Source organism: Alcaligenes faecalis (assembly GCF_005311025.1).
GTDB lineage: Bacteria > Pseudomonadota > Gammaproteobacteria > Burkholderiales > Burkholderiaceae_B > Alcaligenes > Alcaligenes phenolicus.
In genome coordinates this window covers 2,216,497-2,274,167 of the sequence record NZ_CP031747.1, presented here as the reverse complement: position 1 = coordinate 2,274,167, position 57,671 = coordinate 2,216,497, and the positions used below count along the sequence as shown (strand labels likewise).

The window sequence follows — 57,671 nt, the reverse complement described above, 5'->3', positions numbered from 1 at the left end:
CCAATTGGCCAGCGCCCCAGGCAGTTGGTACACCGTGGATAAGGTCAGCAAGTTGCGAGGCGTCGTCGTGGCATAAGCATCACCCGCTTTACCATTGACCGAATCCTTACGGTATTCGGCCTGCTGATACGCATATCCGGCAAACACGCTCCAGGCGTCTGTCAGATTACCGGAGACTTCCAGTTCCACCCCACGGCTACGAATTTCACCCGCTGCCGCGTAGCATGATTGCCCCGAGCGACACAGCAACAAAGGCAGGCTTTCCGGCAAATTACTTTGGTTAATCTGAAAAACGGCCAGACTGGCATTAAGCCTGCCGCCTAGGTATTCGCCCTTGATGCCCAGCTCATAATTGGTACCCTCAACGGGGTCAAGCAAAGCGCCTGAAGTCGAACTGTAATTCTGTGGCCTGAAGATACCGGTGACCGAGCCATATACCGTGTGCTGCTCAAACAGATCATAGGTCAAGGCAGCATAAGGGGTAAACTCCCCTTTAGCCTCATAGGCTGTCTTGCCAAGGTAGGTACCGCTTTTGAGAGTCTGATCCAGTTCATACCAACTGAAACGCCCGCCAGCGAATAGATTAAGCCCATCCAGCAAATTGAACTTGCCCGTGAAATACGCACCATACTCTTTCACATCTCCGTCACTCGACCACATCCAGTTCATTTCGGGCATAGGTGGGGCTACGGTCTCCTGCCAGTGCATCGGGTCAAAGCCATACTCATAGGCGCTCGGCCAACCGCCGGGGCCGTCGCTATCGACGCGATGGCGATAGTTGGCGCCCACCGCCAACTGATGAGATCTTCCGAACAAAGTGAAAGGCCCTGTCGCACGCAAGTCCAACGAGGTATTCTTATGGTGGTAGCGATACTGCCCGACGTTATAAAGAAACGTATCCTCCGCACTACGCCCCAGCAATGAAGTACCTAACATATCCAGCTTGCCATCTAGGTACTGTCCCTTCAAAGACACATCCCAATCATTCTCAAACGTGTGCTTGAGCTCACCGAAGAAATTCACATTTGTCTTGTTCCAGTATGACCAGGTCGGGCTGGCGCGCACCGAACGATCAAAGTCATAAAAGCTACCGTCAGCACGCGTGGGCAAACCGTTCCAGTCAGCGCCAGGGTTGTCTTCCTTGTTGTAATACCCCCCCAAGGTCAGCAAAGTGCGGTCGGTCAAATCCGCCTCTACGATGCCATAGAACAGCTCGCGCTTGTGGCCATACCCTTGAGTGAACGTATCGGCATCCTGCAAAGAGGCCACTACGCGGCCGCGCAAGGTGCCACTGGCGTTCAGGGGACCGCCTGTATCCACGCTACCCGAATAATCATCCCAACGCCCCAGTGCCGCCGTCAAGGAGGTCTGCCAGGTCGACGTCGGCCGTTTACGTACCAGATTGATGGATGCCGACGGATTTCCTGCGCCTTCCAGCAGGCCCGCCGCCCCCCGCACAACCTCGATACGGTCGTACATAGCCAAACTGGCTGACCCCAGGGTATCCGAATCGTGATCAACCGTCAGACCATCCACCTGGATATTGGAGACATCAAAACCTCGAGCACTATACGTATTGCGTTCACCGCCCGTGGCCTTCACCGTCATCCCTGTCGTAAAGGCCAAGGCATCCTCCACTGAGGTCATGCCCGCATCCGTCATACGCTCGCGCGTCACCACACTGACCGACTGTGGGGTTTCGCGGATGGACAAGGACAAGGGAGTGGCCGTGTTCATGCTACCAGTCGTATACGAGCCGGTGCCTTCGGTGGTAAGGCCAAGCTGACTGGCACTGACCGTCACAGCGTCCAGGATTGGCACGTCATCGGCGCGCGTAGCGGCTTTTATGACAATGCCGCCACCTTCCTGCGTGGCAAGCAGCCCGCTGCCAGAAAGCATCTGATCCACCGCCTGCTGCGCCGTCAGCTCGCCTCTGACCGCGCGCGCAGTTTTACCCGACACGAGTGCTGGAGAAAAACCAATTGCTGTACCAGTAGCTGCCGACAGTTCGTTGAGCGCAGACGATAAGGGTTGCGCAGCAATGGAAAGCGTAACCGCTTGTGTGCTGCTTACGGTAGCCTGTGCATAGGTGATGCCCGGCGTAGCCAGTGCAAACGTGATGGCCAACGCAAGCGGGGCCAGACGGAAATGAGGGTGCGCCAACGGCATAGAAACGTCCTTTACAAATCGAGCAATGAATAAAAATACGACTCACTACCCTTAAAGACGCACCAGCCCACCCGAAACTACACCTGTGTCACGATCTTTTTTTTTGCCCAGCAGATGTAGGGTCAACAAGCCTAGCGCTGCAAGGTGATTTCAAACTTTCCGGCTTCGCGGGGTACCAGCCTGACGGGCAGGATCTGTCTCACCATCCGGGCAAACTCATCGGGGCGGGTCACCTGAAAACTGCCGCCGATGGGCATGGCGGCGACAGCCGGATCACGCACTACCAGCCCCGTCGAGCCGTAGCGCTCCAACTCCACCAAAGCATCGCCCAGTGATGTATTCTCGAAGTGCACCAGCCCTTTGCGCCACAGTGCAATGCTACCTGGTGCAACTGCCGAGACCTTGCCCATGTGGCCATCTGCCGCCATGCTCAGACCTTGCCCTGCTACCAAGTTGACCTCGGCACCGGCCCGTCTGCCAAACCAACCACCCACGTCAGCCACTCGCACATGCCCTTCTTCCACCGCGACGTTGACAGTGTCGGCATCCATGCCCGTCTGGTGATAGCGCACGGAGAAACGTGTCCCCACAACGGTGACTCGCGCACGGCCCACCAGTACCTGAAAGGGGCTGTCACGGTCAGGCGCGACGGAAAACATGACTTGCCCCTCTTTAATACGCACCTCACGCCGATCACGGTAAAAGATGACCTTCGCCTGCGTTTCTGCATCGAGCACTAGCACGCTGCCGTCGGGCAAGGCAATCGTCTGGCTTTGTCCGCGCTTGACCGCGTACTGCGTCGAGAAGAACCGACCCTGCCCCCATTGGTGCCAACCGATACCAACGGCCAAAAAAGCCACGAAACAGAACGCGAACCAGTTTCGGCGTGATGACAGGCCAAAGAGTGATGACCACCTGCCCAAGACGTTAACGGATTTTTGGCGCCGGGCCGTATTCCTATCAACATGCTCGAACTGGCCCGAGGCATGATTGAAACAAGATGGACGCCCCTGAGCCATGTGCTGCGTCTGCTGTGCTGATGCGCTATGCAGCACCATCATGCCGTCATCAAGATGGGCATAGGCAGCGGCATGTGCCGGATCCGTATTCAGCCATAGCTGGAATTCTGCCTGCTCGGCAGCGCTCAAGCCCCTCTCCCAGCGGGTATGCCAATCCACGGCGGCAACATGCACAAGATCTTGCTGACGAAAGAACTCTTCATACTCGCGCGCCTCCACAGCCTCATCAAATGGGACTGAAGATGCATGCGAGGATGGAGAAAAACGGCTCATATTATTGGTATAGACGCACTATCAGGGGCAAAACCACACCCCCACAGGAAATGTTGGCCACGGAAAGCATGTACTCAATTGTCACTATCGAGCTCCTCCCGGCAAGCCATGCAAGCGAGTTTACCGCGCTTGATGTAACGATCCACCATGCTGACCGACACGCCCATACGGTCAGCAATCTCCTGATTGGTGATATCTTCGAACAGATACAGGAAAAAGGCTTCGCGGCACCGGGGCGGCAAGGCTTCGATAGTGTCGAGGTAGGCTTGCACGGTTTGAGACGCAGCATAGGCCTGCTCGGGCTGCAGCGCTTGCGGGCCGCGCGGCTGATCTGCTTCCAGCAAGGCATGAATGTCGTCGTGCTGGCGGATGCTGGCACGGCGTTCCCAGTCGATTCTGGTATTTAACGCCACCTGACGCAGCAATGCGCCGGGCTCGCGAATGGCCTCACCGGTCTGCTGCATGGCCAGCACGCGCGCATAACTTTCTTGCGCCAGGTCAGCCGCGATGTCACGGTCACGCACCTTGCGCATGCAAAAGTTCAGCAAATCTCTGTAATAGCGGGCTAACACGGCTCAGTCAAAGTCACATCCATACGACGGGACCCGTCGTACCATGCATGTGCTGCGGCTGGCTCTATCGCACCAGAAGAAGCGGACGAACGAAGGGTTACTTATTGTACGCCACAGATGTTAATAGTTCTCATGTAGATATAGAATATCGAGCACTTTCTGCTTACAACGCTCTCGCGCATCGGATTGACACTCCGCATTGACGGCCCATCTCTCACAAGTCACCGTTGCCCCACACCGTGGCGACAAGCTCAAATCCGAACTGTTCTATTTGCATTGCTTCCTGAGCATCGAGCAGCTAGGAAACAGCATCCGTCAATACATCCACTATTACAATCATCACTGCATCACACTTTACGCAAGGCTTATGAGGTCGCGGCTCGGTAGCTATTTGCATCTTAGCGGCCTAGGAATGCCAGACAGAATTGCGCAAAAAAGCCCGCAGTTACGCGGGCTTAGCGGCTTTTTATGCCATCAGTTGCCTGGCCGTGCCAGACGCGGAATCACTCCCACTCAATCGTCGCTGGCGGCTTGCTGCTGACGTCGTACGTCACACGGTTAATGCCACGCACTTCATTGATGATGCGGCCAGAGGTACGCTTCAACAACGAGTATGGCAGTTCAGCCCAGTCAGCCGTCATGAAGTCTGTTGTCTGCACGGCACGCATGGCAACAACGTACTCATAAGTACGGGCATCGCCCATCACGCCTACGCTTTTCACTGGCAGGAAGACGGTGAAGGCCTGGGAAGTCAGGTCGTACCAGTTCTTGCCGGTTTCTTCGTCAATCGTATTGCGCAGTTCTTCGATAAAGATAGCATCAGCTTGACGCAGCAAATCTGCGTATTCGCGCTTGATTTCACCCAGAATACGGACACCCAAGCCTGGGCCTGGGAAGGGGTGACGGTAGACCATTGCTGGTGGCAAGCCCAGGGCTACGCCCAGTTTGCGCACTTCGTCCTTGAACAATTCACGCAGGGGTTCCAGCAGCTTCAGGTTCAGTGTGTCTGGCAGGCCGCCCACGTTGTGGTGGGATTTGATGCCAGTGGCTTTGCCGGACTTGGCGGCGGCGGATTCGATTACGTCCGGGTAGATTGTGCCTTGGGCCAACCAGCGGGCGTTGCTGAGTTTGGCGGCTTCTTCCTGGAAGATTTCCACGAATTCACGGCCAATGATCTTGCGCTTGGCTTCTGGATCGGTAACACCGGCCAGTTTGCCCAGGAAGCGGTCGGAAGCGTCGATATGGATGATCTTCAAACCCATATTGTCGGCGAAGGTGCTCATGACTTGCTGGGCTTCATTCAGACGCAGCAGGCCGTGGTCCACGAATACGCAGGTCAGCTTGTCGCCGATAGCCTGGTGGATCAGAGCGGCAGCGACGGAGGAATCCACACCGCCGGACAGAGCCAGAATAACTTCTTCGTCGCCGACTTGTTCGCGGATATTGGCGATAGCCTCTTGCACGTAGTCCGGCATGTTCCAATCGCCCACGCAGCCGCAGATGTCGCGCACAAAGCGCTCGAACAAGGCGCCGCCTTGAACGGTGTGGGTGACTTCGGGGTGGAACTGAACCGCGTAGAAGCCGCGATCTTCATCAGCCATACCGGCGATGGGGCATGTAGGCGTGGAAGCCATCAGCTTGAAGCCGGGAGGCAAGGCGGTAACTTTGTCGCCGTGGCTCATCCAGACTTTGAGCATGCCGTGGCCTTCTGCCGTAGCGAAATCCTGGATACCATCGAGCAGCTTGGTGTGGCCATGGGCGCGGACTTCGGCGTAACCGAATTCACGCTTGTCCGAACCTTCGGTAACGCCGCCCAGTTGGCGGGCCATGGCTTGCATGCCGTAGCAAATGCCCAGAACGGGTACGCCGGCTTCAAACGCGGCGGTAGGAACTTGCAGAGCGTCTTCGGCGTAGACCGAGGCGTGGCTGCCCGACAGAATGATCCCTTTCAGGCCTTCTTGGGAACGGATGAATTCATCGCTGACATCACCGGGGTGAATTTCACAGTACGCACCGGCTTCGCGTACGCGACGCGCAATAAGCTGGGTGACCTGGGAGCCGTAATCAAGAATCAGAATTCGCTGGTGCATGAAAGTATCGAGCCAATAATAAAGCGGTAAAGGATCTATTTTACGCTGTGTAGCGCCGCTTAGGGAGTCGCAGAAATACTCCAGGCCGAAATTGTCCTGCATCACTGGCATTCATGCGGCAAGGCAGCTACAGTACATGCAGCCATTTTGGGAGTTTCAGCATGTCTTCGAGTCGTACCCCTCGTCCGAGCGAACTTAATGAACACCAGGAATCCCGACCTGCACAGGCCACACAACAACAAGGCGGCGGTAGCTATATCCCTGCTCCCGGCCCCTCCGGTGCCCGCTCGCACAGCTTTGCCTATGAATGTCAGGAAGATACGGACGAAGTCTCCGACAGCCTGACCTTTGTGCTGGTTCACGGTGCTTGGCACGGTGGCTGGTGCTGGTCCAGACTGGCTGCCCGGCTACGGGCCAAGGGGCATAAAGTCTATACCCCCACACTGACAGGCCTGGGCGAACGCAGCCACTTGCTTAGTGCGGACATCACCCTGAACACCTTTGTAGATGATGTCGCTAATTTGATACGTTGGGAGGAACTCTCCAACGTGGTTCTGGTGGGCCACAGCTTTGGAGGACTGGTCATTAGCGGCGTCGCCGACGTCATGCCGCGCTGCATTCAACAACTGATTTACCTGGACGCCTTTATCCTGCCCAGCGGCACCAGCACCTTCGACACCCTGCCAGAAAAGATTGTCGACAGCATGGTGGCCTCTGCTGGGAAAAGCGCCATTCCTGCCGTCCCCCCTCCTCCACTGAGTGCACTGGGCCTGCATGCCACAGAAGATCTACACTTTGTCGGTAACCGCCTGACGCCACAGCCGCTTAGCGTCTACCGCTCTTCCCTGCGCTTACAGAACCCCGTCATCGGCAATGGCCGCCCTTGCTCCTATATCTCCTGCACACAGCCTACGTTCAGAGGGGTGGATACCTCGCGCGAATGGGCCCGTCAGCAGAAAGACTGGGAATTCCGAGAGTTGGAAAGTGGGCACTGCGCGTTGATGACACACCCCGATATACTGGCCCGACTGTTGCTGGAGTTGGCGGACTAATCTGCCTCGTCCGCGCTGTCTTTAGAGCGATAAAACTCTCTGGGAGTGACCCCAAAATGCCGCCGGAAAACGGCGGCATATGCGCTTTGGCTGGCGTAACCGTGCTGCAAAGCCACTTGCACAACAGGCTCACCGGCTGCCAAGCCCTCCAAAGACCCCAACAAGCGAGCGAATTGACGCCATTGCCCAAAGCTGATGCCGGTATGGCGACGAAACAGGCGGTGGAAAGTTTTGACGCTCATGGCCAGTTGCCTGGCCCAGGCATCTGCATCTCTATCATCATCGGGGCTAGCCTCCAGATGTCGACACACCAATAGCAAGCGCGGCTCTTCGGGCCAGGGCAGATGAAACGGCAATACAGGCAACTCGCGCAGTTCATCCAGCAATAAACGCATCAAGCGGCCATCGCGACTGTCTTGCGCATACACCAAAGGAATTCGGCTGGCCTCCAGAATCAGCTCCCGTAGCAAAGGGCTGACATCCAGCACGCAGTTACGCGCCGGCAAGCCCGGAGCAGCATCCTCATCCACAAAGATCGTGCGCATTTTGACCTGCCCGCGCATGCGAACCGTATGAGGACGACCCGGTTGCAGCCAAACGCCACGGCTAGGAGGAACCACCCAGCGCCCTTCCTGGGCATCAATCACCATCACCCCTTGCACGGCGTACAAGAACTGCGCACGTACATGCTGATGTTCGTGAATAAGATGGCCGTCCGGATAGTCTGCTGCCAAACCACTAATAGGCATCTTGGCCAGCTCAACCGGAATATGAATAAGAGGATCAAGCACAAGCTGTCCCATTTGCGCTAATTCAAGTCAGTTTAGCGAAAGACAGGCAAGTCGGTCTACAGCGAGCATACGTCTTCCTTATTGATGGATGCTTCCAATGCGCAACTATGCTTATCCGCTGGTGACCATGCTGTTGTGGTCCGGCAATGTCATTGTTTCCAAAATGGCGCACGGCCTGATCGCCGCACCTGCCATGAGTTTTTATCGAGTCGTGCTGGCGCTGGCCATTATGAGCCTGTTTGCCGCTCGCCCTGTCTGGCGACACTGGCACTCGATCCGTCCTCAACTACCCAAACTGCTGTTTCTGGGATTTCTGAGTATGGCGTTTTATCAATGCCTGTCTTATTGGGCAGCAGCCAGCACCAGTGCCACCAATATGGCCGTGATTACCGCACTGACACCCCTACTGACCCTGTTGACCACACGTCTGCTGCTGCCAGGATCTGGCCCTCGCGGCATGCTGCCCGGCGCCCTGCTGGCCTTGTTTGGAACAGTCTGGTTGATTAGCGGCGGCCATCCCATGCAACTGCTAAGCCAAGGAGTCCGCTCTGGCGACTTGCTGATGCTGACAGCGGCATTGAGCTACGCCTTTTACAGTGTTTTTTTGAAGAAATGGCATATCACTGTGCCAGCCTGGCAATCGACCTATCTTCAAGCCTGGGGAGCCTTGATCACCCTGCTGCCGGTCTTCTTCTGGCTACCGGCTGAACAAACTCAATTGAATGAGCAAACAGTCCCCCTGATCCTGTACGCAGGCATCCTGGCCTCCGTCCTGCTGCCCTACTGCTGGATCCAAGGCATCACACGCTTGGGCCCGGCCCGATGCAGCCTGTTCCTGAACATCCTGCCCTTCATGACCGCCATGCTGGCCATCCCATTGCTGGGCGAACAACTGGGCGCACACCATGTGAGCGGTGGATTGCTGACTCTGGCAGGGGTGATTTTGGCTCAATGGCCGCCTCAACAATGGCTGTTCAAAACCAAAGCAGCCCCTGCTAAATAAGAAATATGGGAGTTTTATATTCAACTCCTGATATGAAATGATTTTCCAGCTATCCGCCACTAATTTGTGAGCTAACGAGTGACGAACTAATGAACTGAATAGCTGAATAGCACTCTTAGGGTAAGCGCACCCCGCAGCATCCAAAGCAAGGCGTCCCGTCATAAACGGGGCGCTTTTTATTATTTAGAGTTCTCTGCATTCCCATCCCTCCCACCTCATAAAGAGTCGCTCCCTGAATGAAATAAGGGCTACACAGCACCAGCCAAGGTGGAAATAGCAAAGGCTGAGATAGCAGTAGTTACTGCTATTGCTGTTGCTGTGATCTTGATGGTGGCGGTGACGATGACGGTGACGATGACGGTGACGGTGACGGTGACGGTGACGGTGACGGTGACGGTGACGGCAGTGATTGTGTAGAGCCCTGACCAAACAGCCAACACACCCACAAAAATCCTAAGTGCAAGATACAGGCAGGGCTATATATTTCTCGATCTGAGCCTCTTGCGGCCTGAGTGGGGGCGTGGGGCGAGTCAGACTGCTTGCCGCGGGCGGTGTCGGGATACGGGATGCAAGCACTCTGCTGTTTGAACCCGACGCTTGTGATTGGTCCGGGGGACCAATCACCGGGTGAGTTCAGAGTGCGCCCGTATCTCGACACCGCCAAGGGCACCGGTGCGCAGCATCGGCAAGCGATCCGCCCCACGCCCCCACTCAGGCCGCAAGAGGCGTCTATCCTGAGACTACCCCCTACCCCACAACACAAAGGCGATACACAAAAAAACCGCCAACCCAAAGGCTGGCGGTTTCTGGCATGCAAGAGACTGGCTAAGATCAGTCAGCGCGGTAGTTCGGCGCTTCCTTGGTGATCTGCACATCATGTACGTGAGACTCACGTACACCCGCAGCCGTAATCTCCACGAACTCAGCCTTGGCATGCAATTCCTCGATGGATTTGCAACCGCAGTAGCCCATGGAAGCACGGATGCCGCCAACCAATTGGTAAATAATGGCAATCACACTGCCCTTGTAAGGCACGCGGCCTTCAATACCTTCTGGAACCAGCTTGTCCGCGTTGTTCGAAGGATCCTGGAAGTAGCGATCAGCCGAACCATCGACCATGGCGCCCAAGCTACCCATACCGCGGTAGGACTTGTACGAACGGCCCTGGAACAGCACAACTTCACCTGGAGACTCTTCAGTACCGGCAAACATACCGCCCATCATGCAAGCGGAAGCGCCAGCAGCCAAAGCCTTGGACACATCGCCGGAGAAGCGGATACCGCCATCAGCGATCAGAGGTACGCCTGTACCTTCCAATGCCTTGGCAACGTCAGCGATCGCTGTAATTTGAGGTACACCCACACCGGCTACGATACGAGTCGTACAAATAGAGCCAGGGCCAATACCGACCTTGACACAATCTGCACCGACCTCGACCAGAGCGCGAGCTGCATCAGCGGTAGCAATGTTGCCACCAATAACCTGAATGCGAGGGAAATTTTTCTTGACCCAGCGAACGCGCTCGATCACGCCACGGGAGTGACCGTGAGCAGTGTCCACCACCACCACGTCCACACCGGCTGCGGCCAGTTTCTCGACACGTTCTTCAGTACCATCACCCACACCGACCGCAGCGCCAACGCGCAATTGACCGTGGCTGTCTTTGCTAGCCAGAGGGTGCTCGGTGTTTTTGACAATATCCTTAACCGTTGCCAGACCACGCAGCTGGAACTGATCGTTAACGATCAGCACGCGCTCCAGACGGTGGCGGTGCATCAGGGCCTGAGCTTCGTCCAGCGTGGCGCCTTCATGCATGGTGATCAGACGCTCTTGAGGCGTCATGACATCACGCAAAGGCAGATCCAGGCGGTCTTCAAAGCGCAGATCGCGGTTGGTAACAATACCCACCAGCTTGCCGGCCTCAACCACAGGCAAACCGGAAATACCGTGTTGACGCTGCAGGTTGATGGCATCGCGCACCTTCATGGTGGGCGTCACGGTAACCGGATCAATCACGATACCGAACTCGTGACGCTTCACTCGTGCAACTTCACGTGCTTGAGCATCCGCCGTCAGGTTCTTGTGGATGATCCCGATACCGCCTTCCTGTGCCATGGCAATAGCCAGACGCGCTTCGGTTACCGTGTCCATGGCAGCCGAAACCAGCGGGATATTCAGGGTGATGTCCCGCGTAAAGCGGGTGAGCAAGGATGTATCGCGAGGCAGAACCTCGGAGTAAGCGGGAACCAACAACACATCGTCGAAGGTCAGTGCTTTCTTGATGAGACGCATGCTTTTATAACTCCGTCCAAAAATCGATTATACGCGTAAGCAATTACGCAATCCAGACCCGAGCGTTGCGAAACATCCGCATCCAGGGAGTAAATCCACCATTTGTCATCTGATCAGCACCCTGATCGGCGGCGCCCCACTGCTCTGGAGTCCAGGACATCATGACGTTACGCGTCACGCGTTCCGGGTGAGGCATCATGATGGTGAAGCGGCCATCTGCCGTGGTTACGCCGGTCAAACCGTAAGGGCTGCCGTTGGGGTTCAGCGGGTACTGTTCGGTGCGCTGACCGCGATGATCCACAAAGTGAACCGCAGCGGCGACCTTGGACGCATCGCCTTGACGTTGGAAGTTGGCAAAGCCTTCACCGTGAGCCACGGCTACTGGCAGACGGGTCCCTTCCATACCCTTGAAGAACAAGGATGGCGAAGAGGCAATTTCCACACTGGAGAAACGAGCTTCGTATTTTTCCGACTGGTTACGGGTAAAGCGTGGCCAGAATTCTGCACCTGGAATCATGGGAGCCAAAGCGGCCATCATCTGGCAACCATTACAAATACCCAGACCGAAGGTATCGCTGCGACCGAAGAAAGCAGCAAACTGATCCGACAACTGGTTGTTGAAACGAATGGTCTTGGCCCAGCCTTCACCAGCGCCCAGAACGTCGCCGTAGCTGAAACCACCCACAGCCACCATGCCCTGCATGCCTTCCAGCGATGCGCGACCCGACAGCAAATCGGTCATGTGTACGTCAACGGCTTCGAAACCGGCCGTGTCAAAGGCCCAGGCCATTTCGACCTGGCTGTTGCAACCCTGTTCGCGCAAGATGGCAACGCGTGGGCGCTTGCCGGTAGCGATGAAGGGAGCAGCAATATCTTCCTGCGGGTTGAACATGACACGCGGCGAGATGCCTGGGTCTTGCACGTCTTCCCAGCGATCGAATTCGGCCTGTGCGCAAGCGGGGTTATCGCGGCGCTCCATGATGCGGCGGCTAACTTCGCTCCACTGTTGCGCCAGTTCCACACGAGGGGCCTGGTAAATGCAAGCGCCATCGCGGTAGAACTCGACCTGATCAGTCTTGTTCAGGCTACCAATCACGTGGGAGTGAGCCGACAAACCTGCCTCACGCAGAATTTGCATGACCTGATCACGCTGGGCCAATGGCACCTGGATAACAGCACCAGCCTCTTCGTTGAACAAGGCGCGCAAGGTGATTTCATCACGCTGCACGGAAACCTGTTCGGCACGAATCTTGTAATCGCCCCAATCGGCAGCATGAGGGTCGATCGTCAGCATGTCCAGATTCACGGACACGCCGGTGTGACCGGCAAAGGCCATCTCGGCCACGGTCGCGGCCAGACCACCGTCGGAACGGTCGTGGTAGGCCAGGATCAGATCCTGGTCGGCCAATTGGCGAATCACCTTCACAAACGCCAGCATGGCTTCGGCGTCCTGCATGTCAGGTACGGACTGGCCAACCTGATTGAAAGCGTGAGCCAATACGGAAGCGCCCATACGCTGTTTGCCCTGTCCCAGATCGATCAAGACCAAAGCGGTATCGCCCACATTGGTTTGCAGTTGGGGGGTCAGCGTGCGGCGCACATCCGCCACTTGAGCAAAAGCGGTCACCACCAGGGAAACTGGCGAAATCACCTGACGGGACTCACCGTCCTGCTCCCAGCTGGTACGCATGGACAGGGAGTCCTTGCCCACAGGAATGGACAGGCCCAGGCTCTGGCACCACTGGCTGACAGCCTGAACCGTGTCGAACAAGGCAGCGTCCTGGCCATCCACGCCGCAAGCGGCCATCCAGTTGGCGGACAATTTGACGTCTTTCAGGTCACGCACATCGCTGGCGACCAGGTTGGTCAGGGCTTCAGCCACAGCCATACGGCCGGAGGCAGCAGCGTCGATCATGGCGCTAGGGCTACGCTCGCCCATGGACATGGCTTCGCCACGTACGCCTTCAAAGTCAGCCAGGGTCACGGCGCAGTCGGCCACAGGCACTTGCCATGGGCCAACCATCTGATCGCGACTGCACAGGCCACCCACGCTACGGTCACCAATGCTGATCAGGAAAGTCTTGTTGGCCACGGTGGGGTGACGCAGCACCCGATGCATGGCTTCGGTCAAAGGAATAACGGTCAGGTCCAGCGGTTCGGCCACGCCGTCCAGACGCTTGACGTCGCGTTCCATGCGTGGGGCTTTACCCAGAATCACATCCATAGGCACGTCAACAGGACGTTCCTCGATGCTCTTGGGGGTGTGCACTTCGTCCACGCCAGGCAGGCCTTCGCCGAAAGTCACGCGCAATTGGCGCTCTTCAGTCGCCACACCCACGACGGCAAAGGGGCAGCGCTCGCGCTGAGCAATGCGCTCAAAACGCGGCAGATCCTTGGGCAGAATGGCCAGGACGTAACGCTCCTGGGATTCGTTGGACCAGATTTCAGCAGGTGACAGACCCGACTCTTCCAGAGGAACGCGAGTCAGTTCAAAAATAGCGCCACGCTCGGCATCGTTCACCAACTCAGGGAATGCGTTGGACAGACCACCCGCCCCCACGTCGTGGATGGCAATAATGGGGTTATTCTCGCCCTGTTGCCAGCAGCGATCGATCACTTCCTGGGCACGGCGTTCCATCTCCGGGTTACCACGCTGCACGGAGTCAAAGTCCAGTTCGGCGCGGTTGGCCCCCACGCCCATACTGGACGCAGCACCACCACCCATACCAATACGCATGCCGGGACCGCCCAGCTGAATCAGCAAGGCGCCCACTGGCAGAGGATCTTTGTGAGTCAGGCGATCGTCAATCGAACCCAGACCACCGGCAATCATGATGGGCTTGTGGTAGCCCCAGCGCTGATCGCCAGCCGTTTGTTCAAAGGTACGGAAGTAACCCAGCAGATTAGGACGACCAAATTCGTTATTGAAGGCAGCACCACCAATCGGGCCTTCAATCATGATGTCCAGGGGGCTGGCGATACGGTCAGGAATACCGTGGGAGTCTTTTTCCCAAGGCTCCATTTGCTCAGGGAAGCACAGATTGGACACGGTAAAACCGGTCAAACCTGCTTTGGGCTTGGAACCACGGCCTGTTGCACCTTCGTCGCGAATCTCGCCACCGGCACCGGTAGATGCACCGGGGAAAGGAGCAATTGCAGTTGGGTGGTTATGAGTTTCCACCTTCATCAAGGTGTGAACCAGTGCTTCGTGGCGCTGATACACAGGCTCGTTGGCCTGATCATCAATACCGGCATGGAACAGAGTAGCGGGGCCGCCCGTCATGATGGCGGCGTTATCCGCATAAGCCACCACAGTGTTTTCAGGTTGAGCCGCGTGGGTTTCGCGAATCATGCCAAACAAGGTCTTGCCCTGGTTTTGACCGTCAATTACCCACTGTGCGTTAAAAATCTTGTGACGACAGTGTTCGCTATTGGCTTGCGCGAACATCATCAATTCCACATCGTGCGGGTTACGACCCAGACGCGTGAAGGCATCCATCAGGTATTCAATTTCGTCCTCGGACAGCGCCAGACCCATTTCCTCGTTGGCCTGCTTCAAGGTCGCCACGCCACCGCCCAGAACATCCACGGTCTGGATGGGCTTGCCTTCCAGTTGGGTGAACAGCGCCTGACCGTCAAACTCCAAACCAACAACAGTTTCGGTCATGCGGTCGTGCAGCAAGGCAGCCAGTTGCTCCAGCTGAGCCTGATCCAGTTCCTTGGCACCCAGCAAGCCACGCTTGGGGGTGATGATGTAACGCACGCCACGCTCGATACGACGTACCGCTTGCAAGCCACAGTTATGAGCGATGTCAGTCGCTTTACTGGCCCAGGGCGACACGGTACCCAAACGAGGAATGACACGCAGAACCAAGGCGCCTTTAGGCGGCTGAGGGTCCAGCGCAGGCAGACCATCGTCCAGCAAGTCGCTGAGGTGCTGACGCGCACTGGCATCCAGGCCGGACTCTTCAGTCCAGACATAGTATTCGTGCAAGGCAAGAATGTCGGCAACAGGCAGTTGACGCTGCTCGACACGCTCTAGCAAACGCTCACGACGAAATGCGGAGAGCACGGACGAACCGGGAAAGTACAGGATTTGGCTCACGATACGGGAGGGGCAAAAAAGGTGGGAGAAATAGAAAACACGCCATTTTAACCGGAAGCGACACAAGAGGTCACATCGGTAAATGGCGTGCACAAAAAGGGAAAATTCAGTTCAAACAACGGGGCCGCAACAAGCGGGGCTGGAGACACAGCAAACCCGGCAAGCTCGACAAGACGTCTTGAGGGGCCGGAGCGATTCGCGCCCCGTAATCTCCAATACGGACCCGGTACGGCGTTCAAATCGGGCTGTCTCCATCCAGATCAGGAGCTGGCGCGGGCTCGGGATAGGACACTTCCAGAATATCCAACTCTTCTTTGCCGGCGGGGGTACGCAGCACCACGGTGTCGCCTTCACGCGCCTTGATCAGGGCCCGGGCCACCGGCGAAATCCAGCTGATACGGCCTTGCAAGGGTTCGGCCTCGTCCACGCCCACAATGGTGATGGTGAACTCTTCACCCTGGCTGTCGCTATAAACAACGGTTGCACCAAAGAACACCTGATCGGGATTGGGCTGCAAGCCGGGATCGACCACTTCAGCAATTTCCAGACGCTTGGTCAGGAAGCGGATACGGCGGTCGATTTCCCGCAGGCGTTTTTTACCGTACAGATAATCGCCGTTCTCGGAGCGATCACCATTGGATGCCGCCCAGGAGACGATCTGCACCACCTCGGGACGCTCCTTGTTCATCAAATGGCTCAGTTCGCCACGCAAACGGCGATACCCCAGGACCGTCATGTAATTCTTGGTCCCACTGGGTAGCGCACTGGCCGGGGCGTCCAGATCGTCGTCATCGTCCTGATCGGACTCTTTCACAAAGGCTTTATTCATCGTTTTCAAGGCTCCTGCTAGAGCCACTCCTGCCAAACGGGTTTCAATCCCGAGGGCAAAGGCGGCAAACCGCCTAAATCAACACGCCCTTCGCTGGGACCATGAAAATCCGAACCACAGGACACTTCAAAACCATAGCTGCGTGCTACCTGGGTATACACGCTGTATTCCTGCGGAGTGTGACTGCCCGTCAGCACTTCAATCCCCACACCACCCAATTCCAGAAACTGGGTATACAAAGCATGGCTGCGGGTGCCGTCCAATTCGTAACGTCCGGGGTGGGCAATAATGGCCTTGCCGCCCGATTCACGTATCCAGCCCACCGCTTCTTCCAGGCTGGCCCAGACGGTTTCCACGGCAGCAGGCTTGCCATCCGCCAAGTAGCGGCGAAAGGCCTCATTCATATCAACGCAGTAACCTTGCTGTACCAGAAACCGCGCAAAGTGCGTGCGGCTGATCAGTTCCGGATTGGCCGCAAATGGGACTGCACCTTCATAGGCATTGGGAAAACCCAGTTTTTCCAAGCGGTCACCCATTTGACGGGCGCGTTGCTCGCGGCCAGCACGCACATCATGCAGCGCCTGCTGCAGGGCAGGATGGTCCGGGTCCACGCCCAAGCCAACAATGTGGATAGTCTTGTTCGCCCAAGTGACGGAGATTTCTACCCCGTCCACAAAGCGTATGCCCAGATCCTCGGCGTATTGCCGGGCCAATTTCAAGCCACCGATTTCGTCATGATCCGTCAGGGCCCACAGTTTCACACCGTTAGCATGCGCACGCGCGGCGAGTTCCGCGGGGCTGAGCACACCATCTGAATAAATGGAATGGCAATGCAAATCAACGGGCAAGCGGGCCTGAACACTCATAAGGGGCTATCCAGCTAGAAAGTAGTCGATGTGGTCGATTTGCTCGGCATTGCGCAGCATGGGCGCATGTCCCACATTGGGAATAGTCACCAGTTGCGAATTAGGATTGCGTTGCAACATTTCCTGGGCCGCTTCTGGCTTCAAGAGATCGGACTCTTGGCCGCGCACGATCAGCACCTTATCCGGCAAACCCTCATAGGCGCCCCACAACAAGGCCTGTGCCGCTTGCAAGTCCACATCCGCTTGCTGAGCAAAGGCTTGCGACAAGCGCAAATCGTAATGGCGACGCCATTTGCCTTCATGTTCCACAAAGACGTGGCGGGACATATCGGCCCACTCTTCAGCGGAATGCTCCCCGAAGGAAGCCGAGACGGAACGTACATACTCCACCGCCTGTTCGAAGGTATCAAACAGCACGGACTGCCCAACGTACTCACTGATGCGTTGCAGCCCTGTCATATCCAGCGCCGGGCCTACATCGTTCAGAACGACTCGACCCAAAGGCAGTTGCAAGGGCTCGACACCCAGACCTGGTCCGGGGCGAGCCGGACGCAGCAAGGCTGACATGGCTTGCGCGCCTTGCAAACCCAAGGCAATCAAACCGCCCATGGACGTGCCCACCCAATCCAGCCGTGCCGGCTGCAATCGGGCAATCAACACCAACATGTCGGCAACGTATTGAGGAATAGCGTAAGCGGCAGGATCAATCAGCCAATCAGAGCGGCCACGTCCCACAACATCGGGGGCTACCACACGGTAACGTTTGGACAGGCGCTGAGCCAGTTGATCAAAATCCCGGCCAGTACGCGTCAAACCATGCACGCACATCAAGACCTGATCGTTACCGGGATCGCCCCACTCCCAGTACGCCATGCGGTGCGTACCGGAGGCACTGGCACACATAACCCAATTAAGGCGCGGCTCCTGAAGATCAGTTGTCATGAACGCTCAGACCAGAATTTGACAGATAAAGGACTATTGTAGCCCAGCCCGAGGGCTTTACTATGCCGTTTCTGTCCTGCCGTCAGGGCGGTGCTGGGGACTGCCAGTAGCGGGCGTGACGATCACGCTCGCCAAAGTAATACAGGGCCGAAGGACGCGACTCCACAGTCAAAGCGCCCCAATGATCGGTACGCAGGAATAAAGCGCCGGAGCGTTCCCAACGCGTTTGCACCTGCGCATGTGGATGCCCAAAGCGATTCCACCATCCTAGTTGAGCAATCGCCAACCCCGCTTGCATGTGTTTCACAAAATGCGCCCCCGAGGAGGTCCGGGAACCGTGATGCCCGACTACAACGACATCAACAGGCCCCAAACCCGCCGCCATAATGGCTTGCTCCTGCGCCACACCGGCATCGCCCAAAAGCAAGGCGCTGTGTCGGGCACCTCGAATTTCCAGCACACAGCTGATGGCATTCTTATCTTCCTCGCTACCATAGGCGGCCTTGAATCTGGCTTCATCCGCAGGGGGCCACCAGAACCGGAAACGTACGCCGTCTATCTCCCAGTGCACATCCTGCTCACAGCGCAGGGCCTGCTCCGGGCGAACAGTGGAGCCAGCAGGCACAGCCAGCAAACGCTCCTCCCGATTCAGATGCGCGTCCAGATCAAAGCTGCTATAGGAGCGGCTAACCGGTACCGCCTGCAATACGCTGCGCGTCCCGCCCACATGGTCCATATCGGCATGAGACAACACCAAGGTATCGATCCGCCCTATTCCCTTGGCTTTCAACCAGGGGGCAATGCTGCGTTTGCCTTCATCGGAATCAGGGCCGTAGCGGTTTCCCACGTCAAACAGCAACACCTGACTGCGTGTACGCAGCACCACCGCACTACCCTGGCCTATATCCAGGGCAAACAAGTCCCAGTCCCCTTCCTGCAATAAAGAAGGTCGCAAAGCCAAGGCGGGCACCAACAGAGACAGGCCGCTCAAGCGGGACACAAAGCCTTTGGGCAAAAGTAATAGCAGTACCCCCAGCAAAGCCAGAACTGTCCAAGCCCAGTGCTGGGCAGGCACTGGCACACTGGCAAGGCTACGCTCCGCCAGCCAGATCGTAGGCTGCATGGTGAAATCCAATACAGCATGAGCAAGATTGGCGACAGACTCGCACCAGCTTGGCGGAGCCTGTAGCGCCGCCAAAATCAACAAGAGCAGCACCAGCGGCGTCACAACTGAGCCGATCAAGGTGATGGCATACGCATTCGCGGGCAAGGAGGCCAAGGATATTTCATGGAACAAGGGGGCCAGTGCGGGCAACAAGGCCAAGGTAATCAGCACCTGCAACTGAGTCGCAAACCAGATCCGCCGCCCCCAGCGCTGCCACCGGGTGCCTGGCTGCGGCACCTGCCCCATCAAAGCGCCAAACGCGAACAAGACCGAAACAGCGGCGAAAGACAGATAAAAGCCGGTGGTCAGCCCCGCCCATGGATCATGCAAAACCACAAACAGAGCTGCAATCATCAAAGTCCGGCTGGCTCCCAGGTGCAAGCCCCAAAGACGGCAGACACCCAGCACCAGCAACATCAAAAAAGTACGCTGGGCAGGAACACCCCAGCCTGCGATGACGCAGTAAGTACCCGCCCCGGCAATACCTACCCAGGTCGCAGCAACCTGAGCAGGAACTTGTTCGGCCAATACCCAGCGCCCCCAACGAACACGTCGCCAACACCAGGACACTAAGGCAGCCAACAACACGGCCAGGAACGTAACGTGCGTGCCGCTTATCGACACCAAGTGCGTCAGGCCACTGCGGTTAAAGATCAGCCAATCCGGTGCCGCGATACTGGCCTGATCTCCCAAAGACAAAGCCAGCATCACCCCGCCCCAGCGTTGTTCTTGTACGTAGGGCATCAGGACGTTGCGCAAATGTTGGCGTAGACGCTCCGTCCATGTGAACCAGGACTGCGCCGGATCAAAGTCCAATCGTTGTGGCTGACCCCGCACACTGCCCACAGCCCGCCAGCCTTGAGTCATGGCATGACGTTCTGCGTCAAAGCCATGAGGGTTACGGGCTCCTTGAGGTGGACGCATCAATAAAGACATGCGCCAGCGCTGACCGGGCATCAGCTCGGGGAAGCTTTGTACAGACGGCTCACGGTACAAGGAGCGATGGCCTTGAGCCGCATTCCAGCGAACCAGAATCTGCTCGGGCAAACCGGGCGGCTGGGAGTTCAGGACGCGTGCCTGAAACTGTCTGTAATTCGGCCCGGCCTGTATCAAGGACTGGATTCCCAGCTCTACCCGACTGACTTTATTGATGTCAGTGACCGGGACGGATTGAGCCAGCCGGCCCTGTATATGCCAAATGCTGTAGCTGGCTCCCAAGCAGGCAAAGACCAGAACATAAGCAAAAGAAAAACGCTGCGCCAGCAAGATGCTCACAACCACAGCACCCAGCCACGGCCAAACAGGCAAGGCCAGATACGAAGGCTTCAGGAAATGGGTGAATGTGGCTGCGGCCACAAAAGCGGCTAAACACGCACGCCCTGTCATGGGCTCTGCCCTGCCATAGCGACCTCCACGCAAATCTATAGCGTAGAGTTCAGGTGTGCCTCAAAGGGTCGAAACAAGGACACTTTGCTCATATCGGCTTGTACCGATAGGCAAAACGCGCCTCTTATCTGATGGATAAACCAGGAGTGAAAGCCCAGGGGAAAAGCAGTTCTGGCAACATCAAAAAGCCTGTCCCCAGCCTAATACCCCTGGGTAGACAAAAATGCATCCAGCCTTGGCAAGACTCGTCGTGCCGTGGCCCCGGTCTGGCGAATGACATCAGCCACGCCCGTCCCCCGCAGCTCTGCAAGACTCTCCGCGACTCCTTTCACCTCAGCCGGCTCATTGCGAACCGATGCCAAGGGAGTCCCCGGCTCCACCAGCCAGGACGGCGCCAAATCCGGCGCATCGGTCTCCAGCACAATATCATCAAGACTCATATCCTGCGCCAGACGGCGAATCTGCTTGGCTCGGCCAAAGGTCATGGCCCCACCAAAACCCAGCGCACAGCCTTGGCGTACGAACATCTGCGCCTGCTGCTCACTACCGTTAAAAGCATGGGCGATTCCGCCTACTCCCGAAAACTGCCGCAGATATTTCAGTACCCGGTCTTGAGAGCGACGCACATGCAGGAGTACAGGCAAGCCATAGCGTTGCGCCATGGCCAATTGAGCTTCATACAGCCATTCCTGATGACGACTAGCCTCTTCGGTTTTCAGCTCTGGCACAAAGTAATCCAGACCGATTTCACCCAAGGCGACAAAACGCGGGTCGTCCAGACGCAGCTGGATTTCCTGCTCCAGGGCTTCCAGATCTGCTGCCCCCGCTTCAGGAGTAAACAGGGGGTGAATCCCCAGCGCATACACGCCCCCGGGTGCTGCCATCGCGGTCTCACGGGCAGCTTGAAAGTCAAATACACCTACGGACGGCACCACAATCGAACGTACACCCGCCACGCGAGCACGCTCAATCACCTGCTCTCGGTCTTGAGCAAATTCGGGAGCATCCAGATGACAATGCGTATCGATAAGCATAACGAGACTCCCCACAAACCTCAGCCCCTCAAAGGGAAGGACGCGGTATGACAGCCCCACGCCCCTGCCAGGTATTAGACCCGGCGCTCGGACCTGATTTCCTGGGTCAGATAGCCCTTGTCCATGACCAGCTGACGATGGGCCAGGGAGGCCAGGGCCTGGTCATGGGTCACGATGACAAAAGCCGTGCCGAACTCTTCATTGACCCGGCTTAACAGTTCAAACATGCCTTCAGCGGTGTAGCGGTCCAGATTACCGGTCGGCTCGTCCGCCAGCACGCAGGCAGGTCGTGTGACCAAAGCACGCGCCAAGGCCACTCGCTGACGCTCGCCCCCGGACAACTGACCCGGATAGTGATGCACGCGCTGGGACAAACCCACTTGTTCCAGAACCTGCTGAGCCTGCTCGCGCGCCTCTGGACGCTTCATGCGACGCACGATCAAGGGCATGGCCACATTGTCCAGCGCATCAAACTCAGGCAGCAAATGGTGGAACTGGTACACAAAGCCCAGCACCTTGTTGCGCAGCTGACTGCGTTCGCTTTCATTCAGACTCTCTGTCTGGGTGCCGTTAACCTCGATGCTGCCTGTATCAGGCTTATCCAGCAGGCCCAAAGCGTGCAGCAAGGTACTTTTACCCGAGCCGGAAGCGCCGATAATAGCCACCATCTCGCCACGACACACTTCCAGATTCACCCCGGAAAGCACTTGAATGCTGTTGCCACCTTCCTCGTAGTGGACGCTGACATCGCGCGCGCGCAGCACGGTTGGAGCGATAAGATCAGTCATGACGCAGCACCTGTGCAGGTTGAAGCTTGGAAGCACGCCAGCTTGGGTACAGCGTGGCCAGGAAGGACAAAACCAGCGAGACGATAGCAATCAGCACAATGTCATAGACCTGCGGATTGGACGGCAATTCGCTGATGAAATAAATCTGCTGAGGCAGGAATTTACGGCCCATCAGGTTTTCAATAAAGGGCACGATCACGTCGATATTGTAGGCAATCAAGGTGCCCAAACCGACACCCAACAACGTGCCCACCACGCCGATCAAGGCGCCCTGCACCAGGAAAATACGGGCAATCTCGCTGGGGGTGGCGCCAATCGTACGCAAGATCGCAATGTCAGACTGCTTGTCTTTCACGGCCATCACCAAGGAGGACAGCAGGTTGAAAGCCGCCACGGCCACAATCAAGGCCAGAATCAGGAACATCATGCGTTTTTCAGTTTGCACAGCGGCAAACCAGGTACGGTTATTGGCCGTCCAGTCCGACACCAGCACGTTGCGCGGCATTTTGCTGGCCAACTCCTGAGCCACCATGGGGGCCTGCTGCATATCTTTAATACGCAGACGCACACCACTATTGCCACTGTCGCGGAAAATCTTGGAAGCATCATCCACGTTCACAAAAGCCAGGCTGGCATCGTATTCGTAATAGCCGGAGGAAAACACGCCGGTTACCGTGAACTGGCGCATGCGTGGCGAAAAGCCGGCTGGCGAGATCGAGCCTTGCGGGGCCATCAGCATGATCGTATCGCCCGTACTGACACGTAACTGATTGGCCAACTGCTCGCCCAGCACAATCCCGAAAGTGCCTGGCTGCAGATTTTCCAGTCGGCCCATGACCATTTGCTGGGCCAGCTCGGACACCTTGCTTTCCTGATCAGGCTCAATGCCACGTACCTGCACGCCCATCAATTGATTACTGCGCACCAGCATGCCCTGCCCGGCCACATAGGGGGCCGAGCCCACCACCGCCGGATTGGTCTGGGCTTTTTGGGCCAGCGACTTCCATTCATTCAGGACTTGCTGATGATCGGCATTGCGCACAATCAACTCAATATGCGGCAAGACCGACAGCATGCGATCACGCACCTGGGTCTGAAAACCGTTCATGACAGACAGCACGACAATCAGCGCGGCTACCCCCAGGGCAATCCCCGCCATCGAGCTGCCCGCAATAAAGGAGACAAAACGGTCTTTTCGTCCCCCACGCCGTTTGCGGCCCTTGGCCAGGCCGGCATACCGCGCTCCAATCCAAAATTCGTATCCCATGCGAGCTGCTATCGCCTCAAAGAAAACACTACAATCGCTGTCATGCAGATCGTAATCAACGGTGCGCTGCCGGAACCGGCCATCGCGCGCGAACTCATCAAACACTTGCCCCAGACGGCCCCTTCACTGGTTCAGTTACTGACTCAGGGCAAAGGCACGCTGTCGGTACGCGACCCGTCCGAGGACCTGTGCACGCCAGCACAAGCCTGGCTTTTGCACGCCCACGGCTTTACGGCGCACCAAGCCCAGCATCTTAGCGCAGGTCTGGCCCCTTTGCGGCTACGCCAGTTGAAACAAATCCACTCGGTGACACCTGAAGAAGCTGTCTGGCTGGCAGAGCTGGTGCACATTGCCCCCTCTCGCGAGGGCGCCATGCTGATACCCAGCGAGCAACTGGCCTTGACTGAGTCCTATAGCCGCGCCTTGCTGGAGGCCATTCGCCCTTATCTGGACGACACCGGCTTTCAATTCGAGTACATCAGCCCGGCCTTGTGGCGTGTCACTCCACCGGCTGATTTTACGGTGCAAGCGGCCTCCACAGAACTGGTCAGCCAAAGCAATTTGAATAATTGGTGGACACAGGATGTGCAAACCCGCCCCTGGCGTCGTCTTATCAATGAATTTCAAATGCTGGCCTTTTCCCTGCCGGACAATCAGGAGCGCGAACAGGCGGGTCTGCCCAATGTGAACAGCTTGTGGCTGTTTGGCGGAGCGTCCTGTCAGCAATTAGGCCCCGAGCCCGCCGAACTGCGCATTATTGATGACTTGCAAGACAGCCTGATACGTCAAGACTGGGGGCTTTGGCTGCAACAACTGGCCGAGCTGGATCGTACCGTGCTCGCCCCCCTGGCCGCAGGGCCCATGCCAGAACTGGTGCTGACCGGACTGGACCGCTATGCTCACGTCGGTCCCGCCTCGCGCCGCATCTGGCCCCTGTCCCTGTTCAAACAAACCTCTAACTGGAGTCAGTGGTGGTCACCCCTATCCTGAAAAACCGTCCCGCTCAAGAAGCCGCCAGCCACGCCCTGAAACAGGCCGGGATTCACGATTTAATGGCCCGTCTGCTGGCCTCCCGGGGTGTAACCGATGCCGCCCAGATCGATCCGGCCTGGCGCAACATGATTCCGCCCAATATGCTGACCCAGGCTCGTGAAGCCGCCGTCTTGCTGGCCGATGCCATTGCCCGCCGGGACCGCATGCTGATCATTGCCGACTACGACTGTGACGGCGCTACCGCCTGTGCAGTCGGCCTGCGCGCGCTGCGCAGCATGGGCGCAGTCGTGGACTTTCTGGTTCCAAACCGTTTTGAAACCGGCTATGGCCTGTCACCCGCCGTGGTCGAACTGGCTGAGCAACATCCCTCGGGCAAACCGGATCTGCTGATTACCGTGGATAACGGCATTGCCAGTATTGATGGTGTGGAAGCCGCTCATATGGCGGGCATGAAAGTTCTGGTCACAGACCACCACCTGCCCGGCGATGAGTTGCCCAATGCCCTGGCGATTGTGAACCCCAATCAGCCCGGCTGTGAGTTCCCCTCCAAGAACCTGGCCGGTGTGGGCGTTATTTTTTACCTGATGCTGGCTTTGCGTGCCGAGCTGCGTCAGCGCGGGGTATATGAGGCCAATGCAGGCCCACGCCTGAACGAACTGGCCGATCTGGTCGCCCTGGGGACCGTGGCCGACGTAGTCAGCCTGGATGCCAATAACCGCCTGATCGTCACCCAAGGGCTGGAGCGCATGCGCAAGGGCCAGATGCAGGCTGGGCTGCGCGCCCTGTTCCAGGTTGCTGGCCGTGACCCGCGGCAGGCCAGCGCCTTTGATCTGGGTTTTGCCCTGGGGCCACGCATCAACGCCGCCGGTCGACTGGCCGATATGGCCTTGGGCATACGCTGCCTGATCACGGATGACGAAGACGAGGCCGCTAATTTGGCTCGCGAACTGGAGGACATGAACCAGGATCGCCGCTCGATTGAGCAATCCATGCGCGAAGAGGCCCTGCGCGCAGCCGAACTGGCCGAACCGGACACCAGCGCCACTGTGTGCGTGTTCCACCCCGAATGGCACCAGGGCGTGGTTGGCCTGGTCGCCTCGCGTTTGAAAGAAAAGTACTGGCGTCCTACCCTGGCGTTTGCACAAGGTGACGAAGGCGAGATCAAAGGTTCGGGCCGCTCCATCCCCGACGTCCACCTGCGCGATGCGCTGGATCTGGTCTCCAAACGCTACCCCGGCCTGATTCTGAAGTTTGGTGGCCACGCCATGGCAGCTGGCCTGACAATCGAAGAAGATAATTACGATGTGTTTGTGCAGGCCTTTGAAGAAGCCGTACAGGAACTGACCGGCCGCTATCAGTTTGATCCCGTCATCGAAACCGACGGTTCGCTGGAGCCCGAGCACATCAATATTACGGTGGCCGGCATGCTACAAAAACAAGTCTGGGGCGCAGGTTTTCCAGCACCAGTATTCCATGACCGATTCTTTGTGCGCCAGCAGCGCTTACTGAAAAACAAGCATCTGAAATTGAGTCTGGAGCGTAACGGCGAATACTTCGATGCCATTTGGTTCAATCGCGATACCTTGCTGTCCGAGCATATCGAAGCCGCTTATCGCTTGGACCAGAACGAATGGAATGGAAACGTCAGCGTGCAATTCATTATTGAATTTGCCCAGGACTGCCCCAACGATCCATCCCGCTGACCGAACCCAAGCACTGCCCTTCCCAATAACATATCCGTGACCGCTATCCCTCGCTCATCACACACAAACAGGGGTAGCGCACTCACGATGGGAGAATACGAGGCAAACCTACGCAGAATCAGCACTGCCCTCAACAATGATGCGCCCCATTCGGATAAAACCCTTAGCCTGCCAGGGTGCCTGGGGCATATCTCGTTTGAGCTGAACCAATAAAGAGCGCTCGAAAAGGGCTGCTGTTCTGGTCCGCCTATGCACTGCCCAGCGTCAGAACCCACCTTTTGGACGGCTTAGCTCAAATGCTCACGGAAGAACTCGCGAATGCGTTTATAGGCCGCTTCGCGGGCAGCGGGATTGGCTCCCACATGCACTCCTGCCTGACCATTAACACCGTTAGGTACATTCTTACGGACGTAGACTTCATTTTCGCTGTCAAAGGCATGATAGGCGCCTTCATACACAATCAGTTCAACAGGCTCGTTGCGCTGCTGGCTACGAGTCGTCAAATCTCTGCACGGCGCTACCGGCGTCCAGTCGTCTTTCTCGCCAGCCAAAATCAACAAAGGGCCATACGCAGAAAACTCGGGGCGCTTGCGCGACTGCCAGCCGCAGCCTGGGTATAGGGCCACCGCCGCTGCAAATTGCTGTCCCGAGCGCTTATACGCTTCGCTTGTCGCGTCCATTGCCGACAACGCACCGCTACCCCCGTGCGAAAACCCGATGGCACCGATCTTGTCAGTCACAATGTCAGGGCGCGAATTTAAGTACTGCAAGGCCCCATAGGCATCCCTGATCCGGTGTCTGTTCTTAATATCCCGGTCCGCAAGAGGTGTCGTGCATATTTGTGACACGCCACGTGGATTAAAGCTGTCCACAATCAACACCGCATAGCCCATCTCGTTGAGCAAGTGCGCCATATTGGTAAATCGCGAGGTAATGCGCCCAGTCTTGACGGATAATGCACCGGCGCAGCCATGAAACATGACAACAGCAGGGAAAGGCGCAGCGCCTGCGGGCTTGAACAGGTATCCGTCCAGCGTTAAAGCCTGATCGCCCTTCCACTTATCCAGACTAGGAAAACGAAGCTGCTCAGGCTGTACCGGTTCCCCCTGCGCTACTCCCAGCATGGCCCCGCCCAACACAAGAGCCAAAGCCGCTGAGACCAGGTTCCTGATCCGCGAACCAGACCTAAAGCTGAAGTCTCTTACTATATATCCCGCACCAATCCGATTATTTACCAGGTTCTGCCTACTCTTCTTCATCGCCACCACTACCAGAAAATCTCGTTCAAAACACAAGGCCAAGCGCTGCCGCCAGACAGTACGACAACAATGCGGCTCCAAGCCTAGTGCAACATAATTGGAACTGCGATTCAACCGAGGTTAACAACCCCTTAAGCCTATTGGCGCTCTCAGAACATGGCGCACGGTACTGCCTCGAACAGGCACAATCCATACCTTAGGTAACGAAATACCTAGCGCTAATCCTTGAATTTTGTGTCCAGACAAGCCCCGGCACTCACCTGATCAAACTGAGCCGTTCAACTTTGGGCTTACCCTCTCTTGCCTTTTGGCTTAGTTAAGGCGTCCAAGAAATAAGCTCAACACACCCACAGGCTAGATCACCTATTTATTCAGGCTCCGTTACTTTTCCGGGACCTTATCTTTCCGGTACGAATTTGGGGCCTGCTTAGGCAAGGCCCATATGGCCATTAACAATGAGGTGCCGCCTCCCAGTAACGCACTCGCCCAATCCTTCAGGCCTGGAAATACAAACATGTTCCACAGTAAGGCGGTCAATGCTCCTAGAAGCGCAATTAATAAAACGTTAAGCCATGTTCTGGTAGGTTTCACCACGCTATAGATCAAGGCCAGTAACAGCGCTGGGGCGCCATAAAAAGCAAGTGCATTAAGAGCGGCCAACAAACCACCTGCCATACTGCCTACCAGCACCACCCAAGCCTGATCCCCGGACTGGGCCCCCGAGAGCGCCAGCCACACCCCAATAAACAGACCCGCCAGCATGGGACACAACAAGAAACCCAAAAATACCCGCAAGCGTGGGTACGGACTCATGCTTCGCCCCCCTGATTGGCTATACATCAAAAACTTATACGCAAAACGAACCTAAGCCCTTCTTCCAAGATGAATCAACTTATTCGCCTCTAGGGTACTTAGGCAAGACCCATAAGCCATCAAGGGCTGTCATGGCGCTATTGATTACCATGATTGCTCGCACCGTTATGCTCTTCGCTCACCCGCTCCAAGTGGACAGGGTGTTAAGAAAATGATCGATCTATCGTCTTAATATTTAATAAAACCCATTTACGTTGGCTTTCACCAATTCATGACCGGGTTAATTTCAACTATTTCACTGTTTTCTGTCGCTTACTTCAGACCGTTTAGGCAAAACCCAAAACGCCATCACCAATGACGAAATCGCGCCAAGTACAAATGCACTGGCAAACGGCGTGGTTAACCAATTTTCAGAAATTGCCTCCCAATAACCAAGCCCATCATTAGCAGGAGATATATACTGACCCCAGAAAAAAGCCAGAAACCCACCAAAAATAGAAATAAACAACAAACTCATCAACGATCGAAAAGGACGAAAAAACAACAAAACCATAGATATAATAAAATCCGGTGGAATATTAATAACGATAGTAAAAAAAACTATTACCGGCAAAGAACCAGAAAAAAAAAAACCCAAAACCCCAAGCCAACTTATTTTCGGATCTATTATTTGATAATAGGTTCCCACTAAAGTTGCAATAACACCCGCAATTCCAGGGCACAAAATAAACCCCAGACCAACTTTCCAGTATGGATAGCCCTTCATGGTGTGCAACCTTGCTGTTCAGAATAACCTAGAAGCCTACATCCGTATCTAACACGAGACTGATAATCCAAGACATCAATCCCACCAGGCTGCCCCTGCTTATCAGAAGTAACAAAATTATTTCCAGCACCTAATATAGAGTTTGTATTAGTCTGCCATTCGGACATCAACCCAAATAAAAATCTATCCTTAAGATAACCTTCATGGATAGGCCGCAAAGTTTGCTGCTCACTTATTAACTGATTAATATCCCACCGCACCGGGTCGCCTCCGTGGTTATCCAGGGCTTTGAAGTTGCTAAAGCCCGCATTCATCAAGGCGCTACCCGCTTCTGCCCGCCAATCATAAATAGTATCTGCGTTTATTCCAGCTAAAGCAGACCCGAACAGAAAAGTCTAAAAACAACCATCAACTTTCATCCAATTCTGTTCAATTTCATTCCGTATCTTTTATAGTCGGACCACATAATCATCTCAGCACGTTAATCAAGCATGAACACAAAAACTCAGTGCTTATCACCTATTGCAAATTGCCACTGATGCTCAAGCCCTTTTCCTTGCCGTGAAACTTGCAAAGAAAAATCCTCTGAGTAGAAACGCGTAGGTGGAGGCTATATGTACTAGCCTCCACCTTAGTTGAAGAGTTCATAACACAAGCTCAGCATGCCTAGGTTATGTCACTTACGTCCCCAGGCTGTGCTACGTGTCCGACATCGTGCCTTTCAGGTGCGAATTTGGGGACTGCTTAGGTAAGGCCCATAGGGCCATGAATAGTGACGTGCCCCCCCCCAACAACGCGCTCGCCCAATCCTTAAGACCGGGAAACACAAACATATTCCAAAACAACGCAGTCAGCGCCCCCAGAATGGTAATCAATAAGACACTAAGCCCTGTTTTTGTAGGTTTCACTACGCTATAGAGCAAGGCTAATAGCAGCGCTGGAACACCATAGAAAACAAGCGCATTGAGTGCGGCCAGCAAAGCACCTGCCATACTGCCTACCAGTACCACCCATGCCTCATCCCCGGGCTGTGACCCCGACAAGGCCAGCCACACCCCAATAAATGGGCCGGCCAGCACGGGACAAAGCAAGAAACTCAAAAATACACGCCAGCGTGGGTATGGACTCATGGTTTGCACCCCTGTTCCTGGCTATAACCTAGCAGCTTACATCCGTAATTTATCCGCGAGTTATAGTCCAGAATATCGATCCCGCCGGGTGCGGTTTGTCTATCTGGCAGTATTGCGCCCAGACCATCACTATTGGTCATCGTTTTAGATACCCATGTAAACACTACGCGGTCCTTCAAGTATTTTTGATGGATAGGCTGCAAGGTTTGTTGTTCACTTCGTAGTTGATTGATATCCCACTGCACTGGGTCAAGATCTTGGTTATACAAGTCCTTGAAATTTGAGAACCCGGCGCTCATTAGCGAATTACCAGCTTCTTGCCTCCAATCATAAATTGTGTCTGCATTTACCCCCGCGAGAAGCGAACCGAACAGGAATGAATATCCTGAACCCTTTCCGTCCGCACCCAGGCCTGTTAAGGCTGCACGCGATACATCTTCCGCACCCCCATACCACTTCGCCCCCGAACCGACATGTTGCTCATAGCGGTCCGATGCACCAAAGAAGTCCGCCCGGTTATCAATGGTGTTGTAGTACAGCGCAAAGCGTGATTCGGCCCCGAGGCTGTTGTAGACATAATCAAAGGTGTTTTTGGACGAACGGGTCACGTCTCCATTCAATAAGGCCCAGGCATCTTGCATGGCTATGTACTGCGTAGCCGTATTGACCGCAGTACGACATGCATCCCCCACCGGATTGGCCGCGCACAGCGCATTCATTTCTCGATCAAGCAACTGACTGAGACGTTCAGCCTCTTCCTTACTGACCCTCTTTTGCTCCTCGGACGAGCAGGTCTTGCCGCTCAGGCAGGCTTTCACTTTATCGACAGCCGATTGCGTCAGATAGTTGTTATCAAGGGCAGCAATAGCGCTGTTGGTGGCGGTAGCCGCCTCCAGGCCACCGGTCGCACTGATGCCGGCCACCAGCGTTGCAATCAGATTGCGCTTCGCTTCTTTTGCCTGCGCCGTCTCTCCCGGTTGATCCAAAAACAAATTGGTCAACAAGCTACTGCTTGCAGCGCCTAACGCACCGTCGGCACAACCTTGATTACTGGCCGCCGCTCCCGCACACGCCAGCACACCGTGCAAGGCGGCATGCAAGGCACTGCCTTCGGTCAGTGTGCCGTCTTTAACTAAGCCGCCGATATACCCTGCCCCTTGCTGTTGCAGGTAATTGACCACCAGATTCTGGGCAAACTGGGATGAAGCACCAGTCACGTTGCCGCCCGCAGCTGCCGCCAAGGCCGTTAACACCTGACGACCCGTACCACCCGGGGCCCAGATTGCCGTGGCTTTTAGCTGTTGCTCAAGCGCTGCCAAACGTGCAGGATCACGCTCACCTTCCGGTTTGCTTCGTTCACGATCCAATGCCTTCTCAGCGGCAGTGGCTTCGTTGGCCCGATTATTCAGGAATACGCCGGTCTCGCGTTGCAACGCTCCGACAATCTCAAAGCCCGCCTGGATTTCTCGCTCGTTGAAAATCGGCTTGAGGGCATTGCTGCCGTCCTGGCCCGTCAATACGTCACGGTTCAAACTGGCCAGACGCTCATCCAGTGTTTCCCCGGTGAGAAGCTGTTGTTTAGCTTGATCCGTAATCGTGATTTGGGCGCCACTAATGCCGCTATACGTGGTGCTGCTGCTCTTGCCGCTGGCCGCCATGACCATTGGCGGGCTGGCGCTAAAGCCGCCCGTGTTGGGCAAGGTGGTGCCAGGCACCTGCTCGCCCGTGGCAGCTTGGCCTTGCTGGTCCGTACCTACACCCGATGAGGTATCACTGCCGCCTGAACTATACCCAACCCCCAGACTCATACTGCTGGCTTTGTAATGGGCGTAATTGTCTATATCGCTTGCGGTCAGCGTACCCGTCGTCAAGGTGTTAAGCCCGTCCTTGACGGCTTGCTCTGAAGCGGTGATGACGGCCCCTTTCAGGTCCGTATTCCCTTTGACCGTGATTTGGAAGCCCGCATCCCCAGCCTCAATACGAGACTGCTCGTGAACGCTGGCGTAATCACTATTGATCTTCTGCTTGCCAACGTTGGCACTGGCCGAAAAACCGACTCCTACCATCACGCTGCCACCAACATTACTGTCCTTGCTGGTAAAGCGGCTCGTATCTTGCAGGCTCTCTATATTGAGATCGCCCCCCACATCCGCCACCACTTGCTGACCACGGGCTACCGCGCCGCGCAGATTCGTATCACCGCCGGACTCCAGCACCAGACGGTCTCCCGCGGTGACATAGCTATGACTCCAGGTCAGGTCTTTACCCTCGCCTTTGCCCTTGCCACGACTGGCGTTAGCCGTCACACCAAAGCCAATCCCATTGGACCCCAAGGAAACGGCCACCCCCACGCCAGCACTGGAACTACTGCTGCTGCGGTCAGTCTGGACCGTGTTTTCTGCCGCCAGCAAGTTGATGTCGCCATCAGCCTTCAGATGAACATCGCCCCCTGCGCTGACCGTACTGCCACGCGCCGTCAGGTCGGAATCCTGGCCCGCACCCGTCGCACTAATACGGACATTTCCACCTGCTGCCACCGTAGAGTCGGCGGCTGTGTCGTAGGAGGTCTTGGACTTACTGTCGCTTTTACTGGAACCGACCGTAATCGAGAGGTTGATCCCCCCGGCCGTTGTAGGGTCAGCGCTGACCGCATCGTAGGCATTGACGGCCGCCAGCCCCGTCGTGGCGGCCGCTAAGGCTTTCATTCGGGTATCAGAGGTATCGCTGGAGGCCCGCTTCATCTGCTGACCTGTCTGAATAGCGGAAATGACCGGCGAGGTCAAAGCCACTGTCAGGCCCGACTGGCGAAACTTACTTTCCTGAATGTTTATGCCGGTTTCACGAGCCTCAAGAATATCCACCCGCTTAGCATGAATGTCGATATCGCCTTTGGGTGCCAGAACATGGCTACCTGTCTGCTGATAGCGATTACCCGCTGCCAACATGACATCCCCATCCGTCGAGCCGATTGTCGAGGCCGCTGCCCGTGTGCTGGCATCCTGTTGGTCAGCACTTTGCATCTGCTTGCCAATCGTGAAACTCAAACCGCCGCCAGTCATGAAACCGGATTTGTCGACCCGCTTGAAATGGCTTTCCTGCTTGGTATCTGTTGCGGCCTGAATGGTCAGATCATTGCGGGCCGCAATAACGGTACCCGCATCAGACACCAGATTGCTGCCAGTGACCGTGACATTTTCCCCTTGCACAGCCACGGTCTTACCACTGAAGGTACTGGATACGGCCGTTGTTTCCTCCAGACTGTCGCGGGTGGTCATTTTCTTGGAACTGAGCAGACCACGACTTTTGATTTGCCGGCCTTCACTCCAGTTACGACTATCTTGTCCGGCCAAAATCTGGGCCTCGCCTTGCGCAACAGCGACCACAGCGCCTTGCTCACTGGTCACGGTCGCGGCAAGCGCTGTCAAGTCTCGACCTGCTTGTACCCGTACGTCCCCCGCGGTCGTGATACTGGTGCCTACCTCCCGCTCATAACCTTGCTTCAGGTAGTTGTTGGCATCAAGAACATTATTCTCTTGTTCTGCAATGGCGACGGTCCCCAGACTGACATCACGACCGGCCACCAGCGCAGTCTGGCCGTCCTTGCCGCTATTGATCACTTGTGCTGCATTCAGTGTGAGGTCACGACCGGCTGCCGCCAACAGAATGCCATCAGAATTGGTCACGTAAAGGCTCGCCACCCGGTCTAGGTTGGTCCGGCTAAAGTCACTTTTCCCTGCCTGCTTGACATCACTGTGGGTCGTGCTGACCACGTTAAGGTCGCGTCCGGCATCAAGCAGCAAGGCGCTCTTGGCCTGGATCGTGCCACCCACATTGTCAATATCCTCACGGGCACTAAGGACCACTGCGTCACTGGCAATACGCCCTCCCAGATTACGCAGGTTCTGTCCCGTGATCCGGACGGCTGTACGCCCGGCAATCATTCCGGAATTAAGCACATCATCCTTGATAGCAAGATCGATCGCGTTGGCCGCCACTAAGGTGCCGCTCCCATCAAGATCATCCGGTCTGACGCGAACATAGACTTGCGGCACTAAAGCACGGGCCTTGCTGCCATCCGGTAAGGTGACATCACGCTCGACCAGCCAAACCATATCGCTGGTCAGTTGAGCCATTTGCTCTGTACTGAGCGCGACTCCAGGGCGCAAATTCCATTTCTTGGCATAGGAGCTGCCCGCCTCCAGCAAAGCACGATACTGCTCCTCATCATTGACGTAGCCTTCCAAAAAACGGCGTCCCGTTAATTGATTGATCTGGTCACGAACCAGCTTTTGCTCATAAAACCCATCGCCCAGACGCTTGAGCATCGTGACAGGATCATAGCCAAGCCGGGTCAACATATAATCCGAGCTGAGCCATTGGCGATAGTCGGTAAATCGCGGGTCGGCCTCAACCAGATAAGTACCAGCATCGGGGCTGGTGCGGAACAAGCTGTTAGTGGGGATCTCGGTATCGACCTGAACCATCCGGATGTGCTCGAGCGTATCACCATTGAAGCCAGGGGCCTGAGCCTGAACTTCACTTATTGGCTTGCGCTCCACGGCGCCATTGCGCTCCAGTTGCCCCCCCACCTGAGCCGTCTGTCGATCATCAATGGCAAAGCCACTGCCTTGTCCCGCCGCATTCTCGATAAGCTTAGATACATCCAGGCTGAATGTAGTGACGCTATCAGCCGGGTTATAGGCAATTTTCGAATGCCATTTGCGCTGGTGATAACGCTTGAAACCACCCCGCCACCGGCTGTAGGTGTATTGGCTGGTTCCAGCCTGGCGAATGACATGCTGCCCAAAGACCGCTTCATTCTTTAGCTTATCCAAATCACCCTGAAGAACGCCACCAGCAATGATCTGACTCTTGTCGTTCAGCAGCTCATTGCCATGTAAAGTGAGATTACCACCGGCGCGAATCAGGGATGGAGCACTTTCGGTCACCTGGGTTTCATATTCGCTGCGGGTAATCTCATACTGAGTCCAGTTGCGCACCTCGGCACCCGTTTCCCGGTGACGATAGCGTCCAGCGCGGCTCCAGCCTTCCCACCGATACTCACTGATATCATGCTTGTTCGGATCCCCCGAGGGCTGAATATAAGTATGCTGTGTCGGTTCGCCTACCCGGACCAATTCGGTATTGAAATGCAGATTGCGATTGAGCAAACGGTTGGCATCGATGCTTATGCCACCCAAAGATTCAATGACGGCGCTGTCATTCAGAACCAGGACCGCGCGACCGGTCGCCTGCCCCTGCCCATCCAGTGCACCACCGACATTAAGAGCATCAGCACCTGGGCCAGCACTGAATATCAGCGCTTGCTCCCGATTATTAATAAGCTTGGCACCGATGTCCAAGCGCTCTCGTGCGGCGATGACAGCAGCACGATCACCCTCTTCCCGGTTATTAACAGTATCGGCCTGAATGCTTAGATGATCCCCATATAGGCGACCCGTACCCGCATTATCCAGCGTGCCCACATCAATATGAGTTCGAGCGCCATCGATAAGGCCACGATTACTTAACGTTCCCTTGGCAACAACGGTGGTGCGCCCCCCGCTGATCTCCCCCGTAACCGTGTTATTGACGTGTTCGCCACGCAGTTCAAGCGTACCCGCCTGAATCACGCCCTGATTGTTCAACTGTGCAGCCGAGTGAATCACTGCTTGGCCGTTAGCCCGAATATCATTCAGGTTAGTGAAATTCTGCTGAACAGACAGGCTCAGATCGCCTTTTGAATGCAGGCTGCCATCACCTCCTACCGTGTCTGCGGCAAGCGCTAAGGATTGGCCGGCAAGCATCGTACCTGACTGGTTAAGCACCCGATGGGCAGCCAGTTCAATACGGCCATCCGAATACAACTGGCCTGCCGTGTTATCCACCACACTGGCCGTACCGCTTCCACGAATCACCAGGGAGTCATCCGCAGCCAACGCACCCTTGGTGTTATCAACATGACCCGCCGTCAGCGTGACCTGTTTGCCTTGTATGCCCCGAGAGGGGCTGGCATCTGTGCCTTGAGTATGCTGATTAAGAATCTGCTCCGCTTGAAGGTGTAGCGCCTTACCTGCCGCTATCAGCCCAGCCCTATTGTTCGCCACGCCCGACAGCTCCAGATTGGCATCACCTTGGCTGTAGATCACCCCTTCACGGTTATCCACATTCGCACTGGTCAGCGTCAGGGCCTGGCCGCTCACGATCCCGCCCGCACTGCCCGAGCCTGTGTTGATCAGTTCCTGCCCATGGGTATCCAGACGCAACGCTTTGTTCGATTGCAGCAAGCCGCCGGCATTATTCAATGCTCCACTGTCCAGATTCAACGTGCCATCCGTGCTAGCAATGGTGCCGCCGGCATTGTCCAGCGAGGCCCCTTGGGTATGAACATCAACACGAGAGCCCAGCACGATGCCCCCCGCATTGCCCAACCCAGCATTCATCAGGCGGGTAGCCGCAGCACCTTGTACTATGCCGTTGGCGTTCTCGGTACGGCCCTGTGTCCGTACCTCCATGCCACCGTCCGTGGACACAAGCAGACCGCCTTCACGGTTATCGACGGTTCCGGCGTCAATAAACACATCGGCCACACCCAATACCTTGCCACCTTGATTATTGAGCGACTCTTGAACATCCATGCTCAATGTCTGTGCGGACGATACCGTACCGCCCTGGTTGTGAAGCGCGCCCGCTTGCACTTGCACGTGACCATTGCCGATGATCATTCCGTCACGGTTATCGATTGAGTCCTGCGCCTTCAGTACCAGGGCATCCCCGCCCGTGGCCAGCAAAGTGCCTCTGGCGGTATTGAGCGTGCCAGTCTCAACGCTGATTGTCTGTGCCTGCGTCGTGGCCTGTTGCAAGTCTGTCGTTGTACCGCGAAGATTCAAGGTGCCATTACTGGCAATATGGCCTTGCTGCCCCTGCAAGTTGGCGGCATACAGGTCAAGGTGCCCACTGCCTGCGTGCAAAACCTCACCTTCCTTGTTTTCCAAGACACCGGCTCGAATGTTCAGATCAGCATTACTGGCCAGTTTTCCCCCGTCACGGTTATCAAGTGTGCCCACCACCTGCACACGAGTCGATTGATCGCCTGTAGCGACAAGCTGGCCGCCACGATTGGACAGTTCCTGTGCGCTCAGATCAAGCGAACCGGCCGATTGCAACAGGCCCTTGTCATTACGGAACTGCCCGACGGCAATTTGGGCCTGATCGGCAAGCTTGATTTCCCCCTGACGGTTACTCAAGTCGCCGCCGCTAACCTCAAGCCGCCCTAGGCCCAGGTGTCCCCCATCATTATTCAGCCCCGCTTTGGCAAGCATATTGATATTGCCACCAGCCACAATACGGCCACCCGTATTGTCCAAGCTAGTCGCAATATCAAGCTGTCCCGGCTCCAGCGGCGCAACGCTACCAACGCCCGTGCCTTCCTGGCCAGTGCCCGGCGCCGGATTAGCGCCCGTACCGCCCGTTTCCCCATCCACACCGGTCCCCGAAGGAGGGGGCTCTCCTGACGATGAGTCCTGAGCAATCAAACCAATACGACCGCCCTCCCGGTTGCTGATTTGAGCGGCTGACAATGACAAACTCTGGGTTCCAGCCTGCTCAATGGTGCCTGCCTGATTATCCAAAGACTGGGCTTTAATCGCCACCCGCCGCGCGTTCAGCGTCCCCTGGCGGTTATCAATATCCTTGACACTGTCTATGGACAGTTCACGGCCCGCACTAATGACGCCGGTGTTTGCCAGGCCATCATTTGCCTGTATCTGCGTATCTGCCTTGGCCTGTATCGTGCCACTATTTTCCAAACGACCATCGGCAGTCACCACCACCTGCCCCACATGAGCACCAATCGCACCAGCGTTACGCACCCCGACCCCACGCTCGGTCCCCACGAGAACAATTTTCTGGCTGTACATGCCCCCCAAGGCGCCGACATCCAAGGCAAATGCAGGCGCCCCGCTATCGGTATCGACGGCTTGCACCTTGCTGTGGTCGGCACTGACTTCATTGGCACCCGTAGTGACCTGTAATTGCTGTGCCCAGATGCCTGCATTGACTTGCACCGAGCGGGCGATTAAATCCGTATAGTCAGCGGCACTGGCATCCAAACCTTGACCCAAAACCGAAATGCTGCCGCCTTGCACACGGTAGCCCTCCAGCGCCCCACCATTGATAATCGGTTTGCCGGTGGTCAGCGTGCTACGGTCAGCATTGATAAAACCACAACCATCACACGAGATACCCGCAGGGTTGGCAATGATCAGTTGCGCACGATCACCCGCCACTTCCACATAGCCCCGCAACAGGCTGGGATCGTTGGAGTTGACCTCATTTAAGATAACGCGCGCCGTCCCTTGCGCCAGCCAGGGGTTGCCTTGCACCCAGCCTCCCAATTGGGACTGCACACTTGTACGGGAATTGTTAAGAATCGCACCTTGCGTATCGACATCAAACTGCTGATAAGTATTGCGCGAGACACCCGCAGCGCTAGGCGTTTGGATGTTAACCAACGGCACCCCATTGGCTGCTTCCAGCACCGTTGGCTGCTGATTGCCCGGAGCATTCGGATCGGCTACAAGCTGAGCATGGGCTACCGGCACCATAAAAACCTGACCAAGTGCCATCGCCAAGGCAAAGTAGACAGGATTGACAACGGCCAGGAAGCGACTATGCGCGGTGGTGCTCGTACCAGCACGCCCACCGGGTCCATTGCGGCGCACAATTTCCGCTACAACCTGGAATAAGCCCAACGTACGGTTAAAAACAATACGATATAAATTCTTGTTCATATCATCACACTCTGGATCTGGCGCGAAATAAGAAAGAAAAGTTCAGTTCAGTAGGACCAGCTCAGGGTAAAGCCCGTCGTGACCGAATCGGTCTTGAATCCTTCAGGCTTATGAAGAGGCACACCGGCGTACAGATCCCAGTAAAACCCCTTGGCCCCTCCTCGCAGCCCAATCACGGAACCCGCTAAGTTGCGTCCCTGAAGCCAGCGTGTGGATGGCCCACCTACATGACCATAGTCGGCACCCAAGTACAGTTCCTGGCCGGCACCAACCGCTACACCGATTTCATTGCGCCAGACCCAACCGCGCTCACCCATGAGCATCAGCTCACCATCAAAGCCACGCACCGAGTAACGGCCGCCAATAGAGAAGCGATCCTGCGGGACCAGAGGCGTACGATTCCATTGCGCTCGCCAACTACTGATGTAGCGGGCGCGCTGAGTTCCCAGCGAGAACGGCGCCATCAACTGCACATCGGCAGTAATCAACTTCATCCGTGAGGTGCCTTCTCCGAAGGGCTCCTCAGGCGCGCTTTTCGCTTTAAAGGCTCCCGTGCCACGGCGATAAGCCACACTCGCATCCAAGGTACTGTTACCCAAATACTCACGATGGGTCACCCCCAGCTCCCAGCCACCCGTGCGACGGTTCTGGACCTCGATTTCCACATCGTCAATAAAGTTACTCGAGCGACGTGTCCAGGCTCGGCCAAACAAGGCTGTTTTTCGTGTTGCGTCACGGTAAACCAAACGTGACAAGCGTAACTCTGCATTGTCACTGGTGCCGCTGTACACATAGCCTTGGTTGTAGCCCGCAATCGTTTGATGATATTTATAGCTACTGATGGTCGCGCCCAGCGTCCAGTAACCATAGGGCACACTGTAATGAAAGGTCTGTGCCCGGTTACCTTTGCCACGGCTGCTGAACAGGTCGTAGTTAAGGTTGACGTAAAACAAGTCGTTCAGCATCAACAGGTCATCCAGCGAGACGGTCACGCCCCCTTGCAGCTTGCCTGTTGACTTACTGCCAGAGTCATCTAAATGGGCCGATAAACGGATCGGCGGCGAGCGTTGCTGCCATGCGATTAATAGATCACTGTCGCCAGGCCGGGCATCGTCGCCTTCAGCGGGAACAATCTGAATATCTGCCTCTACGGTGGGAACACGCTTGAAATTCTCCAAAGCCTGTTCAATATCGCGCAAATTCAGTAAATCGCCCCGTCGGATAGGAACCGCGTTCCAGGCTGTCGCCTTCAAGGATGTTTCTTCGGTAAAACGTACGTCACGCACACGACCTGGAACCAGCGTTAAGGTCAGTTGGCCCGCACGCAAATCTTGTGCAGGCGCCAACACACGCGTTGTGACATAACCACGCGCGATAATCGCATTCTGAATACGGGCCATCACCACGTTGATCCCGTCCGTACCCAGGCAACGCCCCGTAGCGGGATCATGGGCCGGGTCGGCTGCCCTCAAGGCCCAGGTAAAACGCGGGGACTGGTCCCCCTCCAACCGTATTTGTGAAATAGGAAAGCAAGGACTTTCCTTATCAGGCAATTGCTCAGGAGCAGGGGTCTGCACAGGCGGCAAACGCACATCGGGCAAGGTTTCTTGCTGTTCACGCAGGATACGTTCCCGTTCCTGCTGCCGCAGCAATTCCTGCGCCATACCATTTTGTGTCTGCGCCAATGCAGGAATAAACGGTGCAAACAAAACCAACAAAGGCCACCTCTTGGGCCAAACCGTGCCCCTCATCACCTATATCCTTTTGCGTAAGCATCAATAGTTTTTTCTAATACCTATAAACTGGCGGGACTAATGATACCCAAGTAAACAAAGGGTGAGCACAGCAGTAATACTTTGTAGAACCATTTACGGATGCGGACAAGTTGTGTGGGTATAAGTCAGGGCGATTTGGCTCCTGAACGCTGCGGCAACGTCGCCAACAGCAAACCCGCCAAGGCCAGGATGAAGGCGTAAATATGCACGGTCGTAAAGCTCTCACCCAGCACCAGCACACCTACTGCTGCGGTGCCCAGGGGCATCAAGACCATAAACACCGCGGCTTGCGAAGCAGGTACGGAACGCACTCCCGTCATCCACAGCCAGACCGTCCAGACACTTGCAGCCAAGGAATAAAACACCAGCAAAGGCCAGATCCAGCCTGCCGGTGCCGTGAAATCGAAATCCCAGGCGGCGTATAAACCTAGGGGCGTAATCAGCACCAGGCTACACAGATTGATAATCGCGCTGATGCGCTTGGGACTAAGCACGGCGGTCAGGCGCTTGCCTATGACCGCATAAGCCGACTCGCACAGGACGGCACAAAAGATCAGCGCATTGCCCAGCCACATTTTTCCTGGGTCCAGTTGACCCACACCGTGATCATCCGCCTGTACCAAGGCCAATAAGGCAATCCCGCCCATCCCCAGGGCCAGTGACACCCAGGTGCGCGGCCCTATGCTTTCTTTCAGGAAGTACCAACTGAACAAAGCCACCATGCCGGGGATGGCAGACAAAATGACGCCTGCAGATACCGCACTGGTCATGCTGATGCCCGTCACCATGCACAGCGTGAACAGGAAATTACCCAAAAAGGATTCCAGAAAAATCAGGCCACGGGTACGCAGGTCCAGTGCGGGTTCGGTCGCCGGTTTGCGCAGCCAACGCAGCATGGCTATCGCGCCAATGCCGAAACGCAGCCAGGCCAGCAAGAACACCGGCAGTGCCGCCACCAACGGCCGTGTCAGGGCGATATAACTGCCCACCAAGGACATGGACAAGGCCAAACAGGCGTATGCCGCCAGACGTGATCCCGCTCTATTCACCCACCCTCTCCTAATACACACATTTGCAAGGCAGCTAATCAAAATACCACGGCGGCCAAGGTCTACAATACGCCCGAGCTCGGCCTTCCAGGATAAAAAACATGGCCTGCCATGTTGTCCGTTTCGCTCACCACCGCCTGTACCCCTGACCTTACCCAGATCTGCCCGTACAGCCCCGTGTTGCCAGCGCTTTATCCCACCCCATCGGAAAGTCGCGTCGCCAGCCCTTAAGCAGGTCTGCGATGGACGGCCCTACACCCGGCCCGACCCATGCTGCTCCCCATAACAGACTAATCCGCACCGCGCCGGCCCACCGGCCAGCCGTGCTCCTTGAAGGATATTTCATCATGCAGGCTATCGCCCGCCTGAGCCGTTTTGTTGGCAATACCTTTGCCATCTGGGTTCTACTGTTTGCCGTACTGGCCTATTACTTTCCCGACCACTACCGCTGGTTAGGCGCTTATATTGTTCCACTTCTGGGCATCATCATGTTCGGTATGGGACTGACCTTGTCGCGCCAGGACTTTGCGGAGGTGTTTGTACGCCCTGGCCGTGTGGCTATTGGTGTATTGGGACAATTCATCATCATGCCCGGTCTGGCCTGGTTTCTGACCTACGCCTTTTCCCTGCCACCCGAATTGGCCATTGGCGTGATTCTGGTGGGCTGCTGCCCCGGTGGCACCTCGTCGAACGTGATGACTTTTCTGGCCCGTGGCGACCTGGCCCTGTCGGTTGCCATTACGTCGGTCACCACCTTGCTGGCTCCTATCGTCACCCCTGCCCTGATTTACTTCCTGGCCAGCCAATGGCTGGAAGTCAGCGCCTCGGCCATGTTCTGGTCCATTGTTCAGGTAGTGATTCTGCCAATTGCCCTGGGCATTATTGTGCAATCCCTGATGGGTGAAAAGATCAAAGCCGGTGTGGCGGCCCTGCCCCTGGTATCTGTGGTGGCCATTGTGGCTATCGTGGCCGCTGTTGTCGCGGGTAACCAGCCCAAAATTGCGACCAGTGGCTTGTTGGTGTTCTCGGTTGTCGTTGTACATAACACCCTGGGCTACATCCTGGGCTATGTACTGGCACGCTTGAGCGGCATGCCTTTAGCACAGCGCAAGACGCTGGCTATTGAAGTGGGTATGCAAAACTCCGGGCTGGGTGTGGCCCTGGCCAGCGCCCACTTTTCGCCATTGGCCGCCGTGCCCAGCGCAATCTTCAGCGTCTGGCACAATATTTCCGGTCCCTTGGTCGCGACAATTTTCCGTCGCATGGGCGATGGCAAGTAAACACCTGCAGCCAGGTGCAAGGGCTTGAACCCAAGTCCACAAAGTAAAAAGGGACGCTCTACCGGGCGTCCTTTTTTTGCATCCAGCGTGTCGCAAGACACCCGCATCCGCTCAAGCCTCAGCTTTTACGCGAAGACACATAAATCCCGCCTACGATCAGCAAGAAAGCCGCACCGTGGTAGAGCTTGGGGGTATCGCCCAGAATAAAAACCGACATCAAGGCGGCAAATACGGGCATCAGATTGACGAAGAAACCGGCCGTGGCAGCGCCCACTCGCTGGACAGCCACGCCCCAGCATCGCAAGGCGATCAGAGCCGGGCCTGTCCCAACATACAGAATCGCCAGCAACAAGCCCCAGGACCAGTCGATATGCCAATCGGTGAACTTCCACTCCATGGCGGCAAAAGCACCCGACCAGATCAAACCGAAAAACACTTGTGCCATCACTACAGTGGCCCAGGTTTCTGCGATTGCACCCTCATGGCGGCGCGTACTGAGCATCCAGCTATAGATCGCCCAGGCGATAGTGGCAATCACCATGTACACATCACCCGGCACAAAACGGAAGGCCATCAGCTCCTGCCAGTCCGCACGCGTCAGCACCAGCACCACACCCAGCAAGGACATCAAGCCCCCCACCAACTGACGCCCATTGACGGTAGATTTGAAGAACAGGCGTCCAATGACCAGCATCCAGAACGGCAAGCTGGCGTTGACCAAAGTCACGTTAATGGGGGACGAGCTTTGTAGTGCCAGGTATTGCAAAGCGTTATAGATCCCTATGCCCAGCAAACCCAGAATCGAGTAGCGCTTCCAGTTGGTCCACAAATTACTGCCGCGTCGCAGCACTTGCCGTCCTACAAAAAGCAGAATGGTGAAAGCTACCAGCCAACGGAAGAAATTCAGGGTAATGGGCGGAACCTGATCATGAATCAGGCGCCCCACAATAGCATTACTTGCCCACAAGATCGTGGGTAAAACCAGTAAAGCCGTCGTGCCAGGGGTCAATTTCTGAGTGCTCACAAGCATGTCCTAAAAAACGGCAACGGCGCATGTGATCCCTCCTCAGGTCAACTCTGCGCCGTTACGATTGGCCTAGTATATAGGCAAGCATGCCCTGCCCTCTACGCCTTTACCTACCTGCTTGTGACGATGAGAACTGGTCAATCTTTGACCAATCCATAAATATTATTTATAATCATACAATTGTCACGTCATGGCGCTGATTGAATTGTATTGGCCCATCCCATCCACGCTCGTCTGACTTTAGCAACATCAGATGCAGCTACCCAGGGTAAATCGACCTTGAAACACCCCCACTTTTGGGAATAAAGCTTGACCCGATCAAGCGCCCCAAGTGCATTACTTGGCACCACAACCAGCACCTTTAACCGCAAGGGCCTGTCCCGCGCGTCGTTATGCAGGTCTCTGTTCCTGGCAAGTATTCGTGTTTTTGCCCGTTTTTCAGGTAGGCAGACCTTGTCTGCCCCGGCTGGATCCCCCTATGAACGGCGGGCGTGTTTTCAATTTGATCCACCTGACCCTGTCTGGAACCAACCATTCCTGACAGACACAGATTCACCCCGATTTTTATGGGCCTAGTGCAAGGCTGGGCTCCAGACACCGCTTGTCCGGTTTGTCGGTCTGCCTTGTTTCCAAGCCCGTCCCCGTCCCGCCCAGCAAGGCCAGACGGGAATTATTATTTTTAAAGGAGTCCCGATTTATGGCCAAAGAAGAGCTACTTGAAATGCAAGGTTCCGTCACCGAAATCCTGCCTGACTCGCGCTTTCGTGTCACCCTGGACAACGGTCACGCCGTTATCGCCTACACGGGCGGCAAAATGCGCAAGCACCACATCCGTATTCTGGCTGGCGACGCCGTTACCCTGGAAATGTCGCCCTACGACCTGAGCAAAGGTCGCATTATCTTCCGCCACCTGCCCAAGCGTATTGGCGCGCCGACCTCTGCCCCTCGTCGCACTCCCCACCGCCGTTAAGACATATCGCCACACCCCTGTCACAATTAGATGCAAAGATAGGCGCGCCTGACAGGGGTGCGACAAGAGCCATCAGCGCTCGGGCGCACCCCACATCTTGTGGGAGTCGCCTTGAAAAAACTACTGACGCTCAAAACGGGCTTCATCGCCTATTTTGCAATTCTGAGCCTGTTTCTAATCCTGATGCTGATTGCCCTGCAACATTTGAGCAGCAGCATCGAACAGCGCAAGCATCTGGAAGCCCAGCGCCATCAAACGACGGCGCTTAGCAAAGACTTCAAACGCATCAGCGAATTGCTCAGCCGTCAGGCCATCGCGTTTGTCTCCAGCGAACAGATCGAATTTCAGGATAATTTCCGCCACCTTCTGGCGGTGTTTACGGGTGCCCAGGCGGATCAGGACGGCGTCGCCCTGGCGATGCTGGACCGCTTCAGGGATCTGGAGCTGGAGCCGGCTGAACAGGACCTGCTGCGCTCTGCTTATGAACAGACCCTGGCACTCAGCCAGGTTCAGTCCGAAGCCATTCAAACCGCCAGCGGCCAGTTTGAAGATGGCAACGGCGCTATCCGTATCGCCCTGCCCAATGCCTTGATGGCCAAAGTGCTGGTGTTCAGCCAGCAATACATTCAAGCCTCGGCCCAAATCACCAACACACTGGATCAGTTCGAGCACCAGTTCAGCGAGCGCCTGGACAGTTCCCTGGATCTGGCTGGTCGTAGCAGCGACAGTGCGTTCAGCCTGGCCTTAGCGGCACTGGCCCTGTTCTTCATGGCCAGCACCATTGCGCTACGCCTCTTGTATCGCTCCATCAAGCAGCCGCTGGATCAAGGGGCTAATCTGGCCAAGGAACTGGCCCAGGGCAAGCTCAATGCGCAGCTCAGCGTGCGTCGCCATGATGAGTTCGGGACCTTACTCACGGCACTCAATGGCATCGGCCAGGGCGTACAAACCGTGGTGCATCAGATCCGCGAACAAACCGGCTTGATACGCGACGGCTCGCATGCAATTGTGCTGGGCAGCCAGAACCTGAGCGAGCAAATTCTGGATCAATCGGCCGAACTGAATCAGACCGTCAAGGCCATGAATCAACTGGCTGACACCGTGCGCCAGAACGCGGAGCAGGCCCAAACCGCCGATCATCTGGCGCAAGACACCTCCAGCCAGGTGGCCCAGGGCAATCAAGCTGTACACAGCCTGCTCGATACCATCGACGCAATTGCCGACAGCTCGAACAAAATGAGTGAGATCACCAAACTGATCCGCAACATTGCCTTTCAGACCAATATCCTGGCCCTGAATGCCGCGGTGGAAGCCGCCCGCGCCGGAGTCCATGGTCATGGCTTTGCGGTTGTTGCTGCCGAAGTGCGCAACCTGGCTTTGCGCTCCACCGACGCCTTACAACAGATTTCCACCCTGATTTCCAGCTCAGTCGAACAAACCGAGCAAAGCTCGGCTGCCGCCCGAGGTATGGCGCAAGTCATGGCCAACACACAACACAAGGTCAATGAAATGCGCAGCATTGTGGCCGATATTGCCCAAGCCTCTCAGGAGCAGGCGACGCATATCGACTACGTGAACCAGGTCATGACGCGCCTGGACCAGCAAGGCCAGTCCAACCGCCAACTGCTTGAACACAGCGCGCACACCGCTCAGGAGCAGCTGGAGCAAACCACTTTGCTGGCCCAGGTGGTGGCGCATTTCAGTCTGGATAGCGATCTTTCCGAGCCCGATGCTCCCGCCCTGCCCGCCGCCCCCACGCAGCCTTCTTACCGATCCGTGTCCGCCTATCGCACAGCCACGTGCACAATGTCCGGTTCCTGAGCGGCCAATACGTGCCATAGACCTCCGATAAGGGTAAAATCGGAAGTTTGCCGCGCGCCGCCTTGCTGGCTGGCGTGGGTGGCACATCAAATATAGGAAAGCCGCTGAATCATGGAATCGGAACGACTTAATCAACTGGAAGCCCGCCTTGCCGATTATTCGGAGCGGGAAAATGCCTTACGGAGGTATCTTTGACTACGATGACAAAGCTCATCGTTTGCACGTAGTCAATGCCGAACTCGAGGATCCCAACGTCTGGAACGATCCTCAGCACGCTCAGGATCTGGGCCGCGAAAAGAAAAGTCTGGAAAACGTGGTGCATGTGCTGGACGCCTTGCACACGGGTTTGAAAGATTCGCAGGACCTGTTTGAGCTTGCCGCGATGGACGATGACGATGCCACTATCGCCGCCATCGAAGAAGATTGTGCCGCCATGGCCAGCCGTATTGAAGAGCTGGAATTCCGCCGCATGTTCTCCAACCCTGCCGACCCGCTGAATTGCTTTATGGATATTCAGGCCGGTGCGGGTGGTACCGAAGCCCAGGACTGGGCCTCCATGCTGCTACGCATGTATGTGCGTTATGCCGAACACAAGGGCTTCAAGGCTGAGATCCTGGAACAGTCTGACGGCGACGTGGCGGGTATCAAATCGGCCTCCATCAAGATTGAAGGCGATTACGCCTACGGTTTTCTGCGCACTGAAACCGGCGTGCACCGCTTGGTTCGCAAGAGCCCCTTTGACTCCTCCAATGGCCGCCACACGTCTTTCACCAGCGTGTTCGTCTACCCGGAAATCGACGACTCCTTTGAAGTCGAAATCAACCCGGCCGACTTGCGTATCGACACTTACCGCGCCAGTGGTGCCGGTGGTCAGCACATTAACAAAACCGACTCGGCCGTTCGTATTACGCACGAGCCCAGCGGCATTGTGGTGCAGTGTCAGAACGACCGCTCGCAGCACCGTAACCGTGCCGAAGCCATGCAAATGCTGAAGTCCCGCCTGTACGAGCTGGAAATGCGCAACCGTATGGCCGAGCAGCAAAAACTGGAAGACTCCAAGAGCGATGTGGGTTGGGGTCACCAGATCCGTTCCTACGTGCTGGACCAAAGCCGCATCAAGGACTTGCGTACCAACTACGAAAGCTCCAATACCCAGAAGATTCTGGATGGCGACCTGGATGCCTTTATTCAAGCCAGCCTGAAACAAGGTATTTAATATGCACACTTCCACGCTGACTGTTCTAAGCGGTGCCTCTCGCGGTCTGGGCTTGTCCCTGGCACGTCAGGCACTGGCCGCTGGCCATCAGTTGATCACTTTGGCCCGCAGCGAACTGCAACTGGATGCGCCCCAAGGGGCTCATCAACATCTGCAAGTGGATCTGGCCAGCGCGGAAGGCGCACAACAGGCTGCCAAGGCTCTGCAAGCCTTGATCAGCCAGACACAGGCTCAACGCTACGTCCTCATTAATAATGCGGGCACGGTTGATCCCGTTGGGCAGGCCAGCCACCTGCTCGATGCCCAGGCCATTACACAGGCGCTGCAATTGAATGTCGCCAGTGTCATGAGCCTGACCGCCGCCTTCTTGCAAGGCGCCCCCAAGGATGCCCAACGCCAGGTGCTCAATATATCCTCTGGTGCTGGCCGCAAACCCGTCTCGGGCTGGGCCGTGTACGGCTGCAGCAAGGCAGCGCTGGATTTTTATACGCAAACCCTGAAGCTGGAGAATCCCGAGCTGGCCGTTTGCTCTCTGGCCCCTGGCGTGGTCGATACCGATATGCAAGGCCATATCCGTAGCCAATCCCGCGACCAGTTCCCGAACCTGAGCCGCTTTATCGACCTGCATCAACAAGGTCAGCTAAGCAGCCCGGACGATACGGCCGAGCGCATTTTGCGCCACCTGAACAGCCCGGATTTTGGCCAGCACGTCCTGGATGACATCCGCCACTACGAATAAGTACTGACACAATGACTGAACCGCTAGACACTTCCGCCCCCGTCGTAGACGAAAACCGCCTGATCGCCGAGCGTCGTTCCAAACTGGACCGCCTGCGCGAAAACGGCATCGCCTACCCCAACGATTTTCGCCCTGACGCCCACGCTGCCGAGCTGCACAGCCAGTACGGCGAGCAGGACAAGGATGCCCTGGCTGCAACCAATAAAGTCGTGAAAGTAGCTGGCCGCATGATGCTCAAGCGTGTCATGGGTAAAGCCAGTTTTGCCACACTGCAAGATGCTTCCGGCCGCATCCAGATCTACCTGGACAAAGCCGCACTGGGCGAAGAAAACTACGCGGAATTCAAGGGCTGGGATATCGGTGACATCCTGGCCGTGGAAGGCACAGTCTTCAAAACCAATAAGGGCGAGCTGTCCGTACATGCTTCCAGCGTGCGCCTGCTGGCCAAGTCCCTGCGCCCCCTGCCCGACAAATTCCACGGTCTGGCTGACCAGGAATTGAAGTACCGTCAGCGCTACGTAGACCTGATCATGGGTGAAGACACCCGTCAAACCTTCCTGGCCCGCAGCAAGGTCATGAGCAGCCTGCGCCAGCACATGGCCCAGGCCAACTTCCTGGAAGTGGAAACCCCCATGCTGCACCCCATTCCGGGTGGCGCATCGGCCAAACCCTTTGTGACCCACCACAATGCGCTGGACATGGAAATGTACCTGCGTATTGCTCCCGAGCTGTACCTGAAGCGTTTGATCGTGGGCGGTTTCGAGCGCGTGTTCGAGATCAACCGCAACTTCCGTAACGAAGGCGTCAGCCCTCGTCACAACCCCGAATTCACCATGATGGAGTTCTACGCAGCCTACACGGATTACCAGTGGCTGATGGACTTCACCGAAAACCTGATACGCGAAGCCGCGATCAGCGCCCGTGGTACCGCTACCCTGCAGTACCAGGAACGCGAACTGGATCTGAGCCTGCCTTTTGATCGCCTGACCATTACCGGCGCCATCATGAAGTACGCTCCTTCCTACCAGATCGAGCAACTGGAAGACATCCAGTTCTTGCGTACCGAACTGGCTCGCCTGAAAGTGGACGTGAACTCGCCGCCACTGCGTGATGCCGGCCTGGGTGCCTTGCAACTGGCTCTGTTTGAAGAAACTGCAGAATCCAAGCTGTGGCACCCTACCTTCATCGTGGACTACCCCGTGGAAGTGTCGCCACTGGCACGCGCCTCGGACACCCAGGAAGGCATTACCGAACGCTTTGAGCTGTTCATTACTGGTCGCGAAATTGCCAATGGTTTCTCGGAGTTGAACGATCCTGAAGATCAAGCCGCACGTTTCCAGGCCCAGGTTCAGGCCAAGGACGCTGGCGACGAAGAGGCCATGTTCTATGACGCGGACTACATCCGTGCGCTGGAATACGGCATGCCCCCTACAGGCGGCTGCGGTATCGGTATCGACCGACTGGTCATGTTGCTGACCGATAGCCCTGCTATCCGTGACGTAATCCTGTTCCCGCACCTGCGTCGCGAGGACTAATCAGTCTCAAGACAGAAAAACGCGCGGTCAAGACCGCGCGTTTTTTTATGCATCCTCGACCCCGCATACACATACACATACACAGATACGCAGCTATTCTTCCCGGTCCCTGAACAAACCCCCGCTCCAATCTCATCATTAGCCAGCCCTACACCTGTAAGGGCAGACTTCATTCGGGCTTGATGCCAGCAGTTGCCGCCACTTTACGAAACAGGGCAATATCACGTGCCACGATCTGATCCAGAGACTCAGCCGAATCAGGCGCGATCACAAAGCCCTGCTCCTCCAATGGCTCAGCAAATTCGCGTGAACGCAGTACAGCCGTGATATCGCGATTTAACACCTCAACTACCTTATTGGGCGTGGCACGTGGCACAAAGACGCCCTGCCAGCTTTCGATCACGAAATCAGAAACACCCAACTCATGAAAAGTAGGAACATCCGGTAAAACCTTCGAGCGCTCCGGCGAGGTCACCGCCAGAGGGATGAGCTCACGCTTCTGAATGTTCTGGATTGTTCCAGAGATATCAATAAGTGCTCCGTCAACATGCCCGCCCAGTATGTCCAACATAGCGGGGGCCCCTCCCGCGTAGGGAATGTTATTGGTTTGCGTACCCAAACGCTGGTTAAGCATCTCGACGGCCAGATGATAAATACTGCCGTAACCAATCGGCAGCGCTGCAGATACTTCGCCAGGCTGACGTTTAAGAAGTGCCACGTAGTCATCAAAGTGCTTAACGCCCAGACCGGGACGCACCACCAGCACCTGCGAATTAACAATAGTGCGGGTCACGCCACGGACCTCCGTCTCGCTATAGGGCAGCTTGCGACCGAGGGCAGCGTTGATCGCAAGCTGATCCCCGCTAGACAAGAGCGTATGCCCGTTTGGGGCTGCACGAACTACCCGGTTGACGCCAAGGCTGGTGTGAGCGCCGGGCACATTATCCACAATCACCGTTTGTTGCCACAATTTGGCAAGATTTTGCGCGAGCATCCGTGCGATACGGTCAGCGTTGCCGCCCGGATTCACCGGAACAACAATACGCACAGGCCCGGAGGGAAACGTATCGGCCTGCTGCGCACGTGCCGGAGCCGTGGCAAACATAGCACCCAGAGAAGAAACAGGAACACCAAGCCGGGCGGCGATACCCGCGCCGGTCGCTTTCAAGATCATGCGTCGATTCAAGCCTACCTCCAGTATCCACAAACTGCCCATTGATCAGGCGACATTGTGTTTGCAGTGCTTGCCAATCACGAACTGTAGTCTAGAGAGCCCCCATGCGCGAATCAAGCAGCCCCCGTCCCGGCCGTTGCTAAAGCAGCTATCAGCGACTTTCGCGCAGTCTGAAAACTTGCTCAGCAACACGTCATGCCGAAACAAAAAAGGACGCTCGAAAGCGTCCTCTTTTTATTGCGAATCCAGGTTCATAGCTTCACCGTGTTGCACCTGTGCTGCGAGTACGATTTGCAGGCAATTAATCCACCGGCAAACGCATCACCGCCTGCGCCCATTTATGAGCTACCTCAGGCGAAGAAAAACACGAAGCCTTGTCTGCCACCACGCGCACCGCACGCTCCAGCAACTGGATGTCAGCCTCGTGCTGACGCGCAACGTGCGGGTCTTCAAAGAAGATGACACGTTGACAACGATTTTCCAGCACCAGCTCGGCAATTTGCGCATCGCCACCCAAAGGACCACTTAGATATGACTGAATCCAGGGTGTGTCCTTGGGCCAACCTTTAGACCAGGCCAGCTCATTCAACAAGCGGCTTGTCGTCCCAGTTCCCACGCGTTGGCCAAAGCGAGACAGCAAATCAAAATGCTTGTCGGCAAACTCAATCATCTTGTCCTTGAGTGCATCGTGCGCAATCATGGCCAAGGTTTGATTAGGGAAGTCAAAAATACGTTTGCAGCTGGAATCGGGCCACAAACCGCGGCTGACACGCTCCACTTCAATCCATTCAATTGCACCCATCAAGGTAGAAATGAAAGGACGGCCATGCGTGATGCATTGGCGCTTGAGCGCCAGTGCTTCCGGAAAAATGGAGGAAGGGTCTACCGGGTCAATCAGGTAAATGGCGCCATCAAAAGGCGGTGTACCATCCGGGCTTTGCGTGACCCGGGCCACCAGCTTCATCAAACCGCCATCACGACCATAGGGATAGCGAACCAGGCCGCCATAGCCTTCCAGCAGGCCCGACCGCTCGATGGCATTACAGGTACGACCGACCGTGTAAAGCTCAACTTCCAATTCGCGAATACCGCTGGCTGAGCGCCGCAACCACTGAAACAAAGCCGCATCTGCCGAATCATGGTGCAATTGATTGGCCGCCAAACCGAAACGTAATGACATGAGTTCCTACACGGTAAACGATTCGCCACACCCGCAGGAGGCTTTCTCGTTTGGATTGATGAACTTGAAACCTTCATTGAGGCCATCACGGCCATAATCCAGACGCGTGCCGTCAATAAAGGGCAGGCTTTTAGGATCAACAAACAGTTTAACGCCGTGCTCTTCAAACAGTTGATCGCCTTCAACCGGCTCATCAACAAAATCCAGCTTGTAGGCCAGACCCGAGCAACCGGTCAGACGTACACCCAAACGTAGCCCCAAACCGCCCCCGCGTTTTTTCAAATGACGCTGGATATGTTCTGCGGCGGGCTGAGTAAGAGAAATAGACATAATCTTTTCCTTTCTATAAACCTGAAAGAATATTCAGCCTTCAGGCTTGGACAACTAAAACGCGCCTTTGTTCTGTACCGAGGCAATAGCGGCCTGAACCGCCTCCTGGGCCAACAAAGCACAATGCACTTTGACCGGCGGCAATTCCAGCGCTTGCTGCACATCTGTAGACGAGAACTGAGCTGCCTGCTCCAGACTGCGACCTTGCAGCCACTGTGTCGCAAACGAGGCGGCAGCGATGGTACAGCCACAGCCATAAGCCTTGAAACAGCTATCCTGAATCTGGCCCTGCTCCGATACCTTGAGCTGGATGCGAATCAAGGCCCCGGTTTCGTGACTTCCCGCTTCCCCTGTACCTACGTCAGCATCACTGCTGTTCATGACACCCACATGACGCGGGTGCAGGAAATGCTCCATGACAGCGTCACTATATATCATTGCGCGAACTGCTCCGAAGCAGGCTCACTCCACAAGGGAGAGATGGCCCGCAATTGTTCAACCACACGACGGATGGCCGCAATCGTGTCATCAATATCCTGCTCGGTCGTGAAACGGCCCAGACTCAAGCGCAGGGAACTGTGCGCCAACTGATCACTACGACCCAGAGCCGTCAATACGTAGGACGGTTCCAGGCTGGCCGAGGTACAGGCCGAGCCACTGGACACTGCCAAATCTGTCAGAGCCATCATCAGAGCTTCGCCCTCGATGTGATCCACGCTGATGTTCAGGTTGTGGGGCACGCGCTGATCCAAGGTGCCATTCAGGAACAGATCAGGGATAGACTGCAGGCCGGCCCATAGACGATCTCGCAGCGCGGTGATGCGCTGATTGTCTTGGTCCATCTCCTGGGCAGCCAGTTCAAAAGCACGTCCCATGCCCACGATCTGATGAGTGGCCAGCGTACCGGAGCGAAACCCGCGTTCGTGGCCGCCACCGTGAATCTGCGCTTTCAGGCGCACCGCCGGTTTACGACGGATATACAAGGCACCGATTCCTTTGGGACCGTAAGTCTTGTGGGCAGACATGGACATCAAATCCACCGGCCATTCCTGCAGATTGATCGCCACCTTGCCGGTAGCCTGGGCGGCGTCCACATGGAACAGCACCTTGTGCTCCCGGCACATTGCCCCCAGGGCCTGCACATCTTGAATCACGCCTATTTCGTTATTCACCAACATGACCGAGGCCAGGATGGTGTCGGGGCGAATGGCTTGTTCAAACGCCTGAGGATCAATCAGACCACTGGGCAGGACATCCAGAAAGGTGACTTCAAACCCTTCGTCCTGCAAGGCCAGACAGGTATCCAGCACGGCCTTGTGTTCCGTACGGACGGTAATAATATGGCGGCCCTTGGACTGATAAAACTGCGCGGCACCTTTTAACGCCAGATTGATGGCTTCGGTAGCACCGGAGGTCCAGACAATTTCACGCGGCTCTGCCCCTACCAAAGCGGCAACCTGACGGCGCGCCTGGTCCACGGCCTCTTCCGCATCCCACCCATAGGGATGGCTGCTGGAGGCCGGATTGCCAAATCGTTCCGTCAACCAGGGAATCATGCTGTCGGCCACACGCGGGTCTACCGGTGTAGTGGCGGCATAATCCATATAGATACGCTGAGCGCGACTCATACAAAACTCCGGGTCAGTAGCGGATCTTGCCCACTACAAAGTACATTCTTCTGGCTGGCCGGCTTCCTGAGCGGCCAACTTGAGCTGACGCAGACGCTGCTGATCAACCAAGTCCTGTAGCGAGACAGAATCCAGATAATCGACCATTTTACGACTAAGCGTCGCCCAAAGCTCGTGAGTCATGCACTCGCCTTTCTGCCCGTTTGTGCCCTGCTTGCAATTACCCTTGCCACCGCATTGGGTGGCATCAACGGGCTCATCGACCGCAAACACAATGTCAGCAACGGTGATGTGGCGAGCCAGACGCGCAAGCGTATAGCCACCACCCGGACCACGCACACTATCGACCAGTTCATGGCGGCGCAACTTGCCAAACAACTGTTCAAGATACGAGAGCGAGATACCCTGTCGCTGGCTGATGCCTGCGAGCGTCACCGGTCCACTTTGCTGGCGCAGCGCAAGATCGATCATCGCGGTTACGGCGAAACGCCCTTTTGTCGTCAAACGCATGATAGTTTCCTTGCCAAAGGCGAAAGCGGCCGGACTGCCAACGGCAAATCCGACCAATTTGGTCCAGTATAGCAAATACAGGGGAAACTACCGTGCTTGAGCGTGTGTTTTTACACTTATACTGAAGTGTTATGTAGCCACTCAGGCAGCACGGTAATTGGGGACGCGCTTGCGAACCAGTTCGAACACGCCCTGGCAGGCATCTTCGATATAGTCCATGACCTTATTAAAGCCATCCTGGCCGCCATAATAAGGATCGGGCACGGTAGCCGCTTCATAGTCAGTGGCAAAGCGCATCAGCAGCATGAGCTTGTGACGATAAATGGGAGGACACATTTGCTGCAAGGCAGCGTGGTTTTCCCAGTCCATGCTCAAGATAAGGTCGAAGTTGCGAAAGTCCTCGCGCTGGACCTGTCGGGCCTGATAGGTAGAGATGTCATAACCGCGTTTACGAGCGGCTATCTGTGCGCGTGTGTCAGGATGCTCGCCAACATGAAAGCCATGCGTGGCGGCTGAATCCACCAAAATAGCCTCCGACAAACTGGCCTGGTCGACCAGTTGGCGCAAGACACCTTCGGCGCTGGGGGAGCGGCAAATATTCCCTGTACAGACAAACAGAACCTTACTCATAATGCGTCAAAGTCTGCGGGAAAACCCCAAATAAGGCAAGATGAAACCGGGGTGAAAACAGACCCCGAAAATCGCCTTGAAAACAGCAAATCCGTATCGTTTGGGAGCTGCCAATAAAAACCGGTCGCAGCTGCTTGAAGTTTGGAATAAACCAAAGGCGCAGCAACCTTTGCTTAGCGGATACACCACTTTCTCGAGATGAGATAAATCAAGCAATACACCCGAGTGATGAAAGCCGGTAGCAGAACGGTGTTTTTTCTGAGCTTTCGTCCAGCTTTAGTTGCAAATACACAACAATCATCAAGCCATCAGCAGTTTGGCCTTCAGTCTTTGCAACTTGTCGCGCGCGGCTGCCGCTTGCTCGAACTCCAGGTTGCGGGCGTGGTCCATCATCTCTTTTTCCAGACGCTTGATCTCGCGTGCAGCGGCCTTCTCGTCGCGAATCAACTCGTCCGGCACATCCTCGCGCAAGCTGGCAGTTGGATCCGAGGCAACAACACCATCAATCAACTCACGGACGGCCTTGTTCACGCCGCGCGGCGTAATACCGTGCTCTTCGTTAAAGGCGATCTGCTTGGCACGACGGCGCTCGGTTTCTTCGATAGCGCGGTGCATGGAGTCCGTCATTCTGTCGGCATACAGAATGGCTTTACCGTTCAGGTTACGCGCTGCCCGACCTATGGTTTGAATCAGGCTGCGCTCCGAACGCAGGAAGCCTTCCTTGTCCGCATCAAGAATCGCCACCAGAGACACTTCGGGCAAATCCAGCCCCTCACGCAGCAGGTTGATCCCGACCAGCACATCGAAGACACCCAGACGCAGATCCCGGATGATCTCGGCCCGTTCCACCGTATCAATGTCCGAGTGCAAGTAGCGCACGCGAATACCGTTCTCTGACAAGTAGTCGGTCAGATCCTCTGACATGCGCTTGGTCAGCGTCGTCACCAATACACGGTCTTCCTGCGCAGTACGCAGCTTGATTTCACCCAGCAAGTCATCGACCTGCGTGGTAGCCGGGCGAACCTCGATCTCCGGGTCCACCAGTCCGGTAGGTCGCACCACCTGTTCAACCACATTGTCTGCATGCTCTTGCTCGTAGGCAGCGGGTGTAGCCGACACGAACACGGTTTGCGGCATACGGCGTTCGAACTCTTCCAGTTTCAAAGGCCGGTTATCCATGGCCGAAGGCAGGCGGAAACCGAACTGCACCAGGGTTTCTTTACGCGAGCGGTCACCGCGATACATGGCGCCCAACTGCCCGATAGTGACGTGGCTTTCATCGATAAACATCAGGGAGTTACGCGGCAGGTAGTCGATCAGTGTCGGCGGCGGATCGCCAGGCGCTGCTCCTGACAAGTGGCGAGAGTAGTTCTCGATGCCTTTGCAAAAGCCCAGCTCCTGCAGCATTTCCAGATCAAAACGGGTGCGCTGCTCCAGGCGTTGAGCTTCAACCAAATGCCCTTCCCGTGTCAGAAATTCCAGACGCTCGCGCAGTTCGAGCTTGATGGTTTCAATCGCCCTCAACACGGTTTCGCGTGGCGTCACATAATGCGAGCTAGGGAACACGGTAAAGCGGTTCAGCTTCTGCACGACCTTGCCTGTCAGCGGATCGAACAACTCCAGCTCTTCAATCTCGTCATCAAACAGGCTGACTCGCAAGGCCAGCTCCGCGTTTTCTGCCGGGAAAATATCGACCACTTCACCACGA

42 protein-coding genes (2 of these 42 only partly in view) are annotated in these 57,671 nt (G+C 56.1%); 11 read left to right on the top strand and 31 right to left on the bottom strand.

Annotated features, from left to right (window positions below):
* From D0C27_RS10360 to D0C27_RS10350, 3 genes are all read right to left on the bottom strand, one after another.
* On the bottom strand, window positions 1-2,169 hold the 5' portion of the coding sequence (locus D0C27_RS10360; protein WP_052695851.1) for a TonB-dependent siderophore receptor. It extends 255 nt beyond the left edge of the window; the window shows 2,169 of its 2,424 coding nt (coding positions 1-2,169); its start codon is at window positions 2,167-2,169; its stop codon lies beyond the left edge, outside the window.
* A 131-nt stretch (window positions 2,170-2,300) separates the two neighbouring features.
* Entirely contained in the window at window positions 2,301-3,461 is a 1,161-nt protein-coding gene (locus tag D0C27_RS10355) for a FecR family protein (RefSeq protein WP_137430923.1), read from the bottom strand.
* A 74-nt stretch (window positions 3,462-3,535) separates the two neighbouring features.
* Window positions 3,536-4,033 (bottom strand): RNA polymerase sigma factor, encoded by a 498-nt coding sequence (locus D0C27_RS10350; protein WP_060185943.1) that lies wholly within the window; start codon window positions 4,031-4,033, stop codon window positions 3,536-3,538.
* Window positions 4,034-4,232: 199 nt separating this feature from the next.
* Between D0C27_RS10350 and D0C27_RS19675 the strand changes: the two genes are divergently transcribed.
* Window positions 4,233-4,574 carry an IS3 family transposase gene (locus tag D0C27_RS19675; RefSeq protein ID WP_137430922.1) on the top strand — a complete coding sequence of 114 codons (342 nt, stop codon included), beginning with the start codon at window positions 4,233-4,235 and terminating at the stop codon, window positions 4,572-4,574.
* Here D0C27_RS19675 and guaA read toward each other — a convergent pair.
* On the bottom strand, window positions 4,537-6,123 hold the full coding sequence (guaA, locus tag D0C27_RS10340) for a glutamine-hydrolyzing GMP synthase (RefSeq protein WP_137430921.1): 1,587 nt from the start codon (window positions 6,121-6,123) through the stop codon (window positions 4,537-4,539). The genes D0C27_RS19675 and guaA overlap by 38 nt on opposite strands.
* Before the next feature lie 161 nt (window positions 6,124-6,284).
* Between guaA and D0C27_RS10335 the strand changes: the two genes are divergently transcribed.
* Complete coding sequence (locus D0C27_RS10335; protein ID WP_137430920.1) at window positions 6,285-7,175, top strand: alpha/beta fold hydrolase; 891 nt, start codon at window positions 6,285-6,287, stop codon at window positions 7,173-7,175.
* Here D0C27_RS10335 and D0C27_RS10330 read toward each other — a convergent pair.
* The gene (locus tag D0C27_RS10330; protein ID WP_137430919.1) at window positions 7,172-7,978 is read right to left on the bottom strand and encodes an AraC family transcriptional regulator; all 807 of its coding nucleotides are present in this window, start codon (window positions 7,976-7,978) and stop codon (window positions 7,172-7,174) included. The genes D0C27_RS10335 and D0C27_RS10330 overlap by 4 nt on opposite strands.
* Window positions 7,979-8,063: 85 nt before the next feature.
* Between D0C27_RS10330 and D0C27_RS10325 the strand changes: the two genes are divergently transcribed.
* The gene (locus D0C27_RS10325) at window positions 8,064-8,969 is read left to right on the top strand and encodes a DMT family transporter (protein ID WP_115635159.1); all 906 of its coding nucleotides are present in this window, start codon (window positions 8,064-8,066) and stop codon (window positions 8,967-8,969) included.
* 248 nt (window positions 8,970-9,217) lie between these two features.
* Here D0C27_RS10325 and D0C27_RS10320 read toward each other — a convergent pair whose 3' ends face one another.
* The 10 genes from D0C27_RS10320 to D0C27_RS10275 all read right to left on the bottom strand — a co-directional run bounded on the left by D0C27_RS10320 (window position 9,218) and on the right by D0C27_RS10275 (window position 23,643).
* A complete protein-coding gene (locus D0C27_RS10320) occupies window positions 9,218-9,415 on the bottom strand; it encodes a hypothetical protein (RefSeq protein ID WP_137430918.1) in 198 nt (65 codons plus the stop codon).
* 385 nt (window positions 9,416-9,800) lie between these two features.
* Window positions 9,801-11,261, bottom strand: a complete 1,461-nt coding sequence (guaB, locus tag D0C27_RS10315; RefSeq protein ID WP_137430917.1) for an IMP dehydrogenase — start codon at window positions 11,259-11,261, stop codon at window positions 9,801-9,803.
* A gap of 43 nt (window positions 11,262-11,304) precedes the next feature.
* Entirely contained in the window at window positions 11,305-15,366 is a 4,062-nt protein-coding gene (gene purL / locus D0C27_RS10310; protein ID WP_137430916.1) for a phosphoribosylformylglycinamidine synthase, read from the bottom strand.
* Between the two features lie 235 nt (window positions 15,367-15,601).
* Entirely contained in the window at window positions 15,602-16,195 is a 594-nt protein-coding gene (greB, locus tag D0C27_RS10305) for a transcription elongation factor GreB (protein WP_009457980.1), read from the bottom strand.
* Window positions 16,196-16,212: 17 nt separating this feature from the next.
* The gene (locus tag D0C27_RS10300) at window positions 16,213-17,061 is read right to left on the bottom strand and encodes a 3',5'-nucleoside bisphosphate phosphatase (protein WP_137430915.1); all 849 of its coding nucleotides are present in this window, start codon (window positions 17,059-17,061) and stop codon (window positions 16,213-16,215) included.
* A gap of 6 nt (window positions 17,062-17,067) precedes the next feature.
* Window positions 17,068-17,964, bottom strand: a complete 897-nt coding sequence (locus D0C27_RS10295; protein ID WP_137431589.1) for an alpha/beta fold hydrolase — start codon at window positions 17,962-17,964, stop codon at window positions 17,068-17,070.
* A 121-nt stretch (window positions 17,965-18,085) separates the two neighbouring features.
* Window positions 18,086-20,554, bottom strand: coding sequence for a DNA internalization-related competence protein ComEC/Rec2 (locus tag D0C27_RS10290; RefSeq protein WP_137430914.1), 2,469 nt, complete (start codon window positions 20,552-20,554; stop codon window positions 18,086-18,088).
* 200 nt (window positions 20,555-20,754) lie between these two features.
* Entirely contained in the window at window positions 20,755-21,588 is an 834-nt protein-coding gene (locus D0C27_RS10285; RefSeq protein ID WP_137430913.1) for a TatD family hydrolase, read from the bottom strand.
* Window positions 21,589-21,662: 74 nt separating this feature from the next.
* A complete protein-coding gene (locus tag D0C27_RS10280; RefSeq protein WP_009457989.1) occupies window positions 21,663-22,376 on the bottom strand; it encodes an ABC transporter ATP-binding protein in 714 nt (237 codons plus the stop codon).
* Window positions 22,369-23,643 (bottom strand): lipoprotein-releasing ABC transporter permease subunit, encoded by a 1,275-nt coding sequence (locus D0C27_RS10275; RefSeq protein ID WP_009457991.1) that lies wholly within the window; start codon window positions 23,641-23,643, stop codon window positions 22,369-22,371. Before D0C27_RS10275 ends, D0C27_RS10280 begins: the two co-directional genes overlap by 8 nt.
* 42 nt (window positions 23,644-23,685) lie before the next feature.
* Between D0C27_RS10275 and D0C27_RS10270 the strand changes: the two genes are divergently transcribed.
* Both D0C27_RS10270 and recJ read left to right on the top strand, forming a co-directional pair.
* Window positions 23,686-24,633: a hypothetical protein gene (locus D0C27_RS10270; protein WP_137430912.1), complete on the top strand. Its 948-nt coding sequence runs from the start codon at window positions 23,686-23,688 to the stop codon at window positions 24,631-24,633.
* Window positions 24,615-26,339 carry a single-stranded-DNA-specific exonuclease RecJ gene (gene recJ, locus D0C27_RS10265; RefSeq protein ID WP_137430911.1) on the top strand — a complete coding sequence of 575 codons (1,725 nt, stop codon included), beginning with the start codon at window positions 24,615-24,617 and terminating at the stop codon, window positions 26,337-26,339. The genes D0C27_RS10270 and recJ overlap by 19 nt, the downstream gene beginning before the upstream one ends.
* Window positions 26,340-26,626: 287 nt before the next feature.
* Here recJ and D0C27_RS10260 read toward each other — a convergent pair whose 3' ends face one another.
* The 7 genes from D0C27_RS10260 to D0C27_RS10230 form a co-directional block, all read right to left on the bottom strand.
* Window positions 26,627-27,463, bottom strand: a complete 837-nt coding sequence (locus D0C27_RS10260) for a dienelactone hydrolase family protein (RefSeq protein ID WP_226349696.1) — start codon at window positions 27,461-27,463, stop codon at window positions 26,627-26,629.
* 516 nt (window positions 27,464-27,979) lie between these two features.
* Window positions 27,980-28,411: a hypothetical protein gene (locus D0C27_RS10255; RefSeq protein ID WP_060185968.1), complete on the bottom strand. Its 432-nt coding sequence runs from the start codon at window positions 28,409-28,411 to the stop codon at window positions 27,980-27,982.
* Between the two features lie 295 nt (window positions 28,412-28,706).
* Window positions 28,707-29,177, bottom strand: coding sequence for a hypothetical protein (locus D0C27_RS10250; protein ID WP_137430910.1), 471 nt, complete (start codon window positions 29,175-29,177; stop codon window positions 28,707-28,709).
* 698 nt (window positions 29,178-29,875) lie between these two features.
* Window positions 29,876-30,307, bottom strand: a complete 432-nt coding sequence (locus tag D0C27_RS10245; RefSeq protein ID WP_060185969.1) for a hypothetical protein — start codon at window positions 30,305-30,307, stop codon at window positions 29,876-29,878.
* Entirely contained in the window at window positions 30,304-39,099 is an 8,796-nt protein-coding gene (locus D0C27_RS10240; RefSeq protein WP_137430909.1) for a hemagglutinin repeat-containing protein, read from the bottom strand. The genes D0C27_RS10245 and D0C27_RS10240 overlap by 4 nt, the downstream gene beginning before the upstream one ends.
* A 47-nt stretch (window positions 39,100-39,146) precedes the next feature.
* The gene (locus D0C27_RS10235; protein WP_060185971.1) at window positions 39,147-40,850 is read right to left on the bottom strand and encodes a ShlB/FhaC/HecB family hemolysin secretion/activation protein; all 1,704 of its coding nucleotides are present in this window, start codon (window positions 40,848-40,850) and stop codon (window positions 39,147-39,149) included.
* Window positions 40,851-40,999: 149 nt separating this feature from the next.
* Window positions 41,000-41,923 carry a DMT family transporter gene (locus D0C27_RS10230; protein WP_115635142.1) on the bottom strand — a complete coding sequence of 308 codons (924 nt, stop codon included), beginning with the start codon at window positions 41,921-41,923 and terminating at the stop codon, window positions 41,000-41,002.
* A gap of 347 nt (window positions 41,924-42,270) precedes the next feature.
* Between D0C27_RS10230 and D0C27_RS10225 the strand changes: the two genes are divergently transcribed.
* Window positions 42,271-43,203: a bile acid:sodium symporter family protein gene (locus D0C27_RS10225; protein ID WP_035268109.1), complete on the top strand. Its 933-nt coding sequence runs from the start codon at window positions 42,271-42,273 to the stop codon at window positions 43,201-43,203.
* A gap of 118 nt (window positions 43,204-43,321) precedes the next feature.
* On the opposite strand, the gene D0C27_RS10220 is transcribed toward D0C27_RS10225, so the two are convergent.
* Window positions 43,322-44,233, bottom strand: a complete 912-nt coding sequence (locus D0C27_RS10220; protein ID WP_035268110.1) for a DMT family transporter — start codon at window positions 44,231-44,233, stop codon at window positions 43,322-43,324.
* A gap of 694 nt (window positions 44,234-44,927) precedes the next feature.
* Between D0C27_RS10220 and infA the strand changes: the two genes are divergently transcribed.
* The 5 genes from infA (at window position 44,928) to lysS (ending at window position 50,511) form a co-directional block, all read left to right on the top strand.
* A complete protein-coding gene (gene infA / locus D0C27_RS10215) occupies window positions 44,928-45,200 on the top strand; it encodes a translation initiation factor IF-1 (protein WP_137430908.1) in 273 nt (90 codons plus the stop codon).
* Between the two features lie 111 nt (window positions 45,201-45,311).
* Window positions 45,312-47,021, top strand: coding sequence for a methyl-accepting chemotaxis protein (locus D0C27_RS10210; protein ID WP_137430907.1), 1,710 nt, complete (start codon window positions 45,312-45,314; stop codon window positions 47,019-47,021).
* 111 nt (window positions 47,022-47,132) lie between these two features.
* Window positions 47,133-48,237 (top strand): peptide chain release factor 2 gene (prfB, locus tag D0C27_RS10205; RefSeq protein WP_115635138.1). Its coding sequence is split into 2 segments (ribosomal slippage): window positions 47,133-47,213 and window positions 47,215-48,237, totalling 1,104 coding nucleotides; the frame shifts between segments, so codons are not numbered across the junction.
* 1 nt (window position 48,238) lies between these two features.
* The gene (locus D0C27_RS10200; RefSeq protein ID WP_026482834.1) at window positions 48,239-48,976 is read left to right on the top strand and encodes an SDR family NAD(P)-dependent oxidoreductase; all 738 of its coding nucleotides are present in this window, start codon (window positions 48,239-48,241) and stop codon (window positions 48,974-48,976) included.
* A gap of 11 nt (window positions 48,977-48,987) precedes the next feature.
* Window positions 48,988-50,511: a lysine--tRNA ligase gene (gene lysS / locus D0C27_RS10195; protein WP_035268111.1), complete on the top strand. Its 1,524-nt coding sequence runs from the start codon at window positions 48,988-48,990 to the stop codon at window positions 50,509-50,511.
* 169 nt (window positions 50,512-50,680) lie between these two features.
* On the opposite strand, the gene D0C27_RS10190 is transcribed toward lysS, so the two are convergent.
* From D0C27_RS10190 to uvrB, 8 genes are all read right to left on the bottom strand, one after another.
* The gene (locus D0C27_RS10190; protein ID WP_240688238.1) at window positions 50,681-51,697 is read right to left on the bottom strand and encodes a Bug family tripartite tricarboxylate transporter substrate binding protein; all 1,017 of its coding nucleotides are present in this window, start codon (window positions 51,695-51,697) and stop codon (window positions 50,681-50,683) included.
* 289 nt (window positions 51,698-51,986) lie between these two features.
* Complete coding sequence (locus D0C27_RS10185; RefSeq protein ID WP_026482837.1) at window positions 51,987-52,865, bottom strand: methylglyoxal synthase; 879 nt, start codon at window positions 52,863-52,865, stop codon at window positions 51,987-51,989.
* Window positions 52,866-52,871: 6 nt separating this feature from the next.
* A complete protein-coding gene (locus tag D0C27_RS10180) occupies window positions 52,872-53,195 on the bottom strand; it encodes a HesB/IscA family protein (protein WP_003801383.1) in 324 nt (107 codons plus the stop codon).
* A 54-nt stretch (window positions 53,196-53,249) separates the two neighbouring features.
* Complete coding sequence (locus D0C27_RS10175) at window positions 53,250-53,633, bottom strand: iron-sulfur cluster assembly scaffold protein (RefSeq protein WP_137430906.1); 384 nt, start codon at window positions 53,631-53,633, stop codon at window positions 53,250-53,252.
* Complete coding sequence (locus D0C27_RS10170) at window positions 53,630-54,823, bottom strand: IscS subfamily cysteine desulfurase (protein ID WP_137430905.1); 1,194 nt, start codon at window positions 54,821-54,823, stop codon at window positions 53,630-53,632. Before D0C27_RS10170 ends, D0C27_RS10175 begins: the two co-directional genes overlap by 4 nt.
* A gap of 33 nt (window positions 54,824-54,856) precedes the next feature.
* Window positions 54,857-55,333, bottom strand: a complete 477-nt coding sequence (iscR, locus tag D0C27_RS10165; protein WP_021446710.1) for a Fe-S cluster assembly transcriptional regulator IscR — start codon at window positions 55,331-55,333, stop codon at window positions 54,857-54,859.
* A 141-nt stretch (window positions 55,334-55,474) separates the two neighbouring features.
* Window positions 55,475-55,966, bottom strand: coding sequence for a low molecular weight protein-tyrosine-phosphatase (locus tag D0C27_RS10160; RefSeq protein WP_026482840.1), 492 nt, complete (start codon window positions 55,964-55,966; stop codon window positions 55,475-55,477).
* 297 nt (window positions 55,967-56,263) lie between these two features.
* A protein-coding gene (gene uvrB / locus D0C27_RS10155; RefSeq protein ID WP_115635133.1) for an excinuclease ABC subunit UvrB crosses the window boundary here: on the bottom strand, window positions 56,264-57,671 show its 3' portion. It continues 614 nt past the right edge of the window; the window shows 1,408 of its 2,022 coding nt (coding positions 615-2,022); its start codon lies off the right edge, out of view — the gene reads right to left on this strand; it ends in the stop codon at window positions 56,264-56,266.

Bases quoted from the DNA above. Each gene is read 5' to 3' on its own strand.
- D0C27_RS10260 (WP_226349696.1), bottom strand. From the start codon at position 27,463: ATGCTGGGAGTAGCGCAGGGGGAACCGGTACAGCCTGAGCAGCTTCGT.
- iscR (WP_021446710.1), bottom strand. From the start codon at position 55,333: ATGCGTTTGACGACAAAAGGGCGTTTCGCCGTAACCGCGATGATCGAT.
- D0C27_RS10290 (WP_137430914.1), bottom strand. From the start codon at position 20,554: ATGACAGGGCGTGCGTGTTTAGCCGCTTTTGTGGCCGCAGCCACATTC.
- D0C27_RS10355 (WP_137430923.1), bottom strand. From the start codon at position 3,461: ATGAGCCGTTTTTCTCCATCCTCGCATGCATCTTCAGTCCCATTTGAT.
- infA (WP_137430908.1), top strand. From the start codon at position 44,928: ATGGCCAAAGAAGAGCTACTTGAAATGCAAGGTTCCGTCACCGAAATC.
- D0C27_RS10285 (WP_137430913.1), bottom strand. From the start codon at position 21,588: ATGCTTATCGATACGCATTGTCATCTGGATGCTCCCGAATTTGCTCAA.
- D0C27_RS10275 (WP_009457991.1), bottom strand. From the start codon at position 23,643: ATGGGATACGAATTTTGGATTGGAGCGCGGTATGCCGGCCTGGCCAAG.
- D0C27_RS10170 (WP_137430905.1), bottom strand. From the start codon at position 54,823: ATGAGTCGCGCTCAGCGTATCTATATGGATTATGCCGCCACTACACCG.
- D0C27_RS10325 (WP_115635159.1), top strand. From the start codon at position 8,064: ATGCGCAACTATGCTTATCCGCTGGTGACCATGCTGTTGTGGTCCGGC.
- guaA (WP_137430921.1), bottom strand. From the start codon at position 6,123: ATGCACCAGCGAATTCTGATTCTTGATTACGGCTCCCAGGTCACCCAG.
- guaB (WP_137430917.1), bottom strand. From the start codon at position 11,261: ATGCGTCTCATCAAGAAAGCACTGACCTTCGACGATGTGTTGTTGGTT.
- D0C27_RS10180 (WP_003801383.1), bottom strand. From the start codon at position 53,195: ATGTCTATTTCTCTTACTCAGCCCGCCGCAGAACATATCCAGCGTCAT.
- D0C27_RS10225 (WP_035268109.1), top strand. From the start codon at position 42,271: ATGCAGGCTATCGCCCGCCTGAGCCGTTTTGTTGGCAATACCTTTGCC.
- D0C27_RS10295 (WP_137431589.1), bottom strand. From the start codon at position 17,964: ATGTGTGCCAGTGCCTCCGGTACGCACCGCATGGCGTACTGGGAGTGG.
- D0C27_RS10245 (WP_060185969.1), bottom strand. From the start codon at position 30,307: ATGAGTCCATACCCACGCTGGCGTGTATTTTTGAGTTTCTTGCTTTGT.
- D0C27_RS10255 (WP_060185968.1), bottom strand. From the start codon at position 28,411: ATGAGTCCGTACCCACGCTTGCGGGTATTTTTGGGTTTCTTGTTGTGT.
- D0C27_RS10300 (WP_137430915.1), bottom strand. From the start codon at position 17,061: ATGAGTGTTCAGGCCCGCTTGCCCGTTGATTTGCATTGCCATTCCATT.
- D0C27_RS10270 (WP_137430912.1), top strand. From the start codon at position 23,686: ATGCAGATCGTAATCAACGGTGCGCTGCCGGAACCGGCCATCGCGCGC.
- D0C27_RS10250 (WP_137430910.1), bottom strand. From the start codon at position 29,177: ATGAAGGGCTATCCATACTGGAAAGTTGGTCTGGGGTTTATTTTGTGC.
- D0C27_RS10220 (WP_035268110.1), bottom strand. From the start codon at position 44,233: ATGCTTGTGAGCACTCAGAAATTGACCCCTGGCACGACGGCTTTACTG.
- D0C27_RS10175 (WP_137430906.1), bottom strand. From the start codon at position 53,633: ATGATATATAGTGACGCTGTCATGGAGCATTTCCTGCACCCGCGTCAT.
- D0C27_RS10280 (WP_009457989.1), bottom strand. From the start codon at position 22,376: ATGACTGATCTTATCGCTCCAACCGTGCTGCGCGCGCGCGATGTCAGC.
- D0C27_RS10200 (WP_026482834.1), top strand. From the start codon at position 48,239: ATGCACACTTCCACGCTGACTGTTCTAAGCGGTGCCTCTCGCGGTCTG.
- D0C27_RS10240 (WP_137430909.1), bottom strand. From the start codon at position 39,099: ATGAACAAGAATTTATATCGTATTGTTTTTAACCGTACGTTGGGCTTA.
- D0C27_RS10330 (WP_137430919.1), bottom strand. From the start codon at position 7,978: ATGGGACAGCTTGTGCTTGATCCTCTTATTCATATTCCGGTTGAGCTG.
- greB (WP_009457980.1), bottom strand. From the start codon at position 16,195: ATGAATAAAGCCTTTGTGAAAGAGTCCGATCAGGACGATGACGACGAT.
- D0C27_RS10335 (WP_137430920.1), top strand. From the start codon at position 6,285: ATGTCTTCGAGTCGTACCCCTCGTCCGAGCGAACTTAATGAACACCAG.
- lysS (WP_035268111.1), top strand. From the start codon at position 48,988: ATGACTGAACCGCTAGACACTTCCGCCCCCGTCGTAGACGAAAACCGC.
- D0C27_RS10185 (WP_026482837.1), bottom strand. From the start codon at position 52,865: ATGTCATTACGTTTCGGTTTGGCGGCCAATCAATTGCACCATGATTCG.
- D0C27_RS10235 (WP_060185971.1), bottom strand. From the start codon at position 40,850: ATGAGGGGCACGGTTTGGCCCAAGAGGTGGCCTTTGTTGGTTTTGTTT.